We start from the raw sequence: 51,862 nt of genomic DNA on the forward strand, positions 1-51,862 counted from the left end.
GGGGCCGTCCGCCGCATCCGTACCTCCGCAGTGCCTGGTACCGCCGTGTCATGTCGCCCTCAGTGCGTGCCCCGTCCGCTGCCCGGTGCCCCGTACGGTGCGGCTCGTGCCCTCGGCCTCCGAGTACCCAGAGTGCCGCCGCCCCAAGGGCGCCCGGCAGAGTCGTGACGGTCACAGCATGAGCGGGCCCGGACCGGGAAGCCGGGTCCCTCCGGAGCGGTGGGACGAGCCGGGCGGGTCAGCGGCGGGGATCGTGCTCCCGATGACGCAGCCGGTGGGCGGCGGCTCCGAGCGCCCCCGCGATCAGCACTCCGCCCGCGACCAGGGCCGGCACGGAGTCGGTGAAGGCGCCGCCGTCCCCGGCCCGCACCCCGCGTTCGATCACCGCCGCGCCGCACTCGGTGGAGTGCGGTGCGCGGTGGTGGGTGGGCTCGGGACAGGGCTTGTGGGTGGGGTGGTGTGTGGGGTGATGCGTGGGCATGTGCGACGGCTCGTGGGGTCCCGAGCGGTGCGCCACGGTGAACGTCGCGCTCCACGGCTCGCCCTCGCCGCCGGGAGGGGCCGGGCAGGTGCCGTCGACGGTCCAGGCGGAGTCCTCGCCCTCGGCGTCCGGATCGCCCTCGAAGTTCTCGGCGGAGGCGATGCGGGCCGTGCCCCGGTAGGCCGGGCCGGACACCGCGTCGTCGTTGCCGGTGACCCGGCGCAGCGGCACCATGCCGTCGTCGAAGGCCTGCGAGGTGGCGTCGATGGTGTCGGGTGGCGGCCCGTCGGTCGGAGCACAGCTGACCGAGACGGTGAGCGTGTCCCCGGGCCGGACGGTGGCGGGGCTGACCTCGGCGGTCGGTTCGGCGAAGACCGCCGGCGCGAAGCCCACCAGGGCCGAACCGGCCAGGGCGGCGACGGACAGGGCGTGCAGGCTGCGGCGCATCGAGGGGACTCCTTCGGTAGTCATACCCCTCTGCCATGACAGCCAGGCCGTTGTGCGGTGGCGCGCGGCGAGGCCCCATTGGCGGGACAGGGCCACTCGACCGGGTGAAAGTGGCGGAGCCCGGCGTCAGGCCAGGTCTCGCAGGACCTGCTCCCGCACCCGGCCGCAGCACCGGCTGATCAGCCGGGACACGTGCATCTGCGAGATCCCCAGCTCCTCGGCGATCCGGCTCTGCGTCATGTCGTCGAAGAACCGCATGTACAGGATCGTCCGCTCCCGCTCCGGCAGCGCCGCCAGCCGGGCCTTGACGGACTCGCGGTCGACGACGGTGTCCAGGGCGGGATCGGCGGACCCGAGCGCGTCGCCCAGGGAGTATCCGTCCTCGCTGCCGGACAGCTCCGCGTCCAGGGACAGTGCCGTGAAGCTCTCCAGCGCTTCCTGACCGGCCCGGACGTCCTCCTCGCTCAGGTTCGTGTGCTCGGCGATCTCGGCCACGGTGGGGCGGCGGCCCGAGATGGTCTGGGACAGGTCCTGGCCGGCGACACGCACGCGGTTGCGCAGGTCCTGGACGCGGCGGGGTACGTGCAGGGTCCACATGTGGTCCCGGAAGTGCCGCTTGATCTCGCCCGTGATCGTCGGCACGGCGTAGCTCTCGAAGGCGTGGCCGCGCTCGGGGTCGAACCGGTCGACGGCCTTGACCAGGCCGAGGGCCGCGACCTGGCGCAGGTCCTCGGAGCTCTCGCCGCGGCTGCGGAAGCGTCCGGCGAGGCGGTCCGCCATGGGCAGCCAGGCTTCGACGATCTCGTCGCGGAGGGCGTCGCGCTGCGGGCCGTCGGGCATCGAGGCGAGCCTGCGGAAGGCCTCGGCGGTGTCGGGGGCGTCGTGGTGGGGGTGCTGCTTCGCGCTGCTTCGGGTCGGCATGATGCGTCGCATTCGCTGGAAAGTGCTCTGGTCGGACGGTCACCGCGGAAACGCGTCCGCTGTCGGACGGGGCCTCGGCCCGGCGCGCGGCGCCGCTTCCACGGGCGTGCCTCCTGTCCGAAGCACTGGGGTGCGCCTGCCCCCGGCCACCCCACGCAAACCCGAGGCGTTCTCCGCCGTCGCGCAGCGTGACGCGTACCGCCGGCCCCGTCCCCCTGCGTGCGGCAGGCCGTTCATGAGCACCCGAGCTCGCCGGCCATGTCCCGCGGAGGCCGCGTGAGTGGAGCGGGGAGCAGGTCTTCGGCCATCCCGGTGGCGGCATCGACGGGACGGCCGACTCGCCGCGTGGGGCAGGGTCGAGAACGAGCCGCGTTTCGCGCATTTCGCGGCACGAGGAGCCCGAGACGGCCGCCGAACTCGGCATGGCCGACCGCCCTGGAACGCGGCCATGGGTGGAGGCGGCCCGGCGGACCGCGCTGGAGAAGGACGGCCCCGCGGTGTGGAAGTCCCCGGCCGTTCCGGCTGTCCCATCGATCCCACCGCAGGCCACCTGGGATCAGATGGAGGCGACCGCCGCGTCGATCCTCAAGGGCGACGCGGACCCGGGATCGATGGTCGAGCGGGGCTTCAGGGCGAAGGTGCGGGAGTTCCCGCCGGGGCGGGAGAAGCGGTGGCCGCGGCCCCGGGAGGCACGCCGGCCGGTTCACGCCGGCCGGCGTCCTCCTGCGGCAGCAGCATCTCCTCGTAACGCCCCAGCACCAGCACCACTCCGAGCATGAGCAGCGGGATGAGCACAGCGAGCATCGCCATGACGGGTCCTTCCCCAGAGAGGTGTGGGGGGTGCGGTCCGGGTCTCCCGCGGGGCGTGGCGCAAACCAGCGGGGACGGCGGCGATCGGGGCGGCGGACCCTGTGTCGGCTCCCGGTGTTCGGGTACGCGGTGCGGGCCCCCGAACGTCTGGAGGGAGACATGCAGCGAGGCAGCGACCGGCTGAGCGTCCACCGGGACGACGAGATGAAACACGAACTCCAGGGTCTGCTCAGGTCCGGGCATCCCACGCGCAGCGAGGAGTGGCACGACCCGGAACCGGCCGCCGAGGACGACCCCGAGGTCGCCCACGGGCCGGTGACGCCGAGCCGCGCGCCGACGTCTCTCGAGTCGGTGCGCCTGGAGCTGGCCCGGATCCTGGGCCGTAGGGCGTTCCCCGCGAGCCCGCGCGAGCTGGCCCGCGCGTTGCGCGGCCACCAGGCGCCCGACGCCCTGGTGGAGGCCTTGGAGGGGCTGCCGCGCCAGGAGCGCTACGGCAATGTCCAGGAACTGGCGCAGGCCCTGATCCGGGCCCGTGAGACCGGGCCGCGGGAGTACGCGTAGGGACCGCGCCGGGGCATCGCGATGTACCGCGGTGCCCCCACGGGCCGGTGAACGGAGGGGAGGCCCGAGTGATGGCCGAGAAGGTCAAGGACGTGATGACAGCGGGTGTGGTCGCCGTGCGCCCGGACGCCTCGCTCGTCGAGGCGGCGCAGTTGATGCGCACGCAGAACATCGGCGACGTGGTGGTGGCCGAGGGGCAGTACGTGATCGGCGTGCTCACCGACCGTGACATCACGGTGCGGGCCATCGCCGAGGGCACCGATCCGATGGCGGTCAGCGCGCAGGCCGTGTGCACGAGGAATCCGGTGACGGTGACGCCCGAGGACCGGTTGGCGACCGCCGTGGCACTGATGCGCGAGCACGCGGTGCGCCGGCTGCCGGTGGTGGAGAACGGGCTGCCGGTCGGGGTGGTGAGCCTGGGCGACGTGGCCGAGGTGGAGGATCCCGCGTCGGCGCTCGCCGACATCAGCCGGGCCGAGCCGGACACCCGGGGCGATGCCTGAGCACACGCGGGAAGAACGAGAAGCAGAAGGACGAGAACGACGCGTGGAGTGCCGCGGCGCGCTGGAGCACCGCATCACTCCCGGAAAGGACACCGAACATCATGCGTATCGCGTTTCTGGTCGCCCCTGAAGGCGTCGAGCAGGTCGAGCTGACCGATCCGTGGCAGGCCGCGAAGGACGCGGGGCACGAGCCCGTGCTGGTGTCGACGCAGCAGGGCGAGATCCAGGCCTTCAACCACCTCGACAAGGCGGACAGGTTCCCCGTGGACGAGGTCGTCGGCGACACCTCGCCGGACTCCTTCGGTGCGCTCGTACTGCCGGGCGGCGTCGCCAACCCGGACTTCCTGCGGATGGACGACAAGGCCGTCGCGTTCGTCCGGGACTTCTTCGAGCAGGGCCGCCCCGTGGCCGCGATCTGCCACGCGCCGTGGACGCTGGTCGAGGCGGACGTCGTACGGGGCCGGGAGCTCACGTCGTGGCCGAGCCTGCAGACGGACATCCGCAACGCGGGCGGCACCTGGGTCGACAAGCAGGTCACGGTCTGTGACCACGGGGCGAACAAGCTGGTCACCAGCCGCAAGCCGGACGATCTGAAGGCGTTCTGCGAGACGTTCCTCGACGTCTTCGCGCAGCAGGCCGCCTGATCAGGCGGCCTGCTGCAATCGCCGGCGCCCGGGAGCAGCGGCAGCCCGGCCCGCCGAGCAGGGCGTCGTGAGCCCGCCGAGCAAGGTGCCGTGCGGCTCAGCTGACCTTGGTCGGCGCCGGTGAGATCGTCTCGTGCCGGTCCCGCTCCGGCCGGGTCCTTCGAGGGGCTCAGGTGCCGGGGGTGGTGGGGGTCGCGGACTCCCCGCTCCCCCGCTCCCGGGCCCCTTCCCGTGTGCGGCCCGCGGCCACCGGGCGGCGCGGGTTGCGGCGCAGGTACTCGCCCTCCAGTTGCGCCATGCGCTCGTTGTGGGCGCGCAGCGCGTCGTTCGAGCCGTACAGCAGTGTGTCGTGGCGCGTGCGGTGGATGGTCTCCAGCTCTTTCATGAGCTGCTGGTCGTCCAGCCGGTCAGGGTCCACTCCGGTCATCGTGTCGCCCCGCTCGTCGTGTTCGTCTGTGCGGTCCGGGTACCCGCCCCCGGAGCAAGTGAGCACGTCCCCGAGCGGCATCCGGGAGGAACTATGGATCTCGCCTTTCTGCACCCACTGTACGAACACCCCGGGCCTTGGGCCTCCGTGTACGTCGACACCTCGCGTCACACGGAGGGCACCCCCCACGAGCGGGAGCTGACGGCCCAGGCGATGGCCCGGGAGCTGGCCGCGCAGGGGGCGGACGAGGCGACCTGCGGTGCGGTGCGGAGCGCGATCGAGGATCTGCGGCACTCGTCCGAACCGCACGGCAGGGCCCTGTTCGCCCGTGCCGGTGAGGTCGTTCTCGACCCGCCGCTGGTGCGTCCCCCGCAGGGCGGCGACTGGGCCGAATGGGCGCCGCTGCCCCGGGTCGCGCCCCTGCTGGAGCTGGCCGGCGAGGACCCGGTGTGCGTGGTGGCGTATGTCGACCGCAAGGGCGCGGACTTCGAGCTGCGCAGTGCGCTGGGCCGGGAGGACGCCGGGAGTGTCACCGGGCGGCAGTGGCCGGTGCACCGGACGAGCACCGCGGACTGGTCCGAGCGGCATTTCCAGCTGCGGGTGGAGAACACCTGGGAGCACAACGCGGCGGAGATCGCCGACGCGCTGGCCGTGTGCCAGGAGGAGACCAAGGCCGACCTGCTGATCCTGGTCGGAGACGACCGGGAGCGGCGGTCCGTGCACGAGCGGCTGCCCAAGCGGCTGCACGACCTGGTGGTCGAGGCGCCGCACGGCACCGGCAGCCGGCTCCTGGACGAGGATGTGGAGCGGGCCCGGGCCGAGCACGTGGGGCGGCAGGCGGAGGCGGAGCTGGAACGCTTCCGCGCCGCCCGCACCCCGGACGACGAGGGCCGGACCGGGGCCGTCGAGGGCGTGCCCGCGTTGGTCGAGGCGGCCCGGGAGCACCGTATCGACGAGCTGCTGATCAGGGTGGACGGCCCGGACGCGCACCGCGAGGTGTGGATCGGGGAGGATCCCGATCAGCTCGCGGTGCGCCGGACGGACCTGAAGATCCTCGGCGAGCAGCACGCATGGCCCGCCCGGGCCGACGACGCGCTGATCCGTTCCGCGGTGGCCACGGACGCGCCCGCGCTGTCGGTGTCGGAGCGGGAGGTCCCCCTGGGCGGCCTTGGGGCGCTGCTGCGCTGGAAGTGAACCGGAGCGGGCCCGGGTCCTAACGGGCCCGCTCCACCCTGCGTTCGTCCCACACCGGGTCCGGGGTCTCCCGGACCCGGCCGTCGCTGCCGAAGACCAGGAAGCGGTCGAAGGAGCGGGCGAACCAGCGGTCGTGGGTGACCGCGAGGACCGTCCCGTCGAAGGCCTCCAGGCCCTCCTGGAGCGCCTCGGCGGACTCCAGGTCCAGGTTGTCGGTCGGCTCGTCCAGCAGCAGCGCCGTCACGCCCTGGAGTTCCAGCAGGAGGATCTGGAACCGGGCCTGCTGGCCGCCGGAGAGTCGCTCGAACGTCTGCTCCGCCTGGTGGGTGAGTTCGTAGCGGCGCAGCCGGGACATGGCGGCTCCGCGGTCCTGTGCATGCTCCTTCCACAGGATGTCGAGGAGCGTGCGGCCCTCCAGCTCCGGATGCGCGTGCGTCTGCGCGAAGTGCCCGGGCACGACCCGCGCGCCCAGCTTCCACTCCCCCGTGTGCGCCACGTCGTCGCCGGCGAGCAGCCGCAGGAAGTGCGACTTGCCGGAGCCGTTGGAGCCGAGGACGGCGACGCGCTCGCCGTAGAAGACCTCCAGGTCGAAGGGCTTCATCAGGCCGGTGAGTTCCAGGTTCGCGCAGGTGACCGCCCGGACGCCGGTGCGGCCGCCCTTGATCCGCATCCTGATGTCCTGCTCGCGCGGCGGTTCCGGGGGCGGTCCGGCCTCCTCGAACTTGCGCAGGCGCGTTTGCGCGGCCGCGTAGCGGGAGGCCATCTCATGGCTGACCGCCGCGGCCTGACGCAGGTTCAGCACGAGCTTCTTCAGCTGGGCGTGCTTCTCGTCCCACCGCCTGCGCAGCTCCTCGAAGCGGGCGAAGCGCTCGCGCCGGGCGTCGTGGAAGGTGGCGAAACCGCCGCCGTGCACCCAGGCGTCGGCACCGGCGGGGCCGGGCTCCAGGGAGATGATGCGCTGGGCGGCGCGGGCGAGGAGTTCGCGGTCGTGGGAGACGAAGAGAACCGTCTTGCGGGTTTCCTTCAGCCGTTCCTCCAGCCACCGCTTGCCGGGGACGTCGAGGTAGTTGTCGGGCTCGTCGAGGAGGAGTACCTCGTCGGTGCCGCGCAGCAGCGCCTCGAGGACGAGCCGCTTCTGCTCGCCGCCGGACAGGGTGCGGACCTCCCGGAACTGCGCCTTGTCGTAGGGCACCCCCAGCGCGGCCGTCGTGCACATGTCCCACAGCGTCTCCGCCTCGTAGCCGCGGGCCTCGGCCCAGTCGGCGAGGGCCTGCGCGTACTTCAGCTGGGCGGCCTCGTCGTCGACGGTCATGATGGCGTGCTCGGCGGCGTCCACGGCGCGGGCCGCCTCGCGGATGCGGGGCGTCGCCACGGACACCAGCAGGTCCCGCACGGTCGTCTCGTCGCGTACGGATCCGACGAACTGCCGCATGACCCCGAGCCCGCCGCCGACGACCACGGACCCGCCGTGCGGTTTGAGCTCACCGGCGAGCATCCGCAGCAGGGTGGTCTTCCCGGCGCCGTTGGGCCCCACGAGGGCTACGACGGCCCCATCGCCCACCCGGAACGAGACATCACCGAGCAGCGCCCTTCCGTCAGGCAGGTAGTACTCCAGATGCGCGGCTTCGAGGTGACCCATGGGGCCGATTCTGTGGGGGCGCGGGTGCCCGGGGCAAACCGGTTTCGGGCCGATGGCCACCCCGCCTCGAACCCGTCCTCCCCCCTCGGCGAAGAGATCCTCGTGCATGAGGTGGTCCTGGCGCAGGTCGCACATCCCTGACGTACTGTCAGTCCACATCTCAGGATGGCGGTCTCACTATGCGGCATTCCCGCGTACGGTGATCTCACGCCGACCCGACCGGAAGGGGTGGGATCCGCCATGCCGGAACCCAGGGAAACCGCCGTCTACACGCACGGGCACCACGAGTCCGTGCTGCGCTCGCACACCTGGCGGACGGCCGCCAACTCGGCCGCGTACCTGCTGCCCTCGCTCACGCCCGACATGAAGATCCTGGACGTCGGCTGCGGACCGGGCACGATCACCGCCGATCTGGCCGAGCTCGTGCCCGACGGACAGGTCACCGGGGTCGACCGGGCGCCGGAGATCCTGGAGCAGGCGCGTGCCACGGCGGTCGGGCGGGGGCTGGCCAACATCGACTTCACGGTCGCCGACGTGCACGCCCTGGACTACCCGGACGACACGTTCTGCGTGGTCCACGCCCACCAGGTGCTCCAGCACGTGGGCGATCCGGTGCGAGCGCTGCGCGAGATGCGGCGGGTCGTCAGGCCGGGCGGCCTGGTCGCCGTGCGGGACGCGGACTACGCGGCGATGACCTGGTATCCGGCGTCCGAGGGGCTCGACATCTGGCTGGACCTCTACCGTCGGGTCGCCCGCGCCAACGGCGGCGAACCGGACGCCGGGCGCCGGCTGAAGGCCTGGGCCCTGCGGGCCGGGCTCAGGGACATCACGGCGAGCTCCGGCACCTGGACCTTCGCGACGCCGCAGGAGCGGGCGTGGTGGAGCGGGCTGTGGGCCGACCGCACCCTGGCGTCGGCGTACGCGGACCGGGCCGTCGAGGGCGGACACACCGACGAGGCGGGGCTGAGGGCCGCGGCCGAGGCCTGGCGGGAGTGGGGCGCCCGAGAGGACGGCTGGTTCAGCGTCCTGCACGGAGAAATTATCTGCCGCAAGGAAGCCTGAATCGGGATTTTCGGGACACTCTGAAAGCAGGAGGTTCTCATTATGGTTCCCATCCTGCTGGTGCTGCTTCTGGTTTTGATTCTTTTCGGCGCCGGATTCGCAGTGGAAATTCTCTGGTGGATCGCACTCGCGGTTCTGGTCCTGTGGCTGCTGGGATTCTTCGTCCGCGGCACGTCGGCATCCGGCGGCAGGGGCCGTTGGTACAGGTGGTGAACGCGCACGCGCTTCCCCGGCCCTGACTCGCTCAGGGCCGGGGAAGCGCGTGCGCGTCATTCCCGCGGAAGCAGCGGTCCGAGCGGCCCGAGGTCCAGGTTGAGGTCCTCGGGCCGCAGTCCGTAGCGGTCGCGCAGCTCGGTCATCCGCTCGTCGAGCAGCATGAGCGTGAGCCCGATCCGCTCCTCCTGCTCCTCGCTCAGATCCCCCACGTCGAACCGCCGCACCGCCTGGCGCTCCATGAGCTGACGCAGCAGCTCCACCACCGTCAGCACGAGTTTGACCAGGTCGCGCTCGACGGTGTCGGGCTCCAGATCCATCCGGTTGGAGCGCGGCCGGGGGTGGTCGGGCGGGGTCACAGCAACTCCTCGAACGGTGAGGGCACCTGGGCGTTCACCGAGCTGATGAGCGCGTTGAGGTCGATACGGACGAGGTCGACGTCGGCGATGCGCAGTGTGATGTCCCCCGTGATCACGACTCCGCCGGCCAGCAGCCGGTCGAGCAGGTCCACGAGGGCGACCTCACGGCGTTCCACTACGGTCACGTCTTCGCTCCGTCGTTCATGTGGTCTCCCCGGCGAACGAGTAGGCAGCCCAGGGGCCGGTGAGTTCGATGCGCATTCCGGGCACCTCGCCCTTCGTGCGGTCCACCAGTTCCACGAACTCCTCGGAATGCGAACGCGGAACGAGATAGGCGGCGTTCAGCACGTTCCGCCCGGTCGCCTTGGACAGCGCGGGGTTCTGCGGGGGGTGCAGCCGGGAATCCTCCGCGAACGCGGAGAGTTCTTCGTGCAGCCGCGTCGCGAAGGCCTCCGCCTTCTGCCACATCTCCTCGTGGGACCGGGTCTGCATACGCCGCTGGCGCAGATAGTCCCGGCCCGAGGTGGCCTTCTGCGGAGGCCGGGCGCTCTCCTGCGCTTCGGACTCCGCGTACACCTTCACGCCCCACTCGACCCGGCCCTCCAGCCGGTCGAGGGTGCGCAGGAAGTCCTCCTCACGCGCCTCCATCATCATGCGGACGCCGCTGTCGTCGTGGAAGACGGTGCCGAGTCGCAGCGGCAGCGGGGTCGTGACCGTGGTGAGCGCGTCGATGACGCCCTGGTGGGCACGGGCGGTCTCGGTGAGCCAGTCCAGGTCCTCCAGATGGCGCCGGAGCGGCTCCTCGGCGAAATCCCGCTCCGGCACGTGACTCACCACGGCCACCAGGCCGCGGTGAGTCAGCGCCCTGGGCGGGTCGCCGGCCACGCCCGTCAACTGGGCCTGGAGCGGTGTGCCGAAGGGGCGGCAGACGGCGTAGACGTACCGCAGTCCGGTCACGGTGCCTCCCTCTTCTCCGCGCGGCCGAGCTCCAGTTCCTCCAGCCGGGCCAGCCTCTCGCGCAGCTCGGCGTTCTCGCGGGTCAGTTCGTCGCGGCGGGCCCGTGAGCTCAGGGCCGGGTCGGTCTCCCACCAGTCGATGCCCATCTCCTTCGCCTTGTCGACCGAGGCGACGATCAACCGCAGTTTGATCGTGAGGAGTTCGATGTCGAGCAGGTTGATCCGGATGTCGCCCGCGATGACGATGCCCTTGTCCAGCACCCTCTCAAGAATGTCGGCGAGGTTGGCACCGCCTCCCTGGCCGTAGGGCTCGGGCATCCTGCTGGGCGTCGTCATCGCCGGGTCCCTGCCTCGACTTCCTCGTCCTCGTCCTCGTACTCCTCGTCCTCGTACTCGCCCGCGGGCTCTTCCTCCTCCTCGGGCTGCTCCTCGCCTTCGGGCTGCTCCTCGCCTTCGGCTTCCTCGTCGTACTCGGCCTCGGAGGCGTCCTCTTGCTCGCCCTCGGGCTCCGCTTCGTCCTCTTCTTCCGGCTCGTCCTCGTCGTACTCGTCCTCGGCCTCTTCGCCCTCGGGGCGCTCGTCCTCGGACTCCTCCTCGGACTCCTCCTCGGCGAGCGCGTCCTCGTGGCTGCGGACGACCTCGCCGTCTCTGATCTCACCGCGCCAGCCGTCCTCCGTCTCGCCCTTGATCGTGATGAAACGGACGAAGTTCTTGAGGTCGAGCCGGGCACGGCGGCCCTGGGCGCGCCAGATGTTGCCGGTCTTCTCGAAGAGGCCGGAGGGGTAGTACTCGATGACGAGCAGGACGCGGGTGAGGTTGTCGGTGAGCCGGTGGAAGGAGACGACGCCCTTCGTGGTGCCCTTGGCGCCCTCGGAGGTCCACGCGATCCGGTCGTCGGGGACCTGCTCGGTCGTCTTCGCCTTCCAGCTGCGGTTGGACCACCAGATCTTCGCCTGCCAGTCGGAGTGGGTGTCGTCGTCGCGGCTCGCGCTCTTGACGCCCTTCGCGAAGGTGCTGAAGTCCTGGTACTTGGTCCACTGGTCGTACGCGGTGCGCAGCGGCACTCCGACGTCGATGTGCTCGATGATGACGGTGGGCTTGTTGCCGGAACGGCCCTTGCCCTTCCCCTTGCCGCCCAGGCCCTTGAAGGCGCCTGTGACCTTGTCCTTGAGGCGAGAGCCGCCGACTTCCACCGCGGAGCGCAGGGGGCCCTTGCCCTCCGCGATCTTGCGGCCTCCGTCGAGGGCAAGCTTGGAGAAACCGGGGCTGTTGCCCTCGGCGATGTCGTTCAGTTTGCCGGTGGTCTCGCCGAGCTTGCGGCCGACGCCGGTCAGCATGCGTGTGGCCTGGGCGGCGAGGTACTCCTGCAGTTCGGCCTTCAGCCGGTCCGCGGCCTCGCTGTGGGCCAGGTCGGTGAGCGGGTTCTTCGCCGCTCCGTCGGCGGCGGACTTCGCCGAGCCGAGAGTGTCGCTCATCCCTCACCGCCTCCCTTCGGCAGTCGGGAGCGTGCGCTGCCGCCTCTGCTCCCGGAGGTCGCCTTCTTGGCGGCCGTGCTCTTCGCCGCCGTCTTGCGGCCGGCCGCGGTCTTCTTCGCGGGGGCCTTCTTGGCGGTCTTCTTGGCGGGAGCCTTCTTGGCCGGCGCCTTCTTGGCGGCCCTCTTGGCCTTCGGCTCCTCCTCTTCCTCGTGCTCCTCCTCTTCCTCAAGGCCGGAGTCCTCGGGCTCGTCCGCCTCGGGCTCCTCGTCCTCGCGGGCTTCGGAGTCCTCGGGCTCCTCGTCCTCGTACTCGGCGTCCTCGGCGTCGTCGTCCCTGCCGCCGGGCGCCACGCCCGACAGTTGGTCGCGCACCTGTGCGGTACGGCCGTGCAGCCGGTCGGCGAGGGCGTCGAGCTGCCGCTCGACCATGGCGCCGGAGGCGGCCTTGCCGACACCGCGCAGGTCCTGGCGCAGCTGGTCGCCGATCTCCTTGAACTGCGGGTTGTCCCGCAGTTGCTGCTGGAGCAGATCCGCGACCATGCGCGGGCTCAGGTTCAGCTTCTTCCCGGCGACCAGCCCACCGACGGCCATCGCCATCTTCAGTTTCTTGGTCCGTCCCAGGAGGTATCCGGCCCCTATGGCGAGACCCAGTCCCGTTCGGTTCATGATGTTGTCCCGTTGCCTGTTCCCGCGCTGCCGCGCGAAGCGATCTCCAACCGGTCGAGGAGATCGTCCTCGAGACGGTCGAACTCCTCCTCCGTGATCTCTCCGGCCTCCATCTGCTCCTCAAGGCGGGCCAGTTCGGCCCGGATCGTGGCGGGGTCGTAGTAGATCCGCTCGGCCTCCTGGACTACCTGCTTGATGGCCCAGGCGCTGCCGCGTACCGGTGCGAACGGCAGCAGCAGCACCTCAGAGATCAGGCCCACGTCGTCACCCCGCTCCGGTGTCCGTTCCGCTCGCCACGGTGCCCGCGGGCTCGGCCGGGCCGGGCTCGACGAAGCTGTACGGCGGCAGCGGGCCGTTGACCCGCACCTCCAGGTGCGGCATGTCCTTGCGGACCTGCTCGACCGCCTCCAGGAAGGACTCGGCCGAATCCCTCTCCACCAGGAACGACACATTGGCCAGCCAGCCGGTGGACTCCGGGCCCACGCTCATGTCGTCGGCGGCCCCTTCCAGGGCGCGCCGCACCGCGGCGCCGTCATCGGCCTCCTTGGCCTTGACCGCGGCGGCGACCATCTCGCCGAGCCGGATCTTGTCGTCGTAACTGCCGCCCCCCGCCTGCCGGTTGGCCTCCGCGAGCCCGCGGATGTCGGGGCTCTCGGCCATCACCTGGTGCAGGACGGCCTCTTCGACGTGGTTGGCCTTGACGTTGTACTCGACCCGGTTGTCCAGCGCCCGCAGCCGCTCCCTGTAGTGCTCGGCGCGCTCGGCGAGCACCGCGGTGATGGAGTTGTCGTCCGGGGCGACACTGCCGAACCGCATGGGCAGCACGCACCCGGCCGCACCGGCCTCGCTGAGCACGTTCTGGTGGGCGAGCAGTTCCTTCCGCTTGGGCCGCAGCCCGTCGGGCGCCTCGCTGACGATCGCCGCGAGGTCACCTTCGCGCAGGATGCGCACCGGGCGCGGCGGGTCGCCGACGCCACTCATGCCCTCGGGAAGCCCGGGGTGCGAACCGGCGGCGATGCCGTAGACGTACGTGCTCACTCCTGCTCCTCCTTACGGCGGGACGACGTGCTCTTACGGGCTCGCGGACGCGACTCGGTCTCCCGCTCGGAGTCTTCGCCCCGCCCCTGCTTGAAGGCGTCGGAGATGGTCTCGGCGGCACCGGACAGCGCCCCCTTCGACTTGCCGCGGGCGCCGGACTCGGTCATCTCGCCGACCAGATCGGGCAGGCCCGGGTCCTTGCGCGGCCCGGCCTCCAGGTCGAGCCGGTTGCACGCCTCGGCGAAGCGGAGATAGGTGTCGACGCTGGCGACGACGACGCGGACGTCGATCTTGAGGATCTCGATGCCGACCAGGGAGACACGCACGAATGCGTCGATGACGAGCCCCCTGTCCAGGACGAGCTCAAGCACGTCATAGAGACCGCTGCTGCCGCCTCCGCCGCCGGACTGCTGTGCCGGTACGACTGTCATGCGGGGTGTTCCTCCTCGTGTGTGTGGGTGCGGGTCCGGTCAGGGGGCCTAGCCCCCCCTGCGCGTGTCGGACCGACCGCGTTCATAGCGGCGCACGCGCCGGTAACCGGTGAGCTGCCCGTCGGGATCGAGTTCCACCTGGTAGCTCGCCATCAGGCTCATCGTGTCGGGTACGCGCTCGAGTTCGAGGACCTCGACCTCCAGCGCCCAACCCTGTTCCGTCTGCTCGAAGGACGACACGGATTCGGCTTCCATGCCGGTGAGCTCCGCGAGCTGGCCGCGCGCCTGACGCAGCACCTCCATCGGGCTCGGCCGCTTCCGGGCCGTTCGGTCGTCGTTCGTTTCGCTCGAATTCTGGGAGTCCTGCGAGTCCTGTGATTCCTGTGACTTCTGTGAACCCTGCGACTCTTGCGTGTTGTTTGTGTTCGACATGGCCACCTCCCCCTCCGTGTGGCCGCAACCTTGTTCGCCAAACCTCTCCGGACGCATGCATCCGCCACCCGCCGGTCCGGGGGACGGGCGGTTCAGCCGCGCAGGGCGTTCAGCCGCCGCCGGGCCGGTCCCAGCGCCCGGCCCCGGTTCAGCAGGCCCGACCAGGGATTGGTGCGTGCCTGCTCGACGGCGTCGGCGATGGTCCAGCGGCGGGCGTGCAGCTCCGGATCGTCGAGCCGGCCCCACGTGATGGGTGTGGCCACCGGCGCGCCCGGGCGGGGTCGGACCGTGTAGGGCGCGACGGCGGTCTGGGCGTAGGCGTTGCGCTGGATGTCGAGGTAGAGCCGCTCGCCGCGGTCCTTCTTGCGGGCGGCGGTGGTGAGCCGGTCGGGGTGCGCGGCGGCGAGCAGGTCGGCGACGTCCCGGGCGAAGCCGCGCGCCTCGTCGAAGTCGTGCCGTCCGTTCAGGGGCACGATCACGTGCAGCCCGCGCGAGCCCGTGGTCATCAGCGCCGAGGGCAGCTCCAGCTCGTCGAGCAGCTCCCCGAGCAGCCGGGCGGCCTCGCGCACGGCCTCGAAGTCGTCCCTGGGGGTCCCCCCGGGCCCTTCAGGCACTGGGGGAGGATCGAGGTCGAAGACCAGCCGGTCGGGGTGGTCGACGCGGCCGGCCCGGGACAGCCAGCGGTGCAGGGTGATGCTCGCCTGGTCGGCCAGGTAGACGAGGGTGGCCGTGTCGTCACAGACGGTGTGCCGGACGGTGCCGCCCTCCTTGGCCACCTCTGCGCGGGGGATCCACTCCGGGTAGTGCTCCGGGGTGTTCTTCTGCATGAACGTCGGTCCGTCGATGCCGTCCGGATGCCGTTCCAGCATCAGCGGGCGGCCACGCAGATGCGGCAGCATGAAGGGCGCGACGGCACGATGGTAGTCCACCAGGTCGCCCTTGGTGTACTCCTTGGCGTCCCCGCCGCCGGGGAAGAGCACCTTGTCCGGCCGGTGCACCTCCACCGTGCGGCGGCCCGCCCGCACCCTGCGCGTACCGTCGCCGCCGCTCACCGCACGACCGCCTCCTCCACCAGCAGCCGTCCGGCCGCCGCGATGGACTCCGCGTCGATGCCCGAGGCGCGCAGCTGCTCCTCCGGGGACGCCGAGCCCGGCATCGTGCGTACGCCGAGCCGCACCAGGCGCGGTACGGGACGCCCGTCGGTGAAGGCGTCGAGGACCGCGTCCCCGATGCCGCCCTCGGGGTGGTGGTCCTCCACGGTCACCAGGCAGCCGGTCTCCTCGGCGGCCCGGCGCAGGGTGGCCCGGTCGACGGGCTTCACGGAGTACAGGTCGATCACCCGCACCGCGATGCCCTCCTGCTCCAGGGCCTCGGCGGCGGCCAGCGCCTCGTGCACGGTGACGCCCGCCGCGACGAGGGTCAGCCGGTCCTGGCCGGAGGAGCGCAGGACCTTGCTGCCGCCGACCGGGAAGTCCTCGTCGGGGCCGTAGATCACGGGGCTCTCACCGCGCGAGGTGCGCAGGTAGCGGACGCCCTCCAGGCCGGCCATCGCGCCGACCAGGCGTGCGGTCTGGTTGGCGTCGCACGGGTATAGCACGGTCGAGCCGTGCACCGCCCGCATCATCGCCAGGTCCTCCAGACCCATCTGGCTGGGCCCGTCCTCGCCGATGGCGACGCCCGCGTGCGAGCCGACGAGGTTGATGCCGGAGCCGCTGACGGACGCCATCCGGATGAAGTCGTGGGCGCGGGTCAGGAACGCCGCGAACGACGCGGCGTACGGCACCCAGCCGCGGGACGCGAGGCCGACCGCCGAGGCGACGAGCTGCTGCTCGGCGATGTAGCACTCGAAGTAGCGCTCGGGGTGCTCCTTGGCGAAGAACTCGGCACGGGTGGAGTCGCCTACCTCGCCGTCCAGGGCGACGATGTCGCCGCGGCCGGTGCCGAGGGCGGTCAGCGCCGCACCGAAGGCGTTGCGGGTGGCGACCTCCTCGCCCTTGTCCCACCTCGGCAGCTCGAAGTCGCCGGTGTGGACGGAGTGCAGCATGCGGGCGGTGGGCGGCTCCTGCACCCGGACGCGGAGGTCGCGCGGGCCGCCGAGTTCGGTGATCGCCTCCTCGGCCTCCGGCAGCGGCTTGCCGTGCAGGCCCTCGCGGTCCTGGACGCCTTCGACGCCCTTGCCCTTCAGGGTGCGGGCGAGAATCGCGGTGGGCTGGCCCTTCGTGGACGCGGCCTCTCCGTAGGCGCGGTCCACGGCGTCCACGTCGTGGCCGTCGACCTCGATGGTGTGCCAGTCGAAGGCCTGGAAGCGGCGGGCGTAGGCGTCCAGGTCGTGGCCGTGCCGGGTGGGGCCGCGCTGGCCGAGGCGGTTGACGTCGACGATCACGGTGAGGTTGTCCAGGTGCTCGTACCCGGCGTGCTCGGCGGCCTCCCAGACGGACCCCTCGGCCAGCTCGCTGTCGCCGCACAGCACCCAGGTGCGGTAGTCGGTGCGGTCGAGCCGCTTGCCGGCCAGCGCGATGCCGACCCCGACGGGCAGGCCCTGCCCGAGCGAGCCGGTGGCCGTCTCGACCCACGGCAGGCGCTGCGGGGTGGGGTGCCCCTCAAGGCGGCTGCCCAGCTTGCGGAAGGTGAGCAGTTCCTCGTCGTCGATGGCGCCGGCCGCCTTGTAGGCGGAGTAGAGCAGCGGGGAGGCGTGACCCTTGGACAGGACGAAGCGGTCGTTGCCCGGGTGGGCGGGGCGGTCGAAGTCGTAGCGGAAGTGGTGTGCGAACAGGACGGCCACCAGGTCGGCGGCGGACATCGAGGACGTCGGGTGCCCGGATCCCGCCGCGGCGGCGGCGCGGACGCTGTCCACCCGCAGCTGCTGTCCGAGGTCGGTGAGTTCACCGGTGTTCATGAGTCTCCTTTCGCGGAGTCGTCCGGGACGTCGGTTCGTTTGACGGGGCCGGGGGCGGGGTCACCCGCGGGCGGCCGACCTGGCGCGGGTGCCGGGGCGGGCTGATCCCTGGCGGGCTCACCACCGGGCTGGCTCTTGGCGGGCTCACCACCGGGCTGATTCCTGGCAGGCTCACCACCCGGCTGACCCTTGGCGGGCTCACCACCCGGCTGACCCCTGGCAGGCTCACCACCCGGCTGACCCTTGGCGGGCTCACCACCCGGCTCACCCTTGGCAGGCTCACCACCCGGCCGGCTCTCGGCAGGCTCACCACCCGGCTGATTCCTGGCAGGCTCACCACCCGGCTGACCCTTGGCAGGCTCACCACCCGGCTGACCCTTGGCAGGCTCACCACCCGGCTGACCCTTGGCGGGCTCACCACCGGGCTGATTCCTGGCAGGCTCACCACCCGGCTGACCCTTGGCGGGCTCACCACCCGGCTGACCCTTGGCAGGCTCACCACCCGGCTGATTCCGAGCCGGCTCAGCGCGCGGCCGGTCCGCTGCCGGGCGGCCCTTGGGGGTGTCGGGCTCGGACCGGGGTTCCGCGGCCCCGGATCCGGGCCGTACCTGCGTCGCCCCGGATCCGGGCTGCCCCTTCGCGGGCTTCTCCTGGGGAACGGCCCGGCCGGGCCGTTCCCCGCCGGTACCCCCGTCGTCCGTATCGGCCGCGAGCGCCGCCCCCGGCCCGGACCGGGCGTCCGCCTCCTGCCGCTCACCGGGGCCGCCCGGCACGCGGGCCACCTCCGGGGACGACGTGTCCAGCGGCACCGACCAGGACCGTATGAGCCCCAACTGCACGGCCTGGCGCGGCAGTACGGCGTCCAGCAGCCAGTCCGCCGCGACCCGGACCCGGTTCCCGGGCATCGCGGCGAGATGGTAGCCCCGTGTCACCGCACCGGCGGGCACACCGGAGAGGGTCACACCCAGCGGGTTGGCCGCGGCCTTCGCCCCGCCCAGGTCGACGACGAACCCCAGATCGCGGTGGCGGTACGGCTTGTGCTCACCGCCCAGCCCGAGCGACGCGGCGACGTTCTCCGCCGCGACCTTGCCGTGCCGCCAGGCGTGCTGCGCGGTCATCGGCGTGTAGCTCCCCGGGTGCTCCAGATCGGGTACCGCGGCGACGTCACCGCACGCGAACAACTCCGGCCTGCCCGGCACCCTCAGGTGCGGATCGACCAGCAGCCGTCCCTTCTCCACGGGCAGTCCGAGAGACTCCACCAGCGGGTCGGGACGCACGCCCACGCACCACACCAGGGTCCGGGTCGCGACGAACTCGCCGTCCGTCAGCACGACCCCCTCCGATGTGGCCTCCTTGACGGAGGTCCCCATCCGCACGTCCACGCCCCGCTGACGCAGGACCCGGTCGGCGGTGGCGGAAAGCTTCTCGTCCATCTCGGGCAGCACCCGCGGCGCCACGTCCAGCAACATCCAGCGTGGCCGCATGCCCTGCCGCAGAGGGTGCTTGCGCACCTGCGCGTCGGTGAACATCTGGCCGTGCGCGGCGACCTCGGTTCCGGTGTATCCGGCGCCCACGACGACGAAGGTGCACCGCGCGGCACACGTTTCCGGGTCATCGTCCGTAGCCGCGAGCTCCACCTGCCGGGTCACGTGATCGCGCAGGTACAGCGCCTCGGGCAGCCCGCGGAACCCGTGCGCGTGCTCGGCGACACCGGGGATGGGCAGCAGCTTGTTGACGCTGCCCGCGGCGAGCACCAGCCGGTCGTAGGAGAGGGTGCCGCCGTCGCCCTCGGGGCCGGTGTAGTGCAGTGTGCGGTCGTCGAGGTCGATCCGGTCGGCCTCACCGAGTACGAGCCGTACGTTCGGCAGCGAGTCGGAGAGGGAGACGGTGACCCGACGCGGCTCCAGGATGCCGGCGGCGACCTGGGGCAGCAGGGGCAGATACAGGAAGTAGTCGGTCGGGTTCAACAGGGTGATGTGGGCCCGGCCCCGGGTGATCCGGGACAGGGTGCGGGCCGTGCGGTATCCGGCGAAGCCGGCACCGACGATCAGGATGCGGGGTCGACTCACAGTCGCTCGCCTCCGGCGCTGTCGCGTGGCTCGGGCAGCTTTCCGCGTCCCCCTGGCCCGGTCGCCCAAACGTCGGCCGGGACCCGCTCGCCCCGACGCCACCGGTTTCCGGCCCCGCGCCCGGGTACCCGGTGCGGGATACGGACCGCCGATGTCGCGGAGGCACTCCCCATGCCCGAGTACGGTTACTTCCTCTCGTGCGAGCAGTACGGACCGGCCGAGTTGATCGAGCAGGCGCGGATGGCCGAACAGGCCGGATTCCAGTCGCTGTGGATCTCGGACCACTACCACCCGTGGAACGACGAGCAGGGCCAGAGCCCGTTCGTGTGGTCGGTGATCGGCGCGCTGTCGCAGGCGGTGTCCCTGCCGATCGAGACGGCGGTGACCTGCCCGACCGTGCGCATGCACCCGGCGGTGGTGGCGCAGGCCGCGGCGACCAGCGCGGTGATGACGAACAACCGCTTCCGGCTCGGTGTCGGCTCCGGCGAGGCGCTCAACGAGCACATCCTGGGCGATCACTGGCCGCCGGCCCATGTCCGGCTGGAGATGCTGGAGGAGGCCATCCAGGTGATGCGCCGGCTGTTCACCGGCGAGGAGGTCAACCATCACGGCCCGCACTACACGGTGGAGAACGCACGTCTGTACACCGTCCCGGACGAGCCGATCCCGATCGACATCTCCGGCTTCGGCCCGGCGGCGACCCAGCTCGCCTCCCGCGTCGGCGACGGGTACATCACGGTGATGCCCGACGAGACGATGGTGGAGCAGTACCGCAAGGGCGGTGGCGGCGGAAAGCTGGTCAGCGGTGGCACCAAGGTCTGTTACGGCACCGACAAGGACGAGGCCGTGCGGACCGTCCACCGGCTCTGGGCGAACGAGCAGCTGCCGGGCGAGCTCGGCCAGGTGCTGCCCTCCCCCAAGCACTTCGAGCAGGCACAGCAGCTCGTCACCGAGGACATGGTGCGCGAGAACCGGGTGTGCGGCGACGTCGTGGATGAACACGTGGAGGAGCTGAAGCAGTTCGCGGACGCGGGATTCGACCGGGTGTACGTGAACCAGATCGGCCCCGACCTGCGCGGCTTCTTCGACTTCTACCGCACGAAGGTGCTGCCGCAACTCCAGCAGTCCGTCTGACGAGGCGCGTCCTCGCCGAACACTCAGCCCGGCCCCGCCCGTTGGTCATGCCTTCACCTCCGAAATCGGAAGGTGAGAAATCGGGAGGTGAAGGGGTACCGGGTCGCCTAGAGTCGCCGTATGTCTGTTCGCCTGCGTATGCGTGAGGCCCTGCCGGAAGCGATGCGGGCCCGGGACAAGGCCGCCGTGAGCGCCCTGCGCGGCACGCTGTCCGCACTGGACAACGCCGAGGCGGTGCCGGTGGACGCGACCGCGTCCCGCGCCGGCGCTCTGGAGGCCTCGCCGGTCGGCGCGGGCGCCACGGAGGCGGTCCGGCGGGAGCTCAGTGAGCGGGAGACGGTGGCCGTCGTGCGTGCCGAGGCCGCCGAACGGCTGGAAGCGGCAGCGCAGTTGACCGCGCCCGCGCATGCGGCCCGGGCCGAACGGCTCCGGGTTGAGGCGGCCGTACTGCTGCGGTTCCTCGACGGCTCCGAAGACGGCGGCTCGGCCGCCGGCCCAGCGGCCGGCGCGCGAGACGGCGCGGAAAGCGGGTAGCGGACCGGCGGGCAAGCGGCGGACGAGAGCCGCCGGCCTGCGGGCGGCCAGGATGCCCGCTCCCGTGGTGAGGGCCGCGCCCATCCAGCCGCGGTGCCACGAGAGCCACTCCCGCAACCCTGTGGTCGGCGGATTCGTCGTCGAAGCGGCTGTGCGCGCCGAAGTCCCGCCCGTGCGGCCCGTCCGCCGGTCATCAGAGGTTCACCGGCCTTTCGGGGCACCGCCCGTCCGCCGGTGACCAGAAATTCACCGGCCCCTCGGTACCGCCTCCTCCCGCTGAGCGTCGATCTCGCGCCCGCGGGCGAGCAGGGCGACCTCATCGCCGCGGCCGGCGAAGGCCCGGACCGTGGCTCATCCGCCTACGCTGACGGACCGGTCACCACGACCACCCGGCCATGCCGGTGCGACGGTCCCGTCCAGCGCACCCGGCATCACACCTCGCGGTGGGGTACCTCCGGGGCGGCCGCCGGTCGCGGGGGCACGGTGCCCGGGGCGGCCGTCCCGCCGGGCGGGGCCGGTGGCACGGGCGGATACGGCATGCCGCCGACGGCCCCGGCAGCGGTCCGGCGGGCGTCGTCCCCGCCCGTCGCCACCCCGGCCGCGTGCTCCCGGCCCGGCCGGGACGGCCGGGCCATGCCGCGCAGCACACAGGCCAGGGCGCCCAGGATCACGGCGGTGATGAGCGCGGCGGCCCAGTCGGGCAGGCCGAGGGCGAGGGCCAGCCCCACGGCGAGCGCGAGGGCCGCACCCGCGTACAGGGCGAGGGCGCCGGACGCGGCGTACAGCGCTGCCTTGCGGCGCTGCTTGCGCGTCTGCTCGCGCAGTTCCTCCCGCACGCTCTCGCGCGCCACCTGTGCCAGCTCGTCGACCAGGTGCTTGTCCAGATGCTCCAGGTGAGCCAACGGCTTCATGCCCGGCCGGGTACCCTCGCCCCCCTGCGCGTAACTAGGCTCGGTGGCATGGAGATTCTGGGTGCCACACTGCGCGTCTGCGTCGACGACCTCGAGACCGCGATCCCCTTCTACGAGCGGCTGGCGGGCGGCAGAGCCCAGCGCTTCGAACGGGGCGGTGTCCAGGTGGCGGCGATCGGCTGCTTCCTGCTGATGAGCGGTCCCCCGGCCGAACTGGAGGTGCTGCGCAAGGTCACCGCGACGATCGCCGTGACGGATGTCGAGGAAACCCACAAGGTGCTGAGCGACCTGGGGGCCCACATCGTCGCGGGCCCGATCGCCTCGCCCGCGGGCCGCAACCTGATCGCCCTGCATCCGGACGGGTCGGTCTACGAGTACGTGGACCGCCGGGCGTAGGCGCCGCCGGGGCTCAGCGCGGCCCCTGCCGGGGGACCATCTCGGTGGTGATCGCCCAGCGTTGGTGATCGCGCCAGGCCCCGTCGACGAAGAGCATCTTCGGCGAGAAGCCCTCCAGACGGAACCCGCAGCGGCGGGCCAGGGCGATCGACGCGGCGTTGCCCGGCTGGACGTTGATCTCCAGCCGGTGCAGCCGCATCGGGCCGAACGCGTACCGCACGACGAGGTCCAGCCCTTCGCGCATCAGCCCGCGCCCCGCGGCGTGCGCGAAGGCGCCGTAGCCCAGCGCCCCGGACTGGAAACCGCCGTCGACGATGTTGTTGATGTTGATGAACCCGCCGATGGCCCCGTCGCTCTTCTCGCACACCAGGAACCCGGCCTTGCACCGGTCCTCGATCAGCCGGCCGGCGTAGGCGGTGTAGGCCTGCGTGGTGGTGGGCGGGAAGAGCCACGGGCGGTGTAGGTCCTTGCTCTCCCGGGCGCGGGCGGTGAACTCGGCGCCGTCCTCGTAGGTGAAGGGGCGTACGCCCACCCGGGGACCTTCGGCGAGGTGGCGGGATGTGTGGTGCGGCACCCTGCCACAGTAACCGCGCCGCCGGGGTCCGTCAGGGCCCGACGACCGGCAGCCGGAGCGTCCCGGTGTCGCGCGGCCCGCTGACCACGGTGACCGGTTTGGTCCCCCGGTCGCCGAAGTACGCGTCGCCGCTCTCCGCGATCACGAACCGCAGCTGGTGTCCCTTCTCACACCGGTGAACGATGTCGAGGCGGTGGCGACGGCTGCCGTGGCGAGCTGGACGGCGCCGCCGTAGAAGCGGCCGATCACGCCGACGCGCGGGTCGCCGCCCGGTGCGTCACGGGTGACGAAGTCGGCGGTGGTGCCGCCGTCGGCGGCGCGGGTGCCGCCCAGGAAGTCCACCGGCTGCGAGGCGGCGGCACCGTCGATGTCCGGGTCGCCGAGGGAGATGAGGCAGCCGCTGTGGCCGAGGCCGAGCCCGGAGTAGACGAGTGAGACGTAGCCGCGCCGGGCGAAGGCCCTGCCGATGGTGTCCGGCGAACCGTCCGCCTTGCTGCCCCCGAAGCCGTTCGTGCCGAGCACGGCGGGCGCCGGGTGGTCGCGATCCACGCCCGTGGGGCGGTACAGGTCGGCGTCGACGGTGCAGGAACGGTCTCCTGCCCGGACGGTGAAGGTCAGCGGCGTGACCGTGTGGGTGCCCGTCGTGTTCGACTTCGCGTTCGCGGGCGGGGTGAGGGCGAGGGGCACGGCCAGGGCGGCGCCCAGAGCGAGAGCGAGGGGTGCGCGAAATCTGGGCACGCGTCGGGACACACGGACCTCCACGGGAGGGGACACCCGGATACCGGCCAGTAGGTACCGGTTCGGTTGCCATGGTGACGTGTCAGCGGCCGTCAATCACCGAAACGGGGGCTTCTTGACAGGATTTCAGAAGCGATCCGCTCAGCTCAGGGCCGGCTCGTCGAGCGTCAAGGTGGCCGCCCCGGCATCCAGTTCGGCCCGCACCCCGAAGGGCATCGTCAGCGCGCCCGGTCCGTGCCCGAACCCGAACTCCTCCACGACCGGCACACCCAGCCCCCCGAGCCGGTCCGCCAGAACCGCGCGCAGCTCTTCGTACGGGCCGCACCCCTCCCAGGACCCGAGCGCGATCCCGGCGACGCCGTCGAGCCAGCCGCTGCGCTGGAGTTGGGTCAGGTACCGGTCCAGGCGGTAGGGGCTCTCGCCGACGTCCTCCATCAGCAGCAGCCCGCCCCGCGCCCCGGCAGGGGCGTGCGGGGTGCCGAGGTCGCTCGCGAGCAGGCTCAGGCAGCCGCCCAGGGTCACGCCCCGCGCCCGGCCCGGGACCAGAGCGGTGCCGCCCGGGGGTGTGGCCGTGACGGTCCGCACCGACTCGGGCGCGAAGAGGGTGGCCCGCAGATGTTCCTGGGCCCGGGAGTTCTTGAGGAAGTCCACGCCGGCGGCCGCGGGTCCGTACAGGGTGACCAGGCCCAGGCGGGTGGCGAAGGCCTGGTGCAGGACGGTGATGTCGCTGAACCCGGCGAGCACCTTCGGGCCGGCCGACCGCATCGCCGCCCAGTCGAGCAGGTCGACCATGCGCTGCGCCCCGTATCCGCCCCGGGCGCACAGCACGGCCGCGACGGACGGATCGCACCAGGCGTTCTGCAGGTCGGCGGCCCGCCGCGCGTCCGTACCGGCGAGGTAGCCCAACTGCCTGTGGCGGCCCAGCACCTGGGGTGTCACCACCGGATCGAGGTCCCAGCCGCGCAGGATGTCGAGCCCGGCCTGCAGCCGCTCCTCGGGCACGGGCCCGCTCGGCGCGACCACGGCGACCCGGGCACCGGGGGCGAGCCGGGGCGGTCGTACCAACGGGTTCACTCGGCGAGCTCCAGGGTCGGGATGCCGGGCGGATCCAGGCGGAACACCTGGGCGTACAAGGACAGTTCGGCCTCGAGGGCGCGCACCATGGTCTCGGCCTTCCGGAACCCGTGCCCCTCTCCCTCGAAGGCGAGATACGCGTGCGGCACCTTCCGGCCCGCCAGCCGGGCCAGGAAGCGCTCGCACTGGGCGGGCGGGCAGATCACGTCGTCCAGGCCCTGGAGCAGCAGGAACGGCACGGTGAGCCGGTCGGCGTGAGCGGCGGGCGAGCGCTGCGCGTACCGGGCGGGCACGTCGGCGAGCGGCCCGATCAGGCTCTCCAGGTACCGCGACTCGAAGTCGTGGGTCTCCCCCGTGCCCCAGCCGGCGAGGTCCAGGATGGGGTACTTGATCGTGCCGCAGGCGTAGACGTCGGTGGTGGTGAGCGAGGCGGCCGCGGTCCAGCCGCCCGCGCTGCCGCCCCGGACGGCGAGCCGGGCGCGGTCGGCGGTGCCCTCGTCGGCGAGGGCGAGGGCGACGGCGGCGCAGTCCTCGACGTCGACCACGCCCCACTGCTCGCGCAGCCGCTCGCGGTACGGGCGGCCGTATCCGGTGGAGCCGCCGTAGTCGACCTCGGCGACTCCGATGCCGCGCGAGGTGAAGTAGGCGATCTCCAGGTCGAGCACGAGCGGCGCGCGGCCGGTGGGCCCGCCGTGCGCCCAGATGACGTAGGGCGGCAGTTCGTCGCCGGGCGCGACGCAGCCGGGGTGGTGCGGCGGGTAGATGTGGGCGTGGATGTCGCGTCCGTCGGGGCCGGTGAAGGTGCGGATCTGCGGCTCGGGGTAGTACGCGGGATCCACGGCGTCGTCGTGCTCGGCGCCGACGACCCGGGCCCGGCCCGTGCGGGCGTCCAGTTCGACGACCTCGTAGGCGCTGCGCGGGCTGGCGGCGACGGCGACGACCTGTTCACCGTGTGCGGCCAGGGTGGGGGCGAACTCGGTCCAGGGCCCGGCAGCGTCGACGACCTCGCTCGTCTCGGGGTCCAGGATGCCGAGGGCGGTGGTGCCCCGGCCGTGCACGACGGCGATCAGACCGCTCTCCAGCGGCGTGAACCATCTCGACCCGAGCTTCCACAGCGCCCCGCCGAACTCCTCCTCGCGCGGGCACAGCGGCTCGCCGTCCAGGTAGAGGTTCCACCAGCCGGTGCGGTCGCTCGCGTGCAGCAGGCGGCCGTCATGGGTCCAGTCGGCCTGGGCGATCGACTCGCCGGGGCCGCCGGCCACGGCCCGGGCGTCGCGCAGGGTGCCGTCGGGGGCGACGTCGGCGAGGAGCAGTTCGGTGCCGTCCCAGGGCATGCGGGGATGGTCCCAGGCGAGCCAGGCGGCCCGCCGTCCGTCGGGCGAGAGCTTCGGCCCGGTGACGAACCGGTGCCGGGCGTCGGTGAGTTCGCGTACGGCGCCCCGGTCACGGGCCGCGGAGCCGTCCAGCGGGACGGCGGCCAGGACGCGGCGCACGTCGGTGGGCCCCTCGCCGGTGAACTCCTCCAGCACACACCACACTTCCCCCCGTTCGGGCAGCGGCAGCGGCTCGGCCCAGCGCAGGCCGCCGCCCACCGGGGAGACGGGTGTCAGCGGTCGCGGCTCGCCTCCCGGCTCCCAGCGGTACAGCCGCTGGTCGGCGAAGTTCACGAACAGCACCAGGGGCCCGGCGTCACCCGCGAGGGCGGCCCAGGGGTGCCCGCCGTACTCGATGACCCGGCTGCGCACGTTCCACGGCGCGGGCAGCAGCGACTCCTCCCGGCCGTCGGTGTGCCGCCGCACCAGGGTGCGCCGGCCGCCCTCGGCGGGGCGCGGCTCGGTCCACCACACCTCCTCGCCGACGAAGCCCACGTACTCCGGGTGCCCGTCGTGGGCGGCGGCCAGGGCCGCGTCGATGGGTGAGAGCCACGCCCCGTAGGCCAGCGTCCGCACCGTCTCCCCCACTCTCCTAGGCCGTCCGCAGGAACCGGTCGAGTACGCGGACACCGAAGTGCAGCGCCTCGACCGGTACCCGCTCGTCGACCCCGTGGAACATGGCCGCGTAGTCGTAGCCGTCCGGCAGTTTCAGCGGGGTGAAGCCGTAGCCGGTGATGCCGAGGCGGGAGAACTGCTTGGCGTCGGTGCCGCCGGGCATGCAGAACGGCACCACGTGCCCCTCGGGCGCGAACTCCTCGACGGCGGCGCGCATACCGGCGAAGGTCGCGCAGTCCACCGGCGACTCCAGGGCGACCTCCCGGTGGTGGAACTCCCAGTCCACGTCCGGCCCCGTGAGCCGGTCGAGGGTGTTGCGGAACTCCTCCTCGCCGCCGGGCAGGTACCGGCCGTCCACGTGGGCCACGGCCTCGCCGGGAACGACGTTGATCTTGTAACCGGCGTCCAGCATGGTCGGGTTGGCGCTGTTGCGGAGGGTCGACTCGACGAGTTTCGCGGCCGGGCCGAGTTTCTCCAGCAACGCGTCCACATCGGTGAGGTCGGTCCCGATGCCGTAGAGCGCGGCGAGTTCGGTGAGCGCGGCGCGCACGGTCGGGATGAGCCGGAGCGGCCACTCGTGCGCGCCGATCCGCGCGATCGCGCCCGCGAGGCGGGTCACGGCGTTGTCCCGGTTCACCTTGGATCCGTGCCCGGCGCGTCCGCGGGCGGTGAGCTTGAGCCAGGCGGTGCCGCGTTCCCCGGCCGCGACGGGGTAGATCTGCCGCCCGCCGCCGTCGTGGAAGGTGAAGGCGCCCGATTCGCTGATGCCTTCGGTGCAGCCCTCGAACAAGCCGGGGTGCCGGTCGGCGAGGAACCCGGCGCCGTCCGCGGCGCTGGCCTCCTCGTCGGCGGTGAACGCGATGACGATGTCCCGGCGGGGCCGGACGCCCTGCCGTGCCCAGCCGCGCACGACGGCCAGGATCATCGCGTCCATGTTCTTCATGTCGACGGCGCCGCGCCCCCAGACGACCCCGTCGCGGATCTCCCCGGAGAACGGGTGCACGCTCCAGTCGGCGGCCTGCGCGGGCACGACGTCCAGGTGGCCGTGGACGAGCAGCGCCTCGGCCGACGGGTCGGTGCCCTCGATCCTGGCGACCACGTTGGTCCGCCCCTTGGTGCGCTCCAGCAGGTCCGGGTCGATGCCGGCCTCGGCGAGCCGTGCGGCGGCGTACTCGGCGGCGGGCCGCTCCCGGCAGTCCCCGCCGCCCCGGTTGGTGGTGTCGATCCGGATGAGGTCGGACGTGAACGTCACGACCTCGTCCAGCGCGGGCCCGTCGACCTGCTCAGCCATACTGCTCCTCCACCGCGGCCGAGACGATCGTGGTGACCGCCTTGAAGGCGCGGATGCCCTCGTACATGCTCTCGCTCGTGTACGTCACCTTCCGCTCCGCGATCCGGTCCACCCCGGGGACGACGGTGGCGGCCATCGCCAGGTGCTCCGCGTCGAACTCCACGGCCACGGTGAACGGGCCGCCGCGCACGGGCTCGTGCAGCACCGCCAGCGCGGCCGCCTCCTTGGCCGCGGCCCGGATGTCGGCCGCCGTGCGGGCGGGAGTGCGGCACACCGCCGCGTAGCGCGACACGTGGTCCTTCACCGCGACCTTCAGTGCCTCGGGCGCGTACCCCAGCGCGTCCTCACAGGCGACGTCGTCCCCGGTGACCAGCACGACCGGAACTCCGTACTCGGCGACGACCCGGGCATTGAGCAGCCCCTCGCTCGCCCGTACGCCGTTCAGCCAGACGCCCGTGATGGAGTTGGCGAGGTAGGTGTGCGCGAGGACGCCCTCCATGCCGGCGCCCGCGTGGTAGCCGACGAACGCGATGCCGTCGACGTCGCCGTGCTGCACGCCCTCCACCATGGACAGCGCCTTGTGCCGGCCGGTGAGCATCTGGGCGCGGTCGTCGAGCCGCTCCAGCAGCAGGTTGCGCATCGTGGAGTGCGCCTCGTTGATGATCACCTCGTCGGCGCCGCCGTCGTAGAAGCCCCGTACGGCGGCGTCGACGTCGGAGGTGAACAGCGAGCGGCAGCGCTCCCACTGCGACGCGCCCGGCATCACGTCGTCGGGCCAGGTGACGCCGGTGGCGCCCTCCATGTCGGCGCTGATGAGGATTCTCATGACGAGCCGTCCAGGGCGGAGATCTTCATGGTTCGTCACGTTACGCGCTGTGGGCGGAACCGGCTACGAGGTGGTCACCAGCGGATCGGCAGATCGGCGAGGAGGGCGGTGAGCCGGTCGGCGAGAAGGCGGTGGTCGCGGGCCGAGTAGTGCCAGTGGCAGCCGGCGTGGTCGAGGCCGGTGGTGTCGAGGGACCAGAAGCGGACCCGTCGGTCGCCCGCGCCGGTGCGTTCCCGGACGACGTGCTCGACATGACCGGCGAACGGACCCGTGCCCACGGCCAGGATGGTGGTCGCGGCCCCGTAGCGCTTCCGCAGCTCTTCGAGGAAGCCGAGGTAGGCGCTGCGGTAGGCGGCCGCGAGGCTCTCGTCCGTCCACGGCTCGCCCGGGTTGACGGGGGTGGAGAAGTCGTTGGTGCCGAGGTGGACCACGACCAGCTGCGGCCGCCAGGTGCCCGGGTTCTGCCAGACGTCGCCGGGCACGTTCAGCAGCGCGCGGTCGTAGAAGGTGCGGTAGTTCACCTCCGGCGAGCTGCCGTTGTAGTTGCGCACCATGCCCTGGCCCGAATAGGCGTTGACCTGGTAGTCGGCGCGCAGCCGCCGGGCGGTGAGGGCGCCGTAGCTCACGTCGGTGTTGGTGGTGCGCTTGAGCTGCTCGCCGTCGCAGTCGCGGGAGGTGGAGAGGTTGCCGTAGCCGGCCGTGAGGGAGTCGCCGATGAACTCGATTTTGCGGCTCCGCGCGGCCGGCCGGGCCAGGACGGCACCGCCGGGTGCGGCGACGAAGCCGCCGAAGGAGCTGGTGCTCCACGGGGTGTCGTTGCGCTTGACGAGCCGGACGCTGTGCACGCCGTCGCGCAGGCCCCTGACCCAGTGCGTGGTCCTGCCCGGCGCGGTGAGGGTCGCGACGGTGGCGCCGTCGACCTGGACGTCGTAGTCGGCGGCCGGATCGTCGAGCACGACGCCCACGCCGGTGCCGCGGACCCGGCCCTCGAAGTAGACACCGGGCCAGCTGTACTGGAGCACGTCCCCGGCGACCTTGACCCGTCCGGCGGTGTGCACGCTGTCCCGTACTCCGCGAGGCTCCGGCGCGGCGGCGGTCGTGACGGCGCCTGTGCCGATCAGCACCGTCGACACCGCTGACGCGGCGAGCATCCGTAACCAGGGCATCGGCATGACGGTCCTCCGCGGGGGCGAGGGGATTGCGGGAACGGGGCAGCATGACGGTACATCGACAAATCGATCGCCCACCAGACCCCGTCCGGCTCAGCGCCGGAGCCGCTCGAAGCGGAACGGCACCAGTGCCTCGGGCCGGCGTCCGGTGACGACGTACTCGACGAGCCGGTGGCCGGTGACCGGTCCCAGGGTGACACCGAGCATGCCGTGGCCCGTGGCCGCGTAGGCGTTGTCGTTCCCCGGGACGCGGTCGATCACCGGGAGCCCGTCGGGCAGGAACGGCCGGCCTCCCACCCAGGGATCCCGGATCAGGCTGACCAGGTCGTCCGGGTCGTCGAACCAGCGGCCCACATAGTGCCTGCTCGCGAGGGCGACGGCGACGATGCGGCGCCAGTCGAGGCGGTTGTTGTTGCCGCTGAGCTCCATCGTGCCGCCGATCCGGGCGGTGCCCCCGATCGGTGAGGCGACGGCCCTGCGCTCACCGAAGTACAGCGTGTGCCGGGGCGCCGGATCCAGGTCGACGGAGAAGCTGTAGCCCTTGCCGGCCTGGAGGGGCAGGCGGTGCCCCAGGTACCCGAGGAGGGCCGGGGAGCGCATGCCCGCGGCGACCACGACCGCCGAGCAGGGCATGTCGCCGTCGGCGGTGCGCAGGGCGGTGCCCCTGCCTGTCTGGCCGACCTGCTGGGCGGCGGCGCCGACCGCTGACCGCCCGCCTCAGGCCGTACGCCCCGCCACCAGCCAGGTGGACGGCAGCTCGATGCGCGTGCCGTCCGGGCGGTACTCGGTGCTCTTCAGCGGCAGCCGACCGCTCGCCAGGACGGTGAGACCGGCCGAGCGCAGATACTCCGGCACGGCCTCGTCCGAGACCTCCCCGGGGGTGAGGCCGTGCCGGAAGACCGGCGCGAGCTTGGGTGGTGGGCCGTCCGGGCCGCCCGCCAGGCCCCTCAGCACCTGCTTGGCGGCCCCCGAAGGCTCCACCAGGCAGGCCCGGCCGCGGTCGCCGACCAGCGTGGCGATGCCGTCGATCAACGACTGCCGGTCGTCCGGCTCACACTGGTGCAGGACGCCCCGCATGTAGATGTTGGTGTCGCCGAGTTCCGCGTGCAGGGCCTGCGCCTCGTCCTTCTCCGCGGCGTCCAGCTGCCGGTAGGCGGCCTGCCCCGCCGGGTCGGCCCGCCGGGCGTGGTCGAGGGCCGCGGCGGACAGGTCGACGCCCAGGACGTGCGGGAAGCGGTCGGCGAGGTAGCGGGTCTGGGTGCCGTTGCCGCAGCCGAGGTCCACCAGCGGCAGGGCGGGATCGGCCAGGTACGGTTCGAACAGGGCCAGATGAGGGCCCACGGTCAGGACGGGTTCGGCGTCCCAGAACACCGCCCCGGGTTCGGCGGGCGCCTCACGCCAGAACCCCTCCCAGGACTCCCGGTACCGACTCGTCACGCTCATGGCCCACTCCCCTGGGTGCGAACGAATCCCGCCACACGGCGGGCGAGTACGGTGTATCGCGCCCCGGTCGCCGCCACAAGAACGCGGCACGCAACCTTCACGCCCCGTTCGAGGCGGGGCTGTTCAGCGGCGCGGCAGCGTCAGCTCGAACCAGACCGTCTTGCCGGCCTGGGTCCGGCTGGTCCCCCACTCGCGGGACAGGGTGCTGACGACGCGCAGTCCGCGTCCGCAGTCGTCGAGCGGCCCCGCGTCGATCAGCGTGGGCAGCTCGTGGTCGTCGTCCTCCACCTCGCACAGCAGGGTGTCGCCGCGGACCAGGCGCAGTTCGACGGGCCGGGCGTGGGAGTGCCGTACGGCGTTGGTGACCAGCTCACCGGCCAACAGCTCGGCGGGCGGGGCGAGTCCCGCCAGGCCCCAGGCGTGCAGTTGCTCGCGGACCGCCGCGCGGGCCCGGCCCACCTCGGTCGGGTCGAGGGCGAGGCGCCATTCGGCCACGTCGTCCGGCGCGATGCCGCCCAGCCGGGCCATCAGCAGCGCCACGTCGTCCTTGCGGCCACCCCGCCCCGCCTCGGCGAAGGTGACAGCGAGCGCCCGGATGATGGTGTCGCAGGCGTCGTCCATGGACGCGGCCGGGTGCGCGGCCGACTCGCAGAGTGTCGCGAGGCCCACCCCGATGTCCTCGCCGCGTACCTCGACCAGCCCGTCGGTGCACATCACCAGCCGGTCACCGGGCTCCACGCGCACGGAAACGGCCTCGAAGGGCACCCCGCCGACGCCGATGGGCGCACCGGTGGGCAGGTCCAGCAGTTCGCTGCGGCCGCCGTCGGCCCGGACCAGGACGGGCGGGATGTGACCGGCGTTGGCGAGTCGGAGTTCGCTCGCGATCGGGTCGTAGACGGCGTAGAGGCAGGTCGCGAGGTAGCTGTCGCCGAGGCGCTGGGCGAGGTCGTCGAGGTTGCGCAGCAGTTGGGCGGGGGGCAGGTCGAGCCCGGCCATGGTCTGGACGGCCGTGCGCAACTGTCCCATCATGGCAGCGGAGTTGAGGCCGTGCCCCATGACGTCGCCGACGACGAACGCCGTGCGCCCGCCGTGCAGTTTCACCGCGTCGAACCAGTCGCCGCCGACCCTGCCGAGCTGTGTGCCGGGCAGATAGCGGGTGGCGATGTCGCAGCCGGACAGACGGGGCGGGATGTGCGGCAGCATGCTGTCCTGGAGCGTCTCGGCGACGTTCTCCTGGAAGGTGTACATCCGCGCGTTGTCCAGCACGAGCCCCGCTCGGGCGGCGAGTTCGGCCCCGGTGACGCGGTCCATGTCGTTGAAGACGGGCCGTTCGGGGTGGCGCAGCAGGATCATGAACCCGAGGACGACGTCGCGCGCCTTCAGGGGTACGACGAGCATCGAACGGCCGGTGATGAGCGGCCGGATGTCGCGCTTCTCGAACTGCGCGGCGATGGCGTGTCCCATCTCCTCGCTGATGCGCGGCACGAGGACGGGCTCACCGCTGGTCATGCACTGGAAGAACGGCGTGTGCGCCGGGAACGGCATGGCCTCGCCGACGGGGACGACGTCGTCCCAGCGGCCGGGTTCGTCGGTGTGCTCGACGGCGACCCGGTGCCACAGGGTGGTCGTGTCGGGCACACCGTCCGCGAACTCCTCACCGGCGACGACCTGTTCCCGCAGATAGGTCCCGGCGACATCGGTGAAGCGGGGGACGACGGCCCTGCTGACCTCGGTGATCGTGCGGGACAGGTCGAGGGAGGTGCCGATGCGGCCGCTGACCTCGTTGAGGAACTCCAGGCGCTCGCGGACGGCGGCGTACTCGAGGTCCTCCCCCTCGTCCCGCAGCTCCTCCGGCACGGGTTCGCCGGCGGCCAGGGCCCGCGCGGCCCGTTCGCGGCGCGCCTTGCGCTCGGCGCGCCGGGCCACGCCCCAGTCGGGTGTGACGGGCACCCGCTCGTTCCTGCTGAACTCCAGGACCGGGTAGCCGAGTTCGAGGATCTGGGCGACGATCCGGGCGCTCTCGCCGACGCTCATGCTGGGCAGGATCTCGGGGAGCCGGCGGGCGAGGTCCTCCGCCCCGGGGAAGGCGGTGTGCCGCGCGAAGCGGGGCGCGATCCGCTCGACCGCCCCGTCCCGCGGGCGCAGCCCCTCCGCGTCGGCGGCCAGCACGAGCAGCCGCTCGGGTCCGGGGCCCACCAGCGGGTAGGCCCACCACAGGACGTCGACCCGGCCGTCCCCGGGTGCGGTGAGCCGGGCGCGGCCCGCCGCCGGGTAGGAGAGTCCGCCGTCGAGGGAGGATCCGAGGTCGGGGCCGAGGCCGTCGCAGGCGGCGGACGGGGTGGTGTCCCGCTCCCCGGGCAGGGCGCCGGAGACGGGCAGCAGGTCGAGGGCCGTGCGGCCGATCGCCTCGTCCTTGGGGACGCCGAACAGGCGCCATGCGCCTCGGCTCCAGTGGGACACGAGGCCGTCGCGGTCGACCACGACGACGGCCAGGGGAACACGGCCGGGCTGGGCGGGTTCCCTCGCCGTGCCCTGCCCAGCCCTGTCGGTGCCACGGTCCATGGCCCAGGCCCTCTCTCCCACGGACTCAAGATCTGTGCCAGCGTCACCACCGTACGGCTCGGGCCGGTGACGATGTGAGGCAACGCGGGAATTGCCCGCGCGGGGTGCGCCCGGCGTGCGCCCCCGCCGGCCGGTGCCGTTCAGTCCTCGTGACCCAGTTGGAGATCCCGCTCGGTACGGCCGCCTCCGGCGACTTGGAGCACGGTGGCGACGGGCGGGTATCCGGCGGCGATGACGGTGTACTCGCCGGACGACAGGTCGACGAAGCGGAAGATGCCGTCGGTGCCGGTGGTGAGGGTGTCGACGACGTTTCCCGCCACGTCGAGCAGCGTCACGCGCGCGTCCTCCACGGGCCGGCCGCCGCCCGCCCGGACGGTGCCGCGCAGGACCGCACCGCCGGCCAGTTCGATGTCCCGGCGGGTCTCGCGGGCGGCCTGGACGGTGACCGGGAGCGCGGCCGGGCGGAAGGCGGGCGCACCGGCGGCGAGGGTGTACTCACCGGCGACCAGATCGGTGATGAGGTAGCCGCCGTCCCGGCCGCTGCGGGTGGTGGCCACGACCTCGCCGTGCACGTAGGTGAGCGTGACGGTGGCATCCCGTACGGGCGTGCCGTCGGCGGTCACCACCGTGCCGATCAGGGCTCCGGCGCCGCCGAGGACGATGTCGAGTTCGACGGGACGCTCGCCGACGGTCACGGAGACCGCCTGGGGCTGGTGGCCGCCCGCCGCGGCGATCAGCACGTACGAGCCGGGGCCCGGGGTGGCCAGCGCGTAGCGCCCGTCCTCTCCGCTCGCGCCGCGTCCGGTCTGCTGCCCGGTGACGTCGATCAGCGTGATCGCCGCGCGGGGCACGACGGTCCCGTCGTGGTGCTGCACCGAGCCGCAGACGGGGACGCCGGCGGCGTGGGCGGCCCGGGTCTGCGGGATCGAGGCGTTCCCCGGCGCCGTGTCCGGGTCGGTGATGGAGGCGTGGTGGAACACCAGGGGTTTCTCCTTGAGGAAGAGGGCGGCGACCAGTCCGAGGACCAGCACCGGCACCAGGTAGAGGAAGATCCGCGGCATGGCGTCGGCGTACGCCCGGATGTAGCCGTCGCGCAGCGCCGGGGGCAGCGCGTGCACCAGCTGCGGGGTGATGGACCGGGTGTCCGGGAGGCCGGTGGCCGCGCGCGGGGGGAGGCGGTGGGCGAGGGCGTCGGCGAGCCGGTCGGCGAAGAGGGTGCCGAAGACGGCGGCTCCGACACTGCCGCCGATCTGCCGGAAGTAGTTGTTGGCGCTGGTGGCGGTGCCGAGATCGGCGGGCCGTACGGAGTTCTGCACGGCGAGGATCAGGACCGGCATGACCATGCCGATGCCGGCGCCGAGGACGGCCATCCAGATGCTGTAGTGCAGCCGGGGCGTGCCGACCTCCAGGCGCGACAGCAGCCACATGCCGACGGCGGAGAGGGCGCCGCCGAGGATCGGGTAGGCCTTGTAGCGGCCGGTGTGGCCGATGAGCTGTCCGGCGATGATCGAGGCGCCGACGATGCCGGCCATCATCGGCAGCATGAGCAGGCCCGACTCGGTGGCGGAGGCCCCGTCGACCATCTGCAGATAGGTAGGCAGGTAGCCCGCGGCGCCGAAGAGGCCCACCCCGATCACCAGGCCGACCAGACCGGTGACGTTGAAGACGCTGTTCCTGAAGAGCCGCAGCGGCATGAGGGGTTCGGCGGCGAAGTGCTCGGTGACCAGGAAGAGGACGGTGGCCGCCGCCGCGCCGGCCGCGAGGCCGAGGATCGTCCGCGAGTCCCAGGCGTGTTCGGTGCCGCCCCAACTGGTCAGCAGGACCAGGCAGGTGGAGGCGGCGGTCAGCAGCAGCGCACCGAGGACGTCCAGCCGGGCCTTGGCGGCCGGCTTGGGGAGCTTCAGGGCGATCGTCACGACGGCGAGGGTGACCAGGCCGAAGGGGACGTTGATGTAGAAGCACCAGCGCCAGGAGTGGTGGTCCGTGAAGTAACCGCCGAGCAGCGGTCCGGCCACGGAGGCGAGGCCGAAGGCGGCGCCGATCAGGCCCATGTAGCGGCCGCGCCGCCGGGGCGGCACGATGTCCGCGATGATCGCCTGCACGCCGATCATGAGGCCGCCCGCACCGACGCCCTGCAGGGCGCGGAAGGCGATCAGCTGATCCATGGACTGCGCCCGGCCCGCGAGGGCGGAGCCGACGACGAAGACGGCGATCGCGAACTGGAAGACGCCCTTGCGGCCCAGCAGATCGCCGAGCTTGCCGTAGATCGGCAGCCCGACGGTGGCGGTGAGCAGGTAGGCGGTGATCGCCCAGGACATCCGGTCCAGGCCGTGCAGCTCGCCGACGATCTTGGGGAGCGCGGTGGCGACGATCATCTGCTCCAGGGCGGCCAGGAGCAGGGCCGGCAGGAGCGCGAAGAAGACCAGCCGCACCCGGCGCGGGCTCGGTCCGGTGTCCGGATCCGGCGGTGGTGCGGGGGTGTCGGGGGGCGCCACCGCCGGTTCGTCCTGCGCCAGAGTGATCCCGCCCACTCACCGCTCCCCTCGTCGCGCTGCCGCACACTTCCCGCGTAAAAGCGACAACTACGAGCAAGCACGACGAGTTACGGCACGACAGCGAGCCACATGGGGATCACTCGAACCGGTGAGGGGCACAACACCCCCCGGCGGTCCGGGTTTTGCGGCGGACTACTTCTCGACCTCGGCGGCGAGCCTGGTGAGCATCGCGTCGTAGATCCGGCCGAGGCCCTTGGGTGCGAAGGTCTTCTCGAAGAAGCCGCCGATGCCGCCGGCGCCGGTCCAGGTGGTGGTCACGACGACCCGGGACTTGCCCTCGCCGGCCGGGGTGACCCGCCAGGTGGTGACCATGGAGGAGTTGCGGTCCTTCTCGACCAGCTCGCCGTCGGTGGGCTCGCTGACCTCCAGGAGGCAGTCACGCACCCGCTTGCTGGTGGCCTGGAGCCTCCAGTGGACGAGGGTGCCCTCGCCGTCGCCGCCCTCCCGGACCTCGTACTCGCTGAACTGCTCGGGCAGGAGCTTCGCGCGTGTGCCGCTGTAGTCGGCGAGGGCATCGAACACCGTCTCCGCGTCCGCCGCGACGATCCGCTCCGTAGTGGCCTCGACCTGCGCCATCGCTTTCCTCCAGGACCTGGTTGCTCGGGGGTCGGGGCAAGCCAACCACCCCGCCGCCCGGCCCCCCAAATCGGGGTGGCCGAACCCGGTCGAACGCGTTCGGAAAAGACCCTCGCACGATCAAGGGAACATGTGTTCTATTCTGTGGCCAGTGCTACCGAGGAGGCGTCATGCGCTGGGAGAACCTCACAGTGGACTCCGAACACAGCCGGGCCGATGCCGCGCTGTTCGGCGCGGGCGCGGTCACGACCCGTACGTTCGACACGCCGGAGTTCCGCGGAACGACGTTCCACGAGATCCGGGCCCGCTCGATCATCAACCGGGTGCCGGCGGTGTCGCGGATGTCGTTCCAGTGGACGGTCAACCCCTATCGGGGCTGCTCGCACGCGTGCGTGTACTGCTTCGCACGCAAGACGCACAGCTACCTGGACCTCGACACGGGCCTCGGCTTCGACAGCCAGATCGTGGTCAAGATCAACGCACCGGAACTGCTGCGCCGGCAGCTCGGCTCGCGCCGCTGGCAGGGCGAGCACATCGCCATGGGCACGAACGTCGACTGCTACCAGCGCGCCGAAGGCCGTTACCGGCTGATGCCGGGCATCATCGCGGCGCTGCGCGACCACGCGAACCCCTTCTCGATCCTCACCAAGGGCACGCTCGTCCTGCGCGACCTGGAGCTGATCAAGCAGGCGGCACAGGTGACCGACGTCGGCATCTCCGTGTCGGTCGGCTTTGTCGATCAGGAGCTCTGGCGCACCGTCGAGCCGGGCACGCCCGCGCCGGAGCGGCGCCTGGAGGTGGTGCGTGCCCTGGGCGAACACGGCATCGGCTGCGGCGTGCTGATGGCACCGGTGATCCCGTTCCTGAGCGACTCGCCCGCTCAACTCCGGGCGACGGTGCGGGCCGTCGCGGCCTGTGGAGCCGCGTCCGTGACACCGCTGGTGCTGCATCTGCGGCCCGGCGCCCGTGAGTGGTTCATGGCCTGGCTGGGGCGGCACCATCCGCACCTGGTGGCCCGTTACGAGCGGTTGTACGCGGAGGGCTCCTACGCTCCCAAGTGGTACCAGCGGCGGATCACCCGTCAGGTGCACGAACTGGCGGAGGAGTACGGCATCGGGCCCACGCGCGCGCGGACGCCGCGACGGATCCGGCCCGCCCAGCCGGCCGGGGAGCCCCCGGTGGCGGGGCCGACCCAACTCTCGCTCCTCTAGGAGAATTCGATACCAGCGCCCTGGTGCGAGCATTCGAGCGCATCTGAAGATCCAATTGGGTCATGAGTTTGACGGAATGAGTTCTTCCGGGACCGGTTTCCGGGACGATGCGGCGAGGACGGTGGCCCTCGCGGTCCGACATCCCACCGTCCTGGGAGGACTCCATGAGAACACGCGCAGCCGCGCTGTGCGGCGCCGCCGTCGTCATGGCCGGGACCTTCACGGCCGTTCCCGCCGAGGCGAGCGCACCCAGCACCGCGGCCACCCCCTCGCAGACCGCGAAGCTCACCTGGAAGAGCTGCGCCACCGAGGCTTACCCGACGCTTCAGTGCACGTCCCTGAAAGTGCCGCTCGACCACCGCAGGCCGCACGGGCGGAAGATCACCCTCGCCCTGTCCCGCGTCCCGCACACCGCCCGGACCTATCAGGGCCCGCTGCTGGTCAACCCCGGCGGTCCCGGCGGCAGCGGCCTGAGGCTCGCCGGGTTCGTCGCCTCCTCTCTGCCCGCGAAGGTCGCGGCCCAGTACGACGTCATCGGCTTCGACCCGCGCGGCGTGGGGGCGAGCGAGCCCGCGCTGGACTGCAAGCCGGGCCACTTCGACCCGGTCCGCCCGGACTCCCTGCCGACGACGCCGGCGATCGAGAAGGCCAACCTCGACCGCGCCAGATCCTTCGCCGCCGCCTGCGGCAAGAAGTACGCGCACCTGCTGCCGCACATCAACACCACCAGCGCCGTGCGCGACATGGACGCGATCCGGCAGGCCCTGGGCGCGAAGAGGATCAACTACTTCGGCTACTCGTACGGCACCTACCTGGGCGCGGTCTATGCCCGGTTCTTCCCCGAGCGGGTCCGGCGGCTGGTCCTGGACTCCGTCGTCGACCCGACCGACGTCTGGTACGAGGCCAACCTCAACCAGGACGTGGCCTTCAACGACCGCCACCGCGCCTTCCTCGCCTGGGTCGCCAAGTACGACGCGACGTACGGGCTCGGCACCGATCCGGAGAGGATCGAGGCCACGTGGTACGCGATGCGCGCGGCCCTCGCGAAGAAGCCGGCGGGTGGCACGGTGGGCGCCTCCGAACTGGAGGACACCTTCGTTCCGGGCGGCTACTACAACGGCTACTGGCCGAGCCTGGCCGAGGCGTTCGCCGCGTACGTGAACGACAAGGACCCCGAGCCGCTGATCGAGGCGTACGAGGACTTCGGCGCGGTCGACGCTTCGGACGACAACGGCTACAGCGTCTACACCTCGGTGCAGTGCCGGGACGCCGACTGGCCGCGCGACTGGCGGCAGTGGCGCAAGGACAACTGGGCGGTGTACGAGAAGGCGCCGTTCATGACCTGGAACAACGCCTGGTACAACGCGCCGTGCGCGTTCTGGCCGACGGACTCGCTGCGCCCGGTGAACGTGGCCAACGGCAAGCTGCCGCCGGTGCTGCTGTTCCAGGCGACCGGGGACGCCGCCACCCCGTACGAGGGCGGTGTCACCGCGCACCGGCTGCTGGCCCGTTCCAGCCTGGTGGTCGAGGAGGGCGGCGGCAACCACGGCATCACCCTGAGCGGCAACGCCTGCCTGGACAAGCACCTGGCGGCGTACCTGACGGACGGCACCGTACCGCGCGGCTACGGCGAGGCGGACGCGGTGTGCGAGGCGCTGCCGGACCCCGAGCCTGCGGCGGCCACGGCCTCGCCTTCGGCACGCGGGGCGTCGGCCTCCGCGAACGGTTCGGCGCTGCACGGCCTGCTCGGGTTCCGTCACTGAACGGCTGACGATCCGCCGGGGGCGGGCGCTGTCAGTGCCATGGTCCACCATGGGACCATGAGTGAGCTGACGAGGATCCCCGCCCCCGACGGCGTCGCCGCCGCGGCCCAGTACAGCCATGTCGTCCTAGGCACCGGCCGCTTCGTGGCGGTCGCCGGTCAGCTCCCCCTCGACGAGCGGAGCCGGCTGGTCGGCGAGGGCGATCCGGCGGCGCAGGCCCGCCAGGTCTTCGAGAACCTCCGGCGCTGCCTGGCGGCCGCAGGCGCGTCCTTCGACGACGTCGTCAAACTCACCTGCTTCGTCACGGACATGGCCCATATGCCCGCCGTCCGGGCGGCCCGCGCCGAGCACATACCCGACGACCGGCTGCCGGCCGCTTCGGCGGTGCAGGTCGCCGCGCTGGTCCGCCCGGAGTTCCTGCTGGAGATCGAGGCGTACGCGGTGGTCTCGCCATGAGGAGTCCGCGGATACGGGAGATGACGCCCGCCGACTGCGACGGTGTCGCTCAGATCCGCGTCGGCGGCTGGCGCAGCGCCTACCAAGGCCTGGTTCCGCAGTCGTACCTGGACGGGCTCAGCGTCGAGGAGGACGCCGAGCGCCGCCGTGCGTACCTCGCGCGGGGCGAGGGCAGTGTGGTGAACCTGGTCGCCGAGGGCACCGGCGGCGAACTCGTCGGCTGGGCGTGCCACGGCCCGTACCGGGAGGGAGAAGTCCTCACCGGAGACGCCGAGTTGTACGCCCTCTACGTCCACCCCGACCAGGTGGGCCGAGGCGTCGGGCGGGCGCTGCTCGCCGAGTCCGTCGCGCGCTGCTCCGCGGCGGGCCACGGCCGCCTCCTGCTGTGGGTGCTCAAGGAGAACGACCGGGCCCGCCGCTTCTACGAACGGGCCGGCTTCCGGGCGGACGGTGCCGAGGAGCCCTTCGAGGTGGACGGGGTCGCCGTTCCCGAGGTGCGGTACGCCAGGACGCTCCCCCGCTGACGTCACCTCTGCTTCGGGATCCGCCCCAGCGCCCGCACCGCGGCCTCGGCCAGCGCCGGATGCGCGAGAGCCTCGTTCAGAACGGGCCGGGCCCGGGCGTCGCCCAGCGCGCCGAGCCCGTCCACACAGGCGAGGGCCACGCGGCGGTACGGGTCGTGCGGGCGCAGGCGCCGCTGGAGCGTGGTGATCAGCGCGGGTACCGCCTCCGGGGCGCGCAGCTCGACCAGGAGCCGCACCGGGTGCAGGGCGTAGGCGACCCGCAGTTCGTTGGTGGCCAGGGCGGCGGCCGCGCGGGCGGTACGGGGGTCGCCGAGCCGGGCGAGTGCGTGGGCGGCGGAGGCGCAGCGCGGGGGGTCGCGGTGGTTGAGCAGCAGTACCAGGGCCTCGAAGGCGCGCCGGTCCCGCGCGAGCCCCAGCCGGAACGCGGCCAGCTCCCTCGCCCACAGGTGCTGCCCGGGTTCGGTCAGCGCGCTCGCCAGGGCGTCGAGGTCGTCGGTCGCCACGAGCCGCTCGAACGCGGGCGACGCCCCCGACTCCTGCCGTAAGCGCTCCGTGAGTGATCGCAACTCTTCGTCCATGAGTGAGAGGTTAGGCGCGTCGCGAGCCGTGGGGGACGTACATCACAAACCCGGGGGCTGGCGCGCTCGTTACCCGCCGGTTAAGCTCAGACGAGCGAGTTACCCACTCGCATTTCCTCGCGGCGGTCTGGTGACGCGGCCGTCGTGAGAGCAGTCGGTTCGGTGCCTCAGGTACCGCAGTACGGCTCGGCCCCGGGACAGGGCCGGTCGGAACCGCCGTTCCCCCCGGGCGTGTGTGCACGCCCGCGGAGGCGGCACCGGGCGTGTGCGCTTCGCAGCCCGGCCAGCACCCGCACTTTCCCACGCACCCGGTGCGCCCGTGGTCCGGCCCTGCCGGGCCGTCTTCGGCGCACCCGGAGCGCTCCCCGTCGTCACCCTCATCCTGGAGTCCCGCGATGGCCACTCCCCTTTCCGACCCGTCCCAGTCCTCGCTGCGGACCGTCGCCGTCGTCGGCCTCGGCACGATGGGCACCGGCATCGCCGAGGTCCTCGCCAAGGCCGGCCGCACGGTCGTCGGCATCGACATCAGCGAGGCCCAGGCCGCGAAGTGCGTCGCCGCCCTGGAGGCCTCCACCGCCCGCGGCGTCGAGCGCGGGCGGCTGACCGAGCAGGAGCGTGCCGAGATCCTCGGCCGTGTCCGCACCTCCGCCGACCTGCGTTCCGCCGCCGACGCCGATCTGGTCATCGAGGTGGCCCCCGAGTCCTACGAGGTCAAGCAGCAGATCTTCCGGGAGCTCGACACGATCGTGCGCCCCGGGACGATCCTGGCGACCGGCACCAACGCCCTGTCCGTGACCCGTCTGGCCGCCGACTCCTCCCGCCCCGAGCGGGTGCTGGGCCTGCACTTCTTCAACCCGGCCCCGGCCATGAAGCTGGTGGAGGTCGTCTCCTCCGTGCTGACCGCGCCGGCCGCCGTCACGGCGGTCACCGACCTCGCGCTCGATCTGGGCAAGGAGCCCGTCGCGGTCGGCGACCGTCCGGGATTCGTCGCGGACGGCCTGTTGTTCGGCTACCTCAACCAGGCGGCCGCGATGTACGAGGCGAAGTACGCCTCCCGTGAGGACATCGACGCCGCGATGCGGCTGGGCTGCGGGTTGCCCATGGGCCCGCTGGCGCTGCTCGACCTGATCGGCGTCGACACCGCGCGCACGGTCCTGGAGGCCATGTACGCCGCCTCGCGCGACCGACTGCACGCCCCGGCACCGATTCTCAAGCAGCTGAGCGAGGCGGGCCTGACCGGCCGCAAGGCGGGGCGGGGCTTCTACACGTACGAGGCGCCGGGCAGCCCGGTCGTGGTGCGGGACGCGCTGACGCCGCTGGAGGACGGCGACCCGGTTCCCGGCCGGGAGATCCGCTCGGTCGGTGTCGCCGGCTCGGGCACGATGGCCTCCGGGATCGCCGAGGTCTTCGCCAAGGCCGGGTACGAGGTGGTCATCGCCGCCCGCAGCGAGGAGAAGGCGCAGACCGCGAAGGCCCGGATCGGCACATCCCTGGCCCGTTCCGTCGACAAGGGCCGGATGACCGCCGAGGCCGCCGCGCAGACCCTGGAGCGGGTCAGGCCGACCGGCACGTACGACGACTTCGCCGATGTCGACCTGGCCGTGGAGGCGGTCGCCGAGGACCTGGAGGTCAAGCGGCAGCTGTTCGCGGCCCTGGACAAGGTCTGCAAGCCGGGCGCGATCCTGGCCACCACCACCTCGTCGCTGCCGGTCGTCGCGTGCGCCCGGGCCACGTCGCGCCCGCAGGACGTGATCGGGATGCACTTCTTCAACCCGGCGCCGGCCATGAAGCTGGTCGAGGTCGTCCGCACGGTGCTGACCGCCGACGACGTGCACGCGACCGTCCGCGAGGTCTGCGCCCGGATCAGGAAGCACCCGGTCGACTGCGGTGACCGGGCCGGCTTCATCGTGAACGCGCTGCTGTTCCCGTACCTGAACAACGCGATCAAGATGGTGCAGGAGCACTACGCGACGCTCGACGACATCGACGCCGCCATGAAGCTGGGCGGCGGTTACCCGATGGGCCCCTTCGAGCTGCTGGACGTCGTCGGGCTGGACGTCTCGCTCGCCATCGAGAAGGTCCTGCACCGCGAGTTCCGCGACCCGGGGCTCGCTCCGGCGCCGCTGCTGGAGCACCTGGTGGCCGCGGGCTGCCTCGGCCGCAAGACCGGCCGTGGCTTCCGCGAATATGCCAAGCGCTGAGCATCCCGGTGACTGGTTCCGGTCCGGCGCGGAGTGGGGCGGCCTGCTCGGCCCGGACCGGTTCCACCCGGCCGGCCGGGCCGCCCCTCCCCCGTCCTCCGGCGGCGGGGGAGAACCAGGTCATGCGCACCGAGCTGCGCACATGCAGTACGTTCAGGGCATGCCCCAGTCCGCCAAATCCTCCCGTACACCCGCCGCGACCGACGCGCCCGAGAGTGCCGCCGGTTCTCGCGCCGCCGCCCAGCGGCTCAAGATGCGCCGGGAACTCGCGGCCGCCGCGATGGAGTTGTTCGCGACGAAGGGGTACGAGGCGACCACCGTCGACGAGATCGCCGCCCAGGCCGGGGTCGCCCGCCGCACCTTCTTCCGCCACTTCCGCTCCAAGGAAGAGGCGATCTTCCCCGACCACGACGACACCCTGATCCGCGCCGAGGCGGTGCTCAACGCCGCGCCCGCGCACGAGCACCCGCTCGACACGGTGTGCCGCGGCATCAAGGAAGTCATGCGGATGTACGCGGCCCGGCCGGAGATCTCGGTCGCCCGCTACAAGCTGACGCGCGAGGTGCCCACCCTGCGCGAGGCGGAGATCGCGTCGGTGGCCCGCTACGAGCGCCTCTTCACCCGCTACCTCCTCGGCCACTTCGACGAGCGGGCGCACGCCGACGACGCCAACGACGACCCGCTGCTGGCGGAGGTCGCCGCGTCCGCGGTCGTCACCGCCCACAACCACGTGCTGCGGCGCTGGCTGCGGGCGGGTGCCCAGGGGGATGTGGAGGCGCAGCTGGACCACGCCTTCGCCATCGTGCGCAAGACCTTCGGCAGCGGGATCGGGGCCGGGCGCTCCACCGAGCCGCAGCCGGCCGCCACGGCCTCGACGCAGGGCGAGGTGCTGGTGACCGTCGCCCGCACCGACGCCCCGCTGGACGAGGTCATGCGGACGATCGAGCAGGCGCTCAAGGAGCGCTGAGCGGCTTCCCGCACTGTGATGACGGCCACCCCTCGGGGTGGCCGTTTTGGCATGTCAGGGGACGTTTCGCGGGCTCTCGTCGACCCCATTCGATCGATCATCGCTCATATGTTGCGTAAAGATTTCATCTGAGAGCAGATTCTGGCACTCAGTGCCTTGCGGGGTGACACGCGGTGTCATACGTTGAAGGAGTCCGGACGACGTCCCGGCAGGCCGAACCCGCCTGCACGCCCGGGCGCCTGCGTCACAGGCAACCTCCCGCGCCACCCAGCGCTGCCGAACAGCACCACCGCCGAACCGACGGCACACCCTCAACCCTCAGCAGCACCGACGTACCCATCGGCGCCCCTCCCTCAGGGCGCTCACCGCCGGAGGCAACACCGTGACCGTTAAGGACATCCTGGCCGCGATCCAGTCGCCCGACTCCACGTCGGAGGACTTCGCCGCCCTCCCGCTCCCCGAGTCGTACCGCGCGATCACCGTGCACAAGGACGAGACGGAGATGTTCGCGGGCCTCGAGACCCGCGACAAGGACCCCCGCAAGTCGATCCACCTGGACGATGTGCCGCTGCCCGAGCTCGGCCCGGGCGAGGCCCTGGTGGCCGTCATGGCCTCCTCGGTCAACTACAACTCGGTGTGGACGTCGATCTTCGAGCCGCTGTCGACCTTCGGCTTCCTGGAGCGCTACGGCCGCACCAACGAGCTGGCCAAGCGCCACGACCTGCCGTACCACATCATCGGCTCCGACCTCGCGGGCGTCGTCCTGCGCACCGGTCCGGGCGTCAACGCCTGGCGCCCCGGTGACGAGGTCGTCGCGCACTGTCTGTCCGTCGAGCTGGAGTCCTCGGACGGCCACAACGACACGATGCTCGACCCCGAGCAGCGCATCTGGGGCTTCGAGACCAACTTCGGCGGCCTGGCCGAGATCGCGCTGGTCAAGTCCAACCAGCTGATGCCGAAGCCCGACCACCTGTCGTGGGAGGAGGCCGCCGCCCCCGGCCTGGTCAACTCCACCGCCTACCGGCAGCTGGTCTCCCGCAACGGCGCCGGCATGAAGCAGGGCGACAACGTCCTCATCTGGGGCGCGAGCGGCGGACTCGGCAGCTACGCCACCCAGTTCGCGCTGGCCGGCGGCGCCAACCCGATCTGTGTCGTCTCCAGCGAGCAGAAGGCCGGCATCTGCCGGTCCATGGGCGCCGAGGCGATCATCGACCGCAACGCCGAGGGCTACAAGTTCTGGAAGGACGAGAACACCCAGGACCCCAAGGAGTGGAAGCGCTTCGGCAAGCGCATCCGCGAACTCACCGGCGGCGAGGACATCGACATCGTCTTCGAGCACCCCGGCCGCGAGACCTTCGGCGCGTCCGTCTTCGTCACCCGCAAGGGCGGCACCATCACCACCTGCGCCTCGACCTCGGGCTACATGCACGAGTACGACAACCGCTACCTGTGGATGTCGCTGAAGCGGATCATCGGCTCGCACTTCGCCAACTACCGCGAGGCCTGGGAGGCCAACCGGCTCATCGCGAAGGGCAAGATCCACCCGACCCTGTCGAAGGTGTACTCCCTGGAGGACACCGGCCAGGCCGCTTTCGACGTGCACCGCAACCTCCACCAGGGCAAGGTCGGCGTGCTGTGCATGGCCCCCGAGGAGGGCCTGGGCGTGCGCGACGAGGCCAAGCGCGCCCAGCACATCGACGCCATCAACCGCTTCCGGAACATCTGAGGAGCGCTGCATGACTGAGCGTCAGCCCACTGAAGGCAAGCGGGAGAAGGACCGGCCGTGGCTCATGCGCACCTACGCCGGTCACTCCACGGCCGAGGCGTCCAACGAGCTGTACCGGCGCAACCTCGCCAAGGGCCAGACAGGTCTGTCGGTGGCGTTCGACCTGCCGACCCAGACCGGCTACGACTCCGACCACATCCTCGCCCGCGGCGAGGTCGGCCGGGTCGGCGTGCCGATCGCGCACGTCGGTGACATGCGCCGGCTGTTCCAGGACATCCCCCTGGAGCAGATGAACACCTCGATGACGATCAACGCCACCGCCATGTGGCTGCTGGCGCTCTACCAGGTCGTCGCCGAGGAGCAGGGCGCGGACATCACCAAGCTCCAGGGCACGACCCAGAACGACATCGTCAAGGAGTACCTGTCCCGCGGCACGCACGTCTTCCCGCCGGGACCCTCGCTCCGCCTGACGACGGACATGATCGCGTACACGGTCTCCCACCTCCCGAAGTGGAACCCGATCAACATCTGCAGCTACCACCTGCAGGAGGCGGGCGCCACGCCGGTCCAGGAGATCGCGTACGCGATGTCCACCGCGATCGCCGTCCTCGACGCCGTGCGCGACTCCGGCCAGGTGCCGCAGGAGCGCATGGGCGATGTGGTGGCACGCATCTCGTTCTTCGTGAACGCGGGCGTCCGCTTCGTCGAGGAGATGTGCAAGATGCGGGCGTTCGGCCGCATCTGGGACCGCATCACCCGCGAGCGGTACGGCATCGAGAACCCCAAGCAGCGCCGCTTCCGCTACGGCGTCCAGGTGAACTCCCTGGGCCTGACCGAGGCGCAGCCGGAGAACAACGTCCAGCGGATCGTGCTGGAGATGCTGGCCGTCACCCTCTCCAAGGACGCACGCGCGCGTGCCGTGCAGCTGCCCGCCTGGAACGAGGCCCTGGGCCTGCCCCGCCCCTGGGACCAGCAGTGGTCGCTGCGCATCCAGCAGGTGCTGGCGTACGAGAGCGATCTGCTGGAGTACGAGGACATCTTCGAGGGCTCGAAGGTGATCGAGGCGAAGGTGGAGCAGCTGGTCGAGGCGTCGTTCGCCGAGATCGACCGCATCCAGGAGATGGGCGGCGCGATGGCGGCCGTCGAGTCGGGCTACCTCAAGTCGCAGCTGGTCGCCTCGCACGCCGAGCGCCGGGGCCGGATCGAGTCCGGCCAGGAGAAGATCATCGGCGTCAACATCTTCGAGGGCACCGAGCCGAACCCGCTCACCGCCGACCTGGACACCGCCATCCAGACGGTGGACCCGGCGGTCGAGGCCCGGGTCATCGCCGCGCTCCAGCAGTGGCGCGACAGCCGCTATCAGCCGCCCTTCAACCACCCGCGGCCCTGCAAGGCGCTGGAGCGGCTGAAGGAGGCCGCGCGCGGCGACGAGAACCTGATGGAGGCCACCCTGGAGTGCGCGCGCGCCGGGGCGACGACCGGCGAGTGGGCCGGGGCCCTGCGCGAGGTGTTCGGCGAGTTCCGGGCGCCCACGGGCGTCTCCTCGGCACCGGTGGCGGTCCCCGTCGAGGAGGGCAGCACGCTCGCCCTGGTCCGCCGCAAGGTCCACCTCACGGCCAAGGACCTGAACGTGGGCAAGCTGCGCTTCCTGGTCGGCAAGCCGGGCCTGGACGGGCACTCCAACGGCGCCGAGCAGATCGCCGTGCGGGCGCGCGACGCCGGCTTCGAGGTGGTCTACCAGGGCATCCGGCTGACGCCCGAGCAGATCGTGGACGCGGCCCTCGCCGAGGACGTGCACGCGGTGGGCCTGTCCATCCTGTCCGGATCGCACGCCCAGCTGGTGCCGGACGTCCTCGAACGGCTCCGTGTGGCGGGTGCCACAGATATTCCGGTGATCGCCGGTGGCATCATCCCGAACGGTGATGCCGAGCAGCTCAGGGCAGCCGGAGTGGCCGCGGTCTTCACCCCGAAGGACTTCGACATCACCGACATCATCGGCCGCATCGTCGACGAGATCCGGAAAGCGAACCAGCTCGACCCCCTGGAGGTCCCCGCATGACCAGCCCTGCTCCGCAGGTCAACCGCCTTCGCCCCCGGCGTTCCTGCCTGGCGGTACCGGGCTCGAACCCGCGCTTCCTGGAGAAGGCCCAGGGGCTCCCGGCCGACCAGGTCTTCCTCGACCTGGAGGACGCGTGCGCCCCGCTCGCCAAGCCCGAGGCGCGGCACACCATCGTCAAGTTCCTCAACGAGGGTGACTGGACGGGCAAGACGCGGGTCGTGCGCGTCAACGACTGGACGACCGAGTGGACGTACCGCGATGTCGTCACGGTCGTGGAGGGCGCCGGCCAGAACCTCGACTGCATCATGCTGCCGAAGGTGCAGACGGCCCAGCAGGTCGTCGCCCTGGACCTGCTGCTGACGCAGATCGAGAAGACGATGGGCTTCGAGGTCGGCAAGATCGGCATCGAGGCGCAGATCGAGAACGCGCAGGGCCTGAACAACGTCAACGAGATCGCGCAGGCCTCGCCGCGCGTGGAGACGATCATCTTCGGCCCGGCCGACTTCATGGCGTCCATCAACATGAAGTCGCTGGTCGTGGGTGAGCAGCCGCCCGGCTACCCGGCGGACGCCTACCACTACATCCTGATGAAGATCCTGATGGCCGCCCGCGCCAACAACCTCCAGGCGATCGACGGCCCCTACCTGCAGATCCGCAACATCGACGGCTACCGCGAGGTCGCCCGGCGCGCCGCCGCCCTCGGCTTCGACGGCAAGTGGGTGCTGCACCCGGGCCAGGTCGAGGCGTCCAACGAGATCTTCTCGCCGTCGCAGGAGGACTACGACCACGCCGAGCTGATCCTGGACGCGTACGACCACTACACGTCCGAGGCGGGGGGCAAGAAGGGCTCGGCGATGCTCGGCGACGAGATGATCGACGAGGCCAGCCGCAAGATGGCGCTCGTCATCTCCGGCAAGGGCCGCGCCGCCGGCATGCAGCGCACCAGCAAGTTCGAGATCCCGGAGGGCTGAGCGCGATGCAGTTCGGGCGCACCTACGAGGAGTTCGAGGTCGGGGCGACGTACAAGCACTGGCCGGGCAAGACGGTCACGGAGTACGACGACCACCTGTTCTGCCTCCTCACCATGAACCACCACCCGCTCCACATGGACACGAACTATGCGGAGAAGACGACGGACTTCGGCAAGAACGTCGTCGTCGGGAACTACATCTACTCGCTGCTGCTCGGCATGTCCGTACCGGACATCTCCGGCAAGGCGATCGCCAACCTGGAGATCGAGTCGCTGAAGCACGTGGCGCCGACCTTCCACGGCGACACGGTCTACGGCCAGACGACCGTGCTCGACAAGTGGCCGTCGAAGTCGAAGAACGACCGCGGCATCGTCTACGTCGAGACCAAGGGCTACAAGCAGGACGGCACGCTGGTCTGCGTGTTCCGCCGCAAGGTGATGGTGCCGACCGAGACGTACATCAAGGAGCGCGGCGGCGAGCAGCCCGGCCGCCCGCCCGTCTCCCACCACCACCCTCAAACGACGCCCCCGCGGGGCGACACCCCCGGTTCTGAGCTCAGGGAGCAGGAGAAGTAGCCATGGCGCGACTCGCCCAGACCGCCGGTCTGACGGACGTCCAGCAGGAGATCCTGTCCACCGTCCGGGACTTCGTGGACAAGGAGATCATTCCGGTCGCCACGGAGCTGGAGCACCGCGACGAGTACCCGCAGCAGATCGTCGACGGGCTGAAGGAGTTGGGCCTGTTCGGCCTGATGATCCCCGAGGAGTACGGGGGGCTGGGTGAGTCGCTCCTGACCTACGCATTGTGCGTGGAGGAGATCGCCCGCGGGTGGATGTCGGTGTCCGGCATCATCAACACCCACTTCATCGTGGCGTACATGCTCAAGCAGCACGGCACGCAGGAGCAGAAGGACCACTTCCTGCCGAGGATGGCGGCCGGTGACATCCGGGGCGCGTTCTCGATGTCGGAGCCGGGCCTCGGTTCGGACGTGTCGGCGATCACGTCGAAGGCGGTGAAGGACGGCGAGGAGTACGTCCTGAACGGCCAGAAGATGTGGCTCACGAACGGCGGAACGTCGTCCCTGGTGGCCGTTCTGGTAAAGAGTGACGAAGGTCACCCCGAGGGCACGGCCCCCCACAAGTCGATGACCACCTTCCTGGTCGAGAAGGAGCCCGGCTTCGGCGAGGTGCGCCCCGGCCTCACCATCCCCGGCAAGATCGACAAGATGGGCTACAAGGGGGTCGACACCACCGAGCTCATCATGGATGGCCTGCGGATTCCCGCGGACCGGGTGCTCGGCGGGGTCACCGGCCGCGGCTTCTACCAGATGATGGACGGCGTGGAGGTCGGCCGCGTCAATGTGGCGGCGCGTGGCTGTGGCGTCGCCCAGCGTGCGTTCGAACTGGGGGTCCAGTACGCACAGCAGCGTCATACCTTCGGGAAGCCGATCGCCCAGCACCAGGCGATCCAGTTCAAGCTGGCCGAGATGGCTACCAAGGTCGAGGCCGCGCATGCGATGATGGTGAACGCGGCACGCAAAAAGGACTCCGGGGAGCGAAACGACCTTGAGGCTGGGATGGCGAAGTACCTCGCCTCCGAGTACTGCAAGGAGGTCGTCGAGGACGCCTTCCGGATCCACGGCGGCTACGGCTTCTCCAAGGAGTACGAGATCGAGCGCCTCTACCGTGAGGCGCCGATGCTGCTGATCGGTGAAGGTACCGCCGAGATCCAAAAAATGATCATCGGCAGGCGGCTGCTCGAAGAGTATCGATTCCAGGGCTAGATGTCCGGATACGGGGTGTTTTCTTGGAGAAGAAGATCACACCCCGTCAGCACTCTTCTGCCGCCGACTCGGCTGCCTGGCTTACCCAGTTAGGGCCGCGAGCCGCTACGATCGCCGGAAAGCCGCCGTCCCCCGTCAGAGTGCGGCATCATCCGCTACGAAGGTCATCCATGCCCCACAGCCAAACCTCTGCACCACGCGACAGCCGGGCCGGCGTACGCCTCGCGCGCGGAGCATCGCCGTGGCTCCTTCCGACCGTCGCCACCGCAGCCCTCAGTCTTGCGCGGGCCCGGCGCTCCGGCGCCGCCAAGGCCGTCGCCGTTCCCGCCACCGCGCTCGCGGCCGGGATGCTGTGGTTCTTCCGCGACCCCGAGCGCGAGATCACCCAGGGCCGGGTCATCTCGCCCGCCGACGGTGTGGTGCAGAGCATCATGCCGTGGAAGGACGGCCGCACGCGCGTCGCGATCTTCATGAGCCCGCTCAACGTCCACGTCAACCGCGCGCCGCTGGCCGGCACGGTGACGTCGGTCGAGCACATCCCCGGTGGCTTCGTTCCCGCCTTCAACAAGGAGAGCGAGAACAACGAGCGTGTCGTCTGGCACTTCGACACCGAGCTCGGCGACATCGAG

Annotated in this window: 52 protein-coding genes and 3 pseudogenes (1 of these 55 only partly in view); 22 read left to right on the forward strand and 33 right to left on the reverse strand. The window is 71.7% G+C overall.

Annotated elements, in window-relative coordinates; genetic code table 11:
• The 3 genes from ABTX62_RS19870 to ABTX62_RS19880 form a co-directional block, all read right to left on the reverse strand.
• Window positions 1-17, reverse strand: the start of a protein-coding gene (locus ABTX62_RS19870; protein ID WP_352117380.1) for an aminotransferase class I/II-fold pyridoxal phosphate-dependent enzyme. 1,231 nt of this gene lie to the left of the window's left edge; the window shows 17 of its 1,248 coding nt (coding positions 1-17); the start codon lies at window positions 15-17; the stop codon falls past the left edge of the window.
• A gap of 221 nt (window positions 18-238) precedes the next feature.
• On the reverse strand, window positions 239-928 hold the full coding sequence (locus ABTX62_RS19875) for a hypothetical protein (RefSeq protein ID WP_352117381.1): 690 nt from the start codon (window positions 926-928) through the stop codon (window positions 239-241).
• Between the two features lie 126 nt (window positions 929-1,054).
• On the reverse strand, window positions 1,055-1,849 hold the full coding sequence (locus tag ABTX62_RS19880) for an RNA polymerase sigma factor SigF (protein ID WP_352117431.1): 795 nt from the start codon (window positions 1,847-1,849) through the stop codon (window positions 1,055-1,057).
• A gap of 452 nt (window positions 1,850-2,301) precedes the next feature.
• On the opposite strand from ABTX62_RS19880, the pseudogene ABTX62_RS19885 reads away from it, so the two are divergent.
• A pseudogene (locus tag ABTX62_RS19885) lies at window positions 2,302-2,520 on the forward strand (thiamine pyrophosphate-requiring protein); the annotation flags it as partial.
• On the opposite strand, the gene ABTX62_RS19890 reads toward ABTX62_RS19885, so the two are convergent.
• Window positions 2,477-2,659 carry a hypothetical protein gene (locus tag ABTX62_RS19890; RefSeq protein ID WP_352117382.1) on the reverse strand — a complete coding sequence of 61 codons (183 nt, stop codon included), beginning with the start codon at window positions 2,657-2,659 and terminating at the stop codon, window positions 2,477-2,479. The pseudogene ABTX62_RS19885 and the gene ABTX62_RS19890 overlap by 44 nt on opposite strands.
• A gap of 159 nt (window positions 2,660-2,818) precedes the next feature.
• On the opposite strand from ABTX62_RS19890, the gene ABTX62_RS19895 reads away from it, so the two are divergent.
• From ABTX62_RS19895 to ABTX62_RS19905, 3 genes are all read left to right on the forward strand, one after another.
• Window positions 2,819-3,220 carry a DUF2795 domain-containing protein gene (locus ABTX62_RS19895; protein WP_352117383.1) on the forward strand — a complete coding sequence of 134 codons (402 nt, stop codon included), beginning with the start codon at window positions 2,819-2,821 and terminating at the stop codon, window positions 3,218-3,220.
• A gap of 71 nt (window positions 3,221-3,291) precedes the next feature.
• A complete protein-coding gene (locus tag ABTX62_RS19900; protein ID WP_352117384.1) occupies window positions 3,292-3,723 on the forward strand; it encodes a CBS domain-containing protein in 432 nt (143 codons plus the stop codon).
• Window positions 3,724-3,824: 101 nt separating this feature from the next.
• Window positions 3,825-4,367, forward strand: coding sequence for a type 1 glutamine amidotransferase domain-containing protein (locus ABTX62_RS19905; protein ID WP_352117385.1), 543 nt, complete (start codon window positions 3,825-3,827; stop codon window positions 4,365-4,367).
• A gap of 169 nt (window positions 4,368-4,536) precedes the next feature.
• On the opposite strand, the gene ABTX62_RS19910 is transcribed toward ABTX62_RS19905, so the two are convergent.
• Window positions 4,537-4,875: a DUF6158 family protein gene (locus ABTX62_RS19910; RefSeq protein WP_352117386.1), complete on the reverse strand. Its 339-nt coding sequence runs from the start codon at window positions 4,873-4,875 to the stop codon at window positions 4,537-4,539.
• A 12-nt stretch (window positions 4,876-4,887) separates the two neighbouring features.
• On the opposite strand from ABTX62_RS19910, the gene ABTX62_RS19915 reads away from it, so the two are divergent.
• Complete coding sequence (locus tag ABTX62_RS19915) at window positions 4,888-5,988, forward strand: baeRF2 domain-containing protein (protein ID WP_352117387.1); 1,101 nt, start codon at window positions 4,888-4,890, stop codon at window positions 5,986-5,988.
• A 19-nt stretch (window positions 5,989-6,007) separates the two neighbouring features.
• Here ABTX62_RS19915 and ABTX62_RS19920 read toward each other — a convergent pair whose 3' ends face one another.
• A complete protein-coding gene (locus tag ABTX62_RS19920) occupies window positions 6,008-7,627 on the reverse strand; it encodes an ATP-binding cassette domain-containing protein (protein ID WP_352117388.1) in 1,620 nt (539 codons plus the stop codon).
• A 240-nt stretch (window positions 7,628-7,867) separates the two neighbouring features.
• On the opposite strand from ABTX62_RS19920, the gene ABTX62_RS19925 reads away from it, so the two are divergent.
• Together ABTX62_RS19925 and ABTX62_RS19930 are read left to right on the forward strand one after the other, a co-directional pair.
• Window positions 7,868-8,689, forward strand: a complete 822-nt coding sequence (locus ABTX62_RS19925) for a class I SAM-dependent methyltransferase (RefSeq protein WP_352117389.1) — start codon at window positions 7,868-7,870, stop codon at window positions 8,687-8,689.
• Between the two features lie 42 nt (window positions 8,690-8,731).
• Entirely contained in the window at window positions 8,732-8,902 is a 171-nt protein-coding gene (locus ABTX62_RS19930; RefSeq protein WP_248509498.1) for a hydrophobic protein, read from the forward strand.
• A gap of 56 nt (window positions 8,903-8,958) precedes the next feature.
• Here the strand turns inward: ABTX62_RS19930 and ABTX62_RS19935 are convergent, their stop codons facing one another.
• From ABTX62_RS19935 to ABTX62_RS19995, 13 genes are all read right to left on the reverse strand, one after another.
• Window positions 8,959-9,222, reverse strand: a complete 264-nt coding sequence (locus ABTX62_RS19935) for a gas vesicle protein K (RefSeq protein ID WP_283971201.1) — start codon at window positions 9,220-9,222, stop codon at window positions 8,959-8,961.
• A gap of 35 nt (window positions 9,223-9,257) precedes the next feature.
• Complete coding sequence (locus tag ABTX62_RS19940; RefSeq protein ID WP_003994122.1) at window positions 9,258-9,446, reverse strand: gas vesicle protein; 189 nt, start codon at window positions 9,444-9,446, stop codon at window positions 9,258-9,260.
• 16 nt (window positions 9,447-9,462) lie between these two features.
• Window positions 9,463-10,218, reverse strand: a complete 756-nt coding sequence (locus ABTX62_RS19945; RefSeq protein WP_352117390.1) for a GvpL/GvpF family gas vesicle protein — start codon at window positions 10,216-10,218, stop codon at window positions 9,463-9,465.
• Window positions 10,215-10,553, reverse strand: coding sequence for a gas vesicle protein (locus tag ABTX62_RS19950; protein WP_352117391.1), 339 nt, complete (start codon window positions 10,551-10,553; stop codon window positions 10,215-10,217). The genes ABTX62_RS19945 and ABTX62_RS19950 overlap by 4 nt, the downstream gene beginning before the upstream one ends.
• Window positions 10,550-11,692 carry an SRPBCC family protein gene (locus ABTX62_RS19955; protein WP_352117392.1) on the reverse strand — a complete coding sequence of 381 codons (1,143 nt, stop codon included), beginning with the start codon at window positions 11,690-11,692 and terminating at the stop codon, window positions 10,550-10,552. The genes ABTX62_RS19950 and ABTX62_RS19955 overlap by 4 nt, the downstream gene beginning before the upstream one ends.
• Window positions 11,689-12,357: a DNA primase gene (locus ABTX62_RS19960; protein WP_352117393.1), complete on the reverse strand. Its 669-nt coding sequence runs from the start codon at window positions 12,355-12,357 to the stop codon at window positions 11,689-11,691. The genes ABTX62_RS19955 and ABTX62_RS19960 overlap by 4 nt, the downstream gene beginning before the upstream one ends.
• A complete protein-coding gene (locus ABTX62_RS19965; protein WP_352117394.1) occupies window positions 12,354-12,617 on the reverse strand; it encodes a gas vesicle protein GvpG in 264 nt (87 codons plus the stop codon). Before ABTX62_RS19965 ends, ABTX62_RS19960 begins: the two co-directional genes overlap by 4 nt.
• A 4-nt stretch (window positions 12,618-12,621) precedes the next feature.
• Window positions 12,622-13,395, reverse strand: a complete 774-nt coding sequence (locus tag ABTX62_RS19970) for a GvpL/GvpF family gas vesicle protein (RefSeq protein ID WP_352117395.1) — start codon at window positions 13,393-13,395, stop codon at window positions 12,622-12,624.
• On the reverse strand, window positions 13,392-13,826 hold the full coding sequence (locus ABTX62_RS19975; RefSeq protein WP_352117396.1) for a gas vesicle structural protein GvpA: 435 nt from the start codon (window positions 13,824-13,826) through the stop codon (window positions 13,392-13,394). The genes ABTX62_RS19970 and ABTX62_RS19975 overlap by 4 nt, the downstream gene beginning before the upstream one ends.
• A 48-nt stretch (window positions 13,827-13,874) precedes the next feature.
• Entirely contained in the window at window positions 13,875-14,258 is a 384-nt protein-coding gene (locus ABTX62_RS19980; protein ID WP_352117397.1) for a gas vesicle protein GvpO, read from the reverse strand.
• Between the two features lie 92 nt (window positions 14,259-14,350).
• On the reverse strand, window positions 14,351-15,310 hold the full coding sequence (gene ligD, locus ABTX62_RS19985) for a non-homologous end-joining DNA ligase (RefSeq protein ID WP_352117398.1): 960 nt from the start codon (window positions 15,308-15,310) through the stop codon (window positions 14,351-14,353).
• Window positions 15,307-17,154: a transketolase gene (locus ABTX62_RS19990; protein ID WP_352117399.1), complete on the reverse strand. Its 1,848-nt coding sequence runs from the start codon at window positions 17,152-17,154 to the stop codon at window positions 15,307-15,309. Before ABTX62_RS19990 ends, ligD begins: the two co-directional genes overlap by 4 nt.
• Window positions 17,151-19,223: an FAD-dependent oxidoreductase gene (locus ABTX62_RS19995; protein ID WP_352117400.1), complete on the reverse strand. Its 2,073-nt coding sequence runs from the start codon at window positions 19,221-19,223 to the stop codon at window positions 17,151-17,153. The genes ABTX62_RS19990 and ABTX62_RS19995 overlap by 4 nt, the downstream gene beginning before the upstream one ends.
• 171 nt (window positions 19,224-19,394) lie before the next feature.
• Between ABTX62_RS19995 and ABTX62_RS20000 the strand changes: the two genes are divergently transcribed.
• Window positions 19,395-20,357, forward strand: a complete 963-nt coding sequence (locus tag ABTX62_RS20000) for an LLM class F420-dependent oxidoreductase (RefSeq protein WP_352117401.1) — start codon at window positions 19,395-19,397, stop codon at window positions 20,355-20,357.
• A 162-nt stretch (window positions 20,358-20,519) separates the two neighbouring features.
• Window positions 20,520-20,891, forward strand: coding sequence for a hypothetical protein (locus ABTX62_RS20005; protein WP_352117432.1), 372 nt, complete (start codon window positions 20,520-20,522; stop codon window positions 20,889-20,891).
• Between the two features lie 431 nt (window positions 20,892-21,322).
• Here ABTX62_RS20005 and ABTX62_RS20010 read toward each other — a convergent pair whose 3' ends face one another.
• On the reverse strand, window positions 21,323-21,802 hold the full coding sequence (locus tag ABTX62_RS20010; protein ID WP_352117402.1) for a phage holin family protein: 480 nt from the start codon (window positions 21,800-21,802) through the stop codon (window positions 21,323-21,325).
• A 48-nt stretch (window positions 21,803-21,850) separates the two neighbouring features.
• Between ABTX62_RS20010 and ABTX62_RS20015 the strand changes: the two genes are divergently transcribed.
• On the forward strand, window positions 21,851-22,198 hold the full coding sequence (locus ABTX62_RS20015) for a VOC family protein (RefSeq protein ID WP_352117403.1): 348 nt from the start codon (window positions 21,851-21,853) through the stop codon (window positions 22,196-22,198).
• Window positions 22,199-22,211: 13 nt separating this feature from the next.
• Here ABTX62_RS20015 and ABTX62_RS20020 read toward each other — a convergent pair whose 3' ends face one another.
• The 12 genes and pseudogenes from ABTX62_RS20020 to ABTX62_RS20075 form a co-directional block, all read right to left on the reverse strand.
• Window positions 22,212-22,772: a GNAT family N-acetyltransferase gene (locus ABTX62_RS20020; protein WP_352117404.1), complete on the reverse strand. Its 561-nt coding sequence runs from the start codon at window positions 22,770-22,772 to the stop codon at window positions 22,212-22,214.
• A 198-nt stretch (window positions 22,773-22,970) separates the two neighbouring features.
• Window positions 22,971-23,522 (reverse strand): annotated as a pseudogene (locus ABTX62_RS20025) (CocE/NonD family hydrolase); the annotation flags it as partial.
• A gap of 129 nt (window positions 23,523-23,651) precedes the next feature.
• A complete protein-coding gene (locus ABTX62_RS20030) occupies window positions 23,652-24,584 on the reverse strand; it encodes a S66 peptidase family protein (RefSeq protein ID WP_352117405.1) in 933 nt (310 codons plus the stop codon).
• Window positions 24,581-26,545, reverse strand: a complete 1,965-nt coding sequence (locus tag ABTX62_RS20035) for a prolyl oligopeptidase family serine peptidase (RefSeq protein WP_352117406.1) — start codon at window positions 26,543-26,545, stop codon at window positions 24,581-24,583. The genes ABTX62_RS20030 and ABTX62_RS20035 overlap by 4 nt, the downstream gene beginning before the upstream one ends.
• 4 nt (window positions 26,546-26,549) lie before the next feature.
• On the reverse strand, window positions 26,550-27,863 hold the full coding sequence (locus tag ABTX62_RS20040; protein WP_352117407.1) for a M20/M25/M40 family metallo-hydrolase: 1,314 nt from the start codon (window positions 27,861-27,863) through the stop codon (window positions 26,550-26,552).
• A complete protein-coding gene (locus ABTX62_RS20045; RefSeq protein ID WP_352117408.1) occupies window positions 27,856-28,689 on the reverse strand; it encodes a M55 family metallopeptidase in 834 nt (277 codons plus the stop codon). The genes ABTX62_RS20040 and ABTX62_RS20045 overlap by 8 nt, the downstream gene beginning before the upstream one ends.
• Before the next feature lie 74 nt (window positions 28,690-28,763).
• Complete coding sequence (locus ABTX62_RS20050) at window positions 28,764-29,855, reverse strand: SGNH/GDSL hydrolase family protein (protein WP_352117409.1); 1,092 nt, start codon at window positions 29,853-29,855, stop codon at window positions 28,764-28,766.
• A 96-nt stretch (window positions 29,856-29,951) separates the two neighbouring features.
• Window positions 29,952-30,536: pseudogene (locus ABTX62_RS20055) on the reverse strand (NAD(P)/FAD-dependent oxidoreductase); the annotation flags it as partial.
• A 39-nt stretch (window positions 30,537-30,575) separates the two neighbouring features.
• Window positions 30,576-31,301 carry a class I SAM-dependent methyltransferase gene (locus tag ABTX62_RS20060; RefSeq protein WP_352117410.1) on the reverse strand — a complete coding sequence of 242 codons (726 nt, stop codon included), beginning with the start codon at window positions 31,299-31,301 and terminating at the stop codon, window positions 30,576-30,578.
• A gap of 123 nt (window positions 31,302-31,424) precedes the next feature.
• Window positions 31,425-33,863 (reverse strand): ATP-binding SpoIIE family protein phosphatase, encoded by a 2,439-nt coding sequence (locus ABTX62_RS20065; protein ID WP_352117411.1) that lies wholly within the window; start codon window positions 33,861-33,863, stop codon window positions 31,425-31,427.
• 140 nt (window positions 33,864-34,003) lie between these two features.
• Complete coding sequence (locus ABTX62_RS20070) at window positions 34,004-36,394, reverse strand: MFS transporter (RefSeq protein WP_352117412.1); 2,391 nt, start codon at window positions 36,392-36,394, stop codon at window positions 34,004-34,006.
• A gap of 156 nt (window positions 36,395-36,550) precedes the next feature.
• A complete protein-coding gene (locus ABTX62_RS20075) occupies window positions 36,551-36,994 on the reverse strand; it encodes an SRPBCC family protein (protein ID WP_352117413.1) in 444 nt (147 codons plus the stop codon).
• Between the two features lie 170 nt (window positions 36,995-37,164).
• Between ABTX62_RS20075 and ABTX62_RS20080 the strand changes: the two genes are divergently transcribed.
• The 4 genes from ABTX62_RS20080 to ABTX62_RS20095 all read left to right on the forward strand — a co-directional run bounded on the left by ABTX62_RS20080 (window position 37,165) and on the right by ABTX62_RS20095 (window position 40,948).
• Complete coding sequence (locus ABTX62_RS20080; protein WP_352117414.1) at window positions 37,165-38,205, forward strand: Rv2578c family radical SAM protein; 1,041 nt, start codon at window positions 37,165-37,167, stop codon at window positions 38,203-38,205.
• Between the two features lie 164 nt (window positions 38,206-38,369).
• Entirely contained in the window at window positions 38,370-39,968 is a 1,599-nt protein-coding gene (locus tag ABTX62_RS20085; protein WP_352117415.1) for an alpha/beta hydrolase, read from the forward strand.
• Between the two features lie 57 nt (window positions 39,969-40,025).
• Window positions 40,026-40,424, forward strand: a complete 399-nt coding sequence (locus tag ABTX62_RS20090; RefSeq protein ID WP_352117416.1) for a RidA family protein — start codon at window positions 40,026-40,028, stop codon at window positions 40,422-40,424.
• Window positions 40,421-40,948: a GNAT family N-acetyltransferase gene (locus ABTX62_RS20095; protein WP_352117417.1), complete on the forward strand. Its 528-nt coding sequence runs from the start codon at window positions 40,421-40,423 to the stop codon at window positions 40,946-40,948. Before ABTX62_RS20090 ends, ABTX62_RS20095 begins: the two co-directional genes overlap by 4 nt.
• 2 nt (window positions 40,949-40,950) lie before the next feature.
• Here the strand turns inward: ABTX62_RS20095 and ABTX62_RS20100 are convergent, their stop codons facing one another.
• Entirely contained in the window at window positions 40,951-41,526 is a 576-nt protein-coding gene (locus tag ABTX62_RS20100) for an adenylosuccinate lyase (protein WP_352117418.1), read from the reverse strand.
• Window positions 41,527-41,921: 395 nt separating this feature from the next.
• Here ABTX62_RS20100 and ABTX62_RS20105 point away from each other — a divergent pair, with 395 nt between their 5' ends.
• The 8 genes from ABTX62_RS20105 to ABTX62_RS20140 all read left to right on the forward strand — a co-directional run.
• Window positions 41,922-43,727 carry a 3-hydroxyacyl-CoA dehydrogenase family protein gene (locus ABTX62_RS20105; RefSeq protein WP_352117419.1) on the forward strand — a complete coding sequence of 602 codons (1,806 nt, stop codon included), beginning with the start codon at window positions 41,922-41,924 and terminating at the stop codon, window positions 43,725-43,727.
• A 142-nt stretch (window positions 43,728-43,869) separates the two neighbouring features.
• Window positions 43,870-44,694, forward strand: a complete 825-nt coding sequence (locus ABTX62_RS20110) for a TetR family transcriptional regulator (RefSeq protein ID WP_352117420.1) — start codon at window positions 43,870-43,872, stop codon at window positions 44,692-44,694.
• A gap of 382 nt (window positions 44,695-45,076) precedes the next feature.
• The gene (gene ccrA / locus ABTX62_RS20115; RefSeq protein ID WP_352117421.1) at window positions 45,077-46,420 is read left to right on the forward strand and encodes a crotonyl-CoA carboxylase/reductase; all 1,344 of its coding nucleotides are present in this window, start codon (window positions 45,077-45,079) and stop codon (window positions 46,418-46,420) included.
• A gap of 10 nt (window positions 46,421-46,430) precedes the next feature.
• Entirely contained in the window at window positions 46,431-48,479 is a 2,049-nt protein-coding gene (locus ABTX62_RS20120; RefSeq protein ID WP_352117422.1) for an ethylmalonyl-CoA mutase, read from the forward strand.
• Window positions 48,476-49,450, forward strand: coding sequence for an HpcH/HpaI aldolase/citrate lyase family protein (locus ABTX62_RS20125; protein WP_352117423.1), 975 nt, complete (start codon window positions 48,476-48,478; stop codon window positions 49,448-49,450). The genes ABTX62_RS20120 and ABTX62_RS20125 overlap by 4 nt, the downstream gene beginning before the upstream one ends.
• 5 nt (window positions 49,451-49,455) lie before the next feature.
• Window positions 49,456-50,025 carry a MaoC family dehydratase gene (locus ABTX62_RS20130; protein ID WP_283971102.1) on the forward strand — a complete coding sequence of 190 codons (570 nt, stop codon included), beginning with the start codon at window positions 49,456-49,458 and terminating at the stop codon, window positions 50,023-50,025.
• 2 nt (window positions 50,026-50,027) lie between these two features.
• A complete protein-coding gene (locus tag ABTX62_RS20135; protein ID WP_352117424.1) occupies window positions 50,028-51,233 on the forward strand; it encodes an acyl-CoA dehydrogenase family protein in 1,206 nt (401 codons plus the stop codon).
• Between the two features lie 170 nt (window positions 51,234-51,403).
• A partial coding sequence (locus ABTX62_RS20140) for a phosphatidylserine decarboxylase (RefSeq protein WP_352117425.1) occupies window positions 51,404-51,862 on the forward strand: 459 nt, incomplete at its 3' end.

Origin of the sequence: Streptomyces sp. NPDC096046 (genome assembly GCF_040303285.1) — a bacterium.
GTDB lineage: Bacteria > Actinomycetota > Actinomycetes > Streptomycetales > Streptomycetaceae > Streptomyces.

Excerpts from the sequence above, each read along its gene's own strand:
- ABTX62_RS19875 (WP_352117381.1), bottom strand. The coding sequence starts at position 928 with ATGCGCCGCAGCCTGCACGCCCTGTCCGTCGCCGCCCTGGCCGGTTCG.
- ABTX62_RS19880 (WP_352117431.1), bottom strand. The coding sequence starts at position 1,849 with ATGCCGACCCGAAGCAGCGCGAAGCAGCACCCCCACCACGACGCCCCC.
- ABTX62_RS19890 (WP_352117382.1), bottom strand. The coding sequence starts at position 2,659 with ATGGCGATGCTCGCTGTGCTCATCCCGCTGCTCATGCTCGGAGTGGTG.
- ABTX62_RS19895 (WP_352117383.1), top strand. The coding sequence starts at position 2,819 with ATGCAGCGAGGCAGCGACCGGCTGAGCGTCCACCGGGACGACGAGATG.
- ABTX62_RS19900 (WP_352117384.1), top strand. The coding sequence starts at position 3,292 with ATGGCCGAGAAGGTCAAGGACGTGATGACAGCGGGTGTGGTCGCCGTG.
- ABTX62_RS19905 (WP_352117385.1), top strand. The coding sequence starts at position 3,825 with ATGCGTATCGCGTTTCTGGTCGCCCCTGAAGGCGTCGAGCAGGTCGAG.
- ABTX62_RS19910 (WP_352117386.1), bottom strand. The coding sequence starts at position 4,875 with ATGCCGCTCGGGGACGTGCTCACTTGCTCCGGGGGCGGGTACCCGGAC.
- ABTX62_RS19915 (WP_352117387.1), top strand. The coding sequence starts at position 4,888 with ATGGATCTCGCCTTTCTGCACCCACTGTACGAACACCCCGGGCCTTGG.
- ABTX62_RS19920 (WP_352117388.1), bottom strand. The coding sequence starts at position 7,627 with ATGGGTCACCTCGAAGCCGCGCATCTGGAGTACTACCTGCCTGACGGA.
- ABTX62_RS19925 (WP_352117389.1), top strand. The coding sequence starts at position 7,868 with ATGCCGGAACCCAGGGAAACCGCCGTCTACACGCACGGGCACCACGAG.
- ABTX62_RS19930 (WP_248509498.1), top strand. The coding sequence starts at position 8,732 with ATGGTTCCCATCCTGCTGGTGCTGCTTCTGGTTTTGATTCTTTTCGGC.
- ABTX62_RS19935 (WP_283971201.1), bottom strand. The coding sequence starts at position 9,222 with ATGGATCTGGAGCCCGACACCGTCGAGCGCGACCTGGTCAAACTCGTG.
- ABTX62_RS19950 (WP_352117391.1), bottom strand. The coding sequence starts at position 10,553 with ATGACGACGCCCAGCAGGATGCCCGAGCCCTACGGCCAGGGAGGCGGT.
- ABTX62_RS19955 (WP_352117392.1), bottom strand. The coding sequence starts at position 11,692 with ATGAGCGACACTCTCGGCTCGGCGAAGTCCGCCGCCGACGGAGCGGCG.
- ABTX62_RS19960 (WP_352117393.1), bottom strand. The coding sequence starts at position 12,357 with ATGAACCGAACGGGACTGGGTCTCGCCATAGGGGCCGGATACCTCCTG.
- ABTX62_RS19975 (WP_352117396.1), bottom strand. The coding sequence starts at position 13,826 with ATGACAGTCGTACCGGCACAGCAGTCCGGCGGCGGAGGCGGCAGCAGC.
- ABTX62_RS19980 (WP_352117397.1), bottom strand. The coding sequence starts at position 14,258 with ATGTCGAACACAAACAACACGCAAGAGTCGCAGGGTTCACAGAAGTCA.
- ABTX62_RS19990 (WP_352117399.1), bottom strand. The coding sequence starts at position 17,154 with ATGAACACCGGTGAACTCACCGACCTCGGACAGCAGCTGCGGGTGGAC.
- ABTX62_RS20000 (WP_352117401.1), top strand. The coding sequence starts at position 19,395 with ATGCCCGAGTACGGTTACTTCCTCTCGTGCGAGCAGTACGGACCGGCC.
- ABTX62_RS20005 (WP_352117432.1), top strand. The coding sequence starts at position 20,520 with ATGCGGGCCCGGGACAAGGCCGCCGTGAGCGCCCTGCGCGGCACGCTG.
- ABTX62_RS20010 (WP_352117402.1), bottom strand. The coding sequence starts at position 21,802 with ATGAAGCCGTTGGCTCACCTGGAGCATCTGGACAAGCACCTGGTCGAC.
- ABTX62_RS20015 (WP_352117403.1), top strand. The coding sequence starts at position 21,851 with ATGGAGATTCTGGGTGCCACACTGCGCGTCTGCGTCGACGACCTCGAG.
- ABTX62_RS20040 (WP_352117407.1), bottom strand. The coding sequence starts at position 27,863 with ATGGCTGAGCAGGTCGACGGGCCCGCGCTGGACGAGGTCGTGACGTTC.
- ABTX62_RS20045 (WP_352117408.1), bottom strand. The coding sequence starts at position 28,689 with ATGAGAATCCTCATCAGCGCCGACATGGAGGGCGCCACCGGCGTCACC.
- ABTX62_RS20050 (WP_352117409.1), bottom strand. The coding sequence starts at position 29,855 with ATGCCCTGGTTACGGATGCTCGCCGCGTCAGCGGTGTCGACGGTGCTG.
- ABTX62_RS20060 (WP_352117410.1), bottom strand. The coding sequence starts at position 31,301 with ATGAGCGTGACGAGTCGGTACCGGGAGTCCTGGGAGGGGTTCTGGCGT.
- ABTX62_RS20065 (WP_352117411.1), bottom strand. The coding sequence starts at position 33,863 with ATGGACCGTGGCACCGACAGGGCTGGGCAGGGCACGGCGAGGGAACCC.
- ABTX62_RS20075 (WP_352117413.1), bottom strand. The coding sequence starts at position 36,994 with ATGGCGCAGGTCGAGGCCACTACGGAGCGGATCGTCGCGGCGGACGCG.
- ABTX62_RS20080 (WP_352117414.1), top strand. The coding sequence starts at position 37,165 with ATGCGCTGGGAGAACCTCACAGTGGACTCCGAACACAGCCGGGCCGAT.
- ABTX62_RS20085 (WP_352117415.1), top strand. The coding sequence starts at position 38,370 with ATGAGAACACGCGCAGCCGCGCTGTGCGGCGCCGCCGTCGTCATGGCC.
- ABTX62_RS20090 (WP_352117416.1), top strand. The coding sequence starts at position 40,026 with ATGAGTGAGCTGACGAGGATCCCCGCCCCCGACGGCGTCGCCGCCGCG.
- ABTX62_RS20095 (WP_352117417.1), top strand. The coding sequence starts at position 40,421 with ATGAGGAGTCCGCGGATACGGGAGATGACGCCCGCCGACTGCGACGGT.
- ABTX62_RS20100 (WP_352117418.1), bottom strand. The coding sequence starts at position 41,526 with ATGGACGAAGAGTTGCGATCACTCACGGAGCGCTTACGGCAGGAGTCG.
- ABTX62_RS20105 (WP_352117419.1), top strand. The coding sequence starts at position 41,922 with ATGGCCACTCCCCTTTCCGACCCGTCCCAGTCCTCGCTGCGGACCGTC.
- ABTX62_RS20110 (WP_352117420.1), top strand. The coding sequence starts at position 43,870 with ATGCAGTACGTTCAGGGCATGCCCCAGTCCGCCAAATCCTCCCGTACA.
- ABTX62_RS20120 (WP_352117422.1), top strand. The coding sequence starts at position 46,431 with ATGACTGAGCGTCAGCCCACTGAAGGCAAGCGGGAGAAGGACCGGCCG.
- ABTX62_RS20125 (WP_352117423.1), top strand. The coding sequence starts at position 48,476 with ATGACCAGCCCTGCTCCGCAGGTCAACCGCCTTCGCCCCCGGCGTTCC.
- ABTX62_RS20130 (WP_283971102.1), top strand. The coding sequence starts at position 49,456 with ATGCAGTTCGGGCGCACCTACGAGGAGTTCGAGGTCGGGGCGACGTAC.
- ABTX62_RS20135 (WP_352117424.1), top strand. The coding sequence starts at position 50,028 with ATGGCGCGACTCGCCCAGACCGCCGGTCTGACGGACGTCCAGCAGGAG.